The organism is Niallia yueguangensis (assembly GCF_052663115.1).
This window is the reverse complement of sequence record NZ_JBQTCX010000030.1, coordinates 1-47,863: the sequence shown is the minus strand read 5'-3', so window position 1 is coordinate 47,863 and position 47,863 is coordinate 1. Positions and strand designations below refer to the sequence as shown.

Here is a 47,863-nt window from a genome sequence, read left to right as displayed (position 1 = left end):
GCATACGCTCCTGTGGGGTCTCGTCTTTCTCGCATTCCCACAGGAGTCTACGTGTATTCAGTCTGCTGATACTTCTTCTCTATGTGAAAACAACAAACTTTGAGAAAACAGCCTTACTGAAAGCATATTGTAAAAGGAAAGTTAAATTTAACTACCTGTAAGTTCCAAAAATCCACTATAATGGAAGAGAAATACGAAAGGAGTATGTGTATGAACTTATCTGTTAGTAAAGAGCAGCGCATTAAGTCTATTGATGTGCTGCGCGGCTTTGCTATTTTAGGAATCTTCCTTGTTAATATTCCCACTATGCTCGGAATGGAATTATTTTTAGAGGAACGAAGCTACAACGGTTTCGATGCTTATCTGCGGCTATTTTACGATTTATTTGTGCAAACGAAGTTTTATGTTATTTTTTCCTTTTTATTTGGATTAGGATTTTGGATTTTTATGAGTCGTGCTGAACAAAGAGGAGCAAAAATGTATCGATTATTCTCACAGCGGTTAGTCATTTTACTCTTATTTGCTTTGATTCATATCAGCTTTTTTTGGAATGGAGATATTTTGAATACATATGCCTTCACAGGATTTTGGCTGCTGCTTTTTTATAAACGAAATCCAAAAACGATTTTAATCTGGTCGATTGTCCTGTTGGTGCTATCTGAGCTAATTACTATATTAGGTTCACTCGTAGAGACAACCGAATCTGTCGACTCGATCGTTCCAGCCTTTAATCAATTTGATGGCTGGTTAGAACAAGCGTATGCTAGAATTCAATTTTTTTTAATATACGGTATCCCTGCTAACATTGTTTATTTTCCAGAGATTTTAGGTTTATTTTTATTAGGCTTGTTTGTAGGAAAAATTGAGCTTTTTCAGCGGATAAATGAGTTAAGAAAAAACATCCGCACGATTCAGATCATCGCGTTCCTTTTAACCATCCCAAGCTGGATTATGCTTTTTGTCCAATTTACTCCAACAAGCTACAATCCGTCGGAAAACTATGTTTATGTGGTAACAAGCGGGAAAACGTTGTCGATCTTTTATGTCACTTCTTTATTACTATTACTTGAAAAAGAAAGATGGCAGACGTTCTTGGCTCCTGTTGGATACGTAGGTCGAATGGCTTTAACTAATTATTTAGGCCAAACCGTTGTGACTACAACATTATTCGCTCTATTATTTGATAATACGGCTGAAATTACGCTATGGCAATCCGCTATTTATTGTCTTGCTTTTTATGCGTTGCAAATGTTTTTAAGTAAGTGGTGGCTATCGCAATTCCAATTTGGCCCACTTGAATGGCTATGGAGAATGGGGACATATAGAAGAGTTCAGCCTTTATAAACGAAGGATCTGGAAAAAGTCGTTAATTAACAATATTTCTTTTATGAATCGCTCTTTCAAAGGCATCCGCATCTACCTTCAAAATAGGCTGTGTTATTATTGCAAATCTTATTATTAAAAATTAGATTTTTGAGGTGTAAAGTGTGTTTTTAAATAAAAAAATAGAGCAAAGACTATTGTTCTTTGCTTTTCTTGTTATTGTTTTATGTGTATCGCCCCTTTTTATCCTAGGAGAAAATGCTCATATTCGCGTACACGATAACTTAGACTCAAACTTAGCGTGGTATAAGGTATTAGCTGAAAGCGGAAAAATCATTAGTCCGGTTGATGCAACCATTCCTCAAATCATAAATGGATTACCCCGAAATGCTTTTGGAACGGAATTTAGCTTAATTGTATGGCTATATGCCTTATTTCCAACCATGACTGCTTATGCACTTAGTCAATTTATTACACGTATTGTCGCGTTTATTGGCATGTATCTTCTATTAAAAAAGCATTTTTTGCCTAAAAGCGAATGGGGATTCATTCGAATTGGGGCTGCTCTATCATTGGCGCTTACTCCTTTTTGGCCATCCGGCATGCTCAGTACACTCGGAATGCCATTAGCATTATGGGCATTTCTCAATATTCGCAAAGGGGAAAAATCTTGGGTAAATTATTTAACCTTAACTCTTTTGCCCTTCTATTCGAGTATTGTTCTAGGCTTTTTCTTTTTCTTAAGCGGAATGGGAATATTTTGGATTGTGGATGTAATGAGAGGAAAAGGATGGAATCTTCGCTTCTTCCTATCCATTGTTTATATGTCATTGATTTATTTACTGGTAGAGTATCGGCTTGTTTCTTCGTTTCTTTTTGATGATGAGCCTAATAGCAGAGATGAATACTTTCATGCAAGATTATCTTTTTTTCACTGCCTCCGACTCACATTGAAAAACTTTGCTTTAGGACATAACCATGTTATGACGATTCACACACTATTCATTTTACCTGCTTTATTAATCGCTTTATACTTAGTTTTTTATAAAAAACTGTGGAAGCAGGAAAAAGTGTTTGTATGGTTGTTTTGGCTAAACCTTGCTTTATCAGCATGGTATGCTTTTTGGTTCTACAAAGGCTGGCTTCCGCTGACAGAACGCTTTCATTTTTTGGATACGTTTAATTTTGCCAGATATCATTTTTTAAAACCTTTGATTATTTATGTTATGTTTGCTCTTTCTTTAAAAATCATTTGGTTTCATGGATGGAGAAAACTTACCTTTTATTTAGTTGCTGCTCAAATTGCATTGGGTTTACTTTTTAATGAAGAAATCATTTTTCATAAAGAACCTACTGTCAAACAATTTTTTGCAGAAGAACAATTCCAAGAGATGAAAGAGTACATAGGGATGCCGCAGGAAAGCTATCGTGTAGCAAGTATTGGAATCCATCCAGCGATTGCTCAATATAACGGCTTTTACACGCTTGATAGCTACAATAATTTTTACCCTTTAAGCTATAAACATGAGTTTAGAAAAATAATAGAAAAAGAACTTGATAAAAATAAAACGATTCGTACCTACTTTGATGAATGGGGTGGGCGCTGCTATATTTTTACGGATGAGCTTGGGAAACATTATATGTTTAAGAAAAGCTCTAAAAAAAGGCTGGAGAATCTTGAACTTAATATCGAGCCTTTTAAAAGAATGGGAGGCAAATATATTTTTTCTGCTGTTCCAATAGACAACGCCAACGAAAACAATCTAACACTAAAAAAAGTGTTTGAATCAAAATCTTCTGCATGGAAAATTTATTTGTATGAGGCTTTATAATTGGCTCTGTTAAATTCCATTGTTGATTTTCAAAGGCTGTTTTCGTATAGATTGTTGCTTTTAAACTCGCAGACTGAATACACTTCGCTTTCCGTGGGCGAGCGTCGAGCCTCCTCGTCGCATACGCTCCTGTGGGGTCTCGTCTTTCTCGCATTCCCACAGGAGTCTACGTGTATTCAGTCTGCTGAGCACTTCTTCTCCCATTTTTTATGTGAAAAACAACAAACTCTGAGAAAACAGCCTTTTCAAAAGGTCAGGGTATCCACTCCCTTTCCACGGACGAACTGACAAGCCTCCTCGCTCGTTCCTCACTGCGGGGTCTTGCCAGCCCGTTTTTTCCGCAAGAGGCTCGCAGATTCCCTTCCTATAAACAACATTATCATTTAACAGTTCCTTATAGTACCTGACTCCAGTGCATAATAGCATTACCGCACTAGGGTTAAGACACTCGTATGCTTAAATTCTAAATTTGGAAATAGCCTCTTGAAGCTCTAATGCCATAGACGACAATTCTTGACTCGCCGAGCTAATTTCCTCAAAGGAAGCTGTCTGCTCTTCAGCTGCAGCTGCTGCATTTTCAAAGTCTCCCTGAGCAGAGTGGGCAATCTCATCTACCTCTTTTATTGCTTCAACGATGTGATTTGTACTCGATGATATCTGCTTGATCGATGAAGAAATATCTTTCATCTGCTGAGAGACCTGTGAAACGATGGAGGTTATATCTTTAAATGTCACACCAGCTGTTTGGACAACATTCGAACCTTTTTCCACCTCTTGTGTACCACTATTAATAGAATTCACTGCAAGGTCTGTATCCGTCCGGATTTCTTTAATCAAGTCCCCAATCTGACCTGCTGCCTGTTTCGATTGTTCGGCAAGCTTCTTCACTTCATTGACCACAACGGTAAAGCCCTTTCCATGCTCACCTGCACGCGATGCCTCAATCGAAGCATTTAAAGCTAACAAGTTTGTCTGATTGGAAATATCAGAAATTGTATTAACAATCTGATCAATTTCATTGGACCGTTCTCCTAGCTTTGCGATAATATTTGCCGCTGCATTTACAGTTTGTTTGATTGTTTCCATCTGAGTCATAGCTGAAACTACAGCTTCTTCCCCAATCTTTGCTTTTTGAACAGCTTCTTCAGAACTTCTAGCAACCATATCTGAATCAGCGGAGACAATCTGAAACGTCTCAGACATTGTTACCACTGTTTCAGCAGCTTCACTCGTACTGTTGATTTGTTTTAAAGTTCCTTCTGTTACCGAATCAATTGTACCTGCTACTACTTGAGCTGCCTGAGCAGTCTGATCAGCGCTCGCATTTAGCTGTTCAGAGGAAGCAGCCACTTGTGCTGCATTGTCCTGTACTGTGTGAATGAGTCCGTTCAAATTATTCAACATACCATTCAAATCATTCGATACTTGACCTAATTCATCTTTAGAATGAATATCAAGGCGGTGCGTCAAATCTCCTGCCGTAATCTTTTTGATTATTTCAGACATATTAGAAAGATTTTTCAACGTATACTTTAATAGAAAATAAGTAATTGCTACGAGAATAACCACTATAATAATGAAATAGATTAAGAGATTTTTCGTCATACTCTTTAAAGGTGCAAATACTTCATCCTGCGTTACTGTAGTTGCAACAGACCAACCAGCGGACTCAACTGGTTCATATCCTATGTAATACTGTTCGTTGCCAAGCTTGGCCTCTTCTAATCCATTTTTTCCCTCTATCATTTTTTTCGCAATCGCTCCGATATCACCGTTTTGGCTTGTAAGAGGCTTATTCATAATGAAGTCTTTATCTGGGTGGTAAATTACGTTGCCGTCAGGTGCTAGCAATATACTGTAGCCTGTTTCTCCAATTTTAAATGGCTCCATTATGGAAGGAATGGAGTCTAAGAATAGATCAATGGCTACGATACCTACCTTCTCATTATTGACCTCTACTTCCTTCATTACGCTCATAATTACTTTACCGAAGACTTGATCCATATATGGTTCCGTGTAATATACGCCTTCAGCATCCTTTACTGGCTTATACCAAGGACGTTCAGAAAGGTCAAAGTCCGGACTTGACAGAACCTTTCCTGTCCCCGTTAAAAAGTTCCCTTTCTCACTCGCTACCCAGACCATTGCCACATCCGGGTCCATGCCTTTAATCGCTTCTAGTGACTGATTCATATCCTTATAATATGAGTTCGTTAACGCTTCATCCCGTGTTTTTGCTGTCTTGAGGTAATGAAGTACTGTTTGATTACTCGTAATTTGATCCACTAGCTGCCCTTTTTCCTCGAAAAAATTATTGATCTGATCAGCAATCCATTTACTCTCAACGGATACTTCCTTCTCAATATTTTGAGTCAAAATATTCTTGGTGTACATGTTTACAATTACAGCAGCAACAGAGAGAACTATTGCAATTGCTACAAATAAAACAAGGGATACTTTTGTTGAAATACTTTGTCGGTTCATTTATGGCCCCTCCTAAAATGATGATTAATTTCCTATAAATTTGGATGTATTAATGCTCCTATATTTTGAGTGATTATCCCAACTATATGTACTTCTTATTTATCGGTAATTTCACCTAATATGTTTATATAAAAACAAAGAAAGACATATTAATAATAAGATATTATGATTTATTAAGAAGGGGCGAAATGGATGGAATTTTTATCACGAGAACAAATTATTAATGAATTACAACAGTCATTTGAAATTTATATTAATAAATTCGGTATAGAAAATATCGGTATTTTTGAAGAAGAGGGACAAGCTGATCAATACTATATTGGTTATACAGTTAAAAAAGACGGCAAAACCTATCATATCCATATTCCATATATAAAAAACAATACTGGAGGGTTAAGCCCTATTAAGAAAGAGTGGACGGTAGAAACAGATGATCCAAAAGAGGAAGATGTTAGGGGATACAATGATTTAGAAAGTGTTTTTCGCGAAATTTAAAAGCCTCTACCTTTTTCGTTATAATATAAAGTAAGGGAAGAATAAAAAAACGACCTCTTCCCTTTACCTGTTTAAAATCCTTTGCAAAATTTTAATATTAATTTAGCAGGAGGTATTTTTTCGTTACATTTTTAAAGCGAGTTGTGCAACACATTCCACGTGCATCGTCTGCGGAAACATATCCACAGGCTGCACTTCAAGCGTTGTGTAGCCTCCGTCTTCTAAAATACGCAAGTCTCTTGCTAATGTCGCGGGGTTGCAGGATACGTAGACTACTTTTTTTGGCTTCATGTTAATAATTGTTTGCAGCAGTGCTTCGTCACAGCCTTTTCGAGGCGGGTCGACTACTAGCACATCTGCTTCATTTCCTTCTTTATACCAATTGGGGATAACTACTTCTGCTTCGCCAACGGAAAAATCCACATTGTGGATATCATTTATTTCTGCATTTCTTTTGGCATCATCTATTGCTTGTGGAACGATTTCGACACCGAATACTTTTTTTGCTTTTTGGGCAAGGAAAAGCGAGATTGTTCCGATGCCGCAATAAGCATCAATAACGCTTTCTTCTCCTTGTAAGCCTGCATATTCGAGCGCTTTATCATAAAGAACCTTTGTTTGCTCTGGGTTTACTTGATAGAAGGAACGGGCAGATATCGCAAATTTAATTTCTCCGATATAATCCGTAATCGTTTCTTCGCCCCAAAGCACTTTTGTTGTTTCTCCCATAATCACATTCGTTTTTTTGTTATTCACATTGTGGATAATGGATTTTAATCCAGGGATGCTTTTTACGATTTCATCCACAATTTTAATTTTATTCACCATTTCATTTGTGCGGGTAATTAGTACAACCATAATTTCTCCCGTCACTAATCCACGTCTTGCCATAATATGACGCAAATCGCCTTTATGGCGGCTTTCATCATATGCACGTATGCCATATTTATTGCAGATTGCTTTTACTTTTTTGATGACAACATCATTTTCTTCTTGTTGAATAAGACATTCTTCCATGTTGATAATTTGATGGGAACGCTGTTGATAAAAACCGCCAATCAGTCCGCCTTCTTGCTCACCAATAGGAACTTGTACTTTATTTCGGTAGCGCCAAGGTTCATTCATGCCAAGGGTTGGGTGAACAATTGTATTAATTTTTCCGATTCTCGTTAAAACATCTTGGACTTGTTTATGCTTTATTTGCAGCTGTCCTTCATAGCTTAAATGCTGAAGCTGGCAGCCTCCACATTCTTTATAAATAGAACATGGAGCTTCTACTCTATATGGGCTTTTTTCCTTCAGTTCTAAGAGACGGCCAAATCCGTAATTTTTATTTGTTTTAACCACCTTAACGGTAGCTTTTTCACCAGGCAACCCATTGGGGATAAATAAAGGGTATCCATCTACCTTTGCCACTCCGGAGCCATCATGTGTTAAATCTTCAAATACTATATCTATTATATCGTTCTTTTGAACAGGCAATGTTCGACTCATATGCTTCTTCCTTTACATATTGTTTTCCTAAGGCTGTTTTCTCAAAGTTTGTTGTTTATTACATAAAAACATGGGAGAAGAGTACTTAGCAGCCTGCATACACGTAGACTCCTGTGGGAATGCGGGAAAGACGAGACCCCGCAGGAGCGAATGCGACGAGGAGGCTTGTCGCTCGCCCACGGAAAGCGAAGGGTATGCAGGCTGCGCGTTTAAAAGCAACAATCTATACGAAAACAGCCTTTCCTAAATTAAGAGACAATAAAAAAATTATAACAATCGTTTACAAAAGTAAATCATACCATAAAAAAGCTAATTGATTACAGGAAGTTTTTTGGGAAGGACTTTGTTGAAGAAACAGTGGGATCTTTTTTACATAGAGAATGAGCTATTTTGGAGAATAGCCCATTCTTGTCCATTTATTATTGCTCAATCATTCTAGTTTTTTCAGGGTTGTCTTCATCGCGAATTTCGTTAATCGGAACAAACACCTCAAAGTGTCGGTATAAATTAACAAATTCTGCAGGAAGCATTCCGCCTAATTCACCATCAAGATTTAATTGCACCGTTTCATTGGACGTAATTTTTATATGATTGGCATTTGCATAAATAACGTTCGGATCATTTACATGCTCTCCGCGAAGAGCAAGGGTAGCAATGCGAATAAAATCTGCTAGATTTGCTTTTTTCAAGATAAGCAAAGAAAACAATCCGTCATTGATAGACGCACCGGGTGCTAATTTCTCAAACCCGCCGACAGAGTTCGTTAAACCAACTAAAAAGAGCATAACTTCCCCTTCAAATAGTTTTCCATCGTATTCAATCTTAACCGTTGTTGCCTTTAAAAATGGCAGCATTTCAATTCCTTTTAAATAATAAGCAAGCTGCCCAAGCATTGTTTTTAATTTGCTCGGCACTTCATATGTCAGCTCTGTTAAATGACCGCCGCCTGCGATATTAATAAAGTATTTATCATTTATTCGACCAATATCCATTGGAATCGTATCACCTTTTGCAATGATATCTGCAGCCGCTTCTATATCTCTTGGAATATGTAAAGCTCTTGCAAAATCATTTGTAGTGCCGACAGGAATAATTCCTAGTTTTGGACGGTATTCTTGTTCAGCTAACCCGTTCACCACCTCATTAATGGTGCCATCTCCGCCAGCTGCAACTACAAGATCATAACGCCTCTCTACTGCAATCTTTGCTGCTTTTGTAGCATCTTCAGGTCCTACTGTTGCGTGGCAGGAGGTTTCATATCCTGCATTCTCCAATTTTTTTAGCACTTCTGATAAATGCTTTTTAAACGCTTCACGACCTGAAGTAGGATTATATATAATTCTTGCACGTTTCATAACCATCATCCTATTTTTTCAAGATTTCGATCCATACTATACCATCTAACATCATAAACGATAACTACATCTTTAGGCAATATTTAGTAGCTTTTCAACAATGATTCTTCCCCATTATGCCCCTCTACTTCTTTTCTCAACCTATTATTTTTGGACAAAACTTAGTGCTTTTTGCTTTATTTTGTCCTTCATAAACTCTCTCAAAGACAAAACTTAGTGCTTTTTGCTTTATTTTGTCCTTCATAAACTCTCTCAAAGACAAAACTTGGTGCTTTTTCTTTATTTTGTTCTTCATAAGCTCTCTCAAGGACAAAACTTGGTGCTTTTTCTTTATTTTGTCCTTCATAAACCCTCTCAAAGACAAAACTTGTGCTTTTTTCTTTATTTTGTCCTTCATAAGCTCTCTCAAGGACAAAACCTGGTGTTTTTACTTTATTTTGTCCTTTATAAGCCCTTTCTCCAAGCGTTTAGCAACGCCGGTAGTTGATCACCCTGTACGCCTACGCTGAAGTTTCTAAGTTAAAAGAACTTTTCTTTTCTTATTAAAAACAATTAATCAAACGTTTGATTTAAACAAACGTTTGATTAATCTCTTTGAATGACTAAAATTGCACTGCTCATGCTATTAGTACAAAGAAAAAATCTGCATAAAAACAGATTTTTTACTATTTTTTATTCAGTTGTTACCTCTAAACTACCGCTGTTTACAATGTTAATTGTGGCATTTTTTTTGCCTTTTACATAGCTTGCTTCTGCTAGTATATTCGGTTCGTTTTCGTCTGCTTCATCTTTATTTTCACTTTTCCATTTTTCGCTTTCACTATCTAAAATCTCAGTATCTTTCACCTTTACTTGCACATTTTCTGTATCAGCCAGATTCAGATTAAGTGATGATGCATTGGAAATACTCCAATCTGTTCGAAGATTGCGTGGATTAACCGTTAATTCATCATTTTCTCCCACAATTTCAACTTTTATATTATTTGGAATAAGAATGGTTGACTGAATCGTAGAATAAGAAGAAGAAAAGCCCCTTGATTGGATCGGTAAATCTTTTAGATTTACATAAACGGTATCTCCTTTTTCATTTACTAATACATAATCTTGTGCTTTTTTAATCATTACTTTTTTATCCGCATTAACTGACCGGTATGTACCAAATAAGGAAACGGTATTATCATCTGTTCCTTCTATTGATAAGGGGCTGCTTTGCCCTTCTGTATCAATGACCACTCTTTTAATATTGTTCTTTATTTTATAATCATATGATGGTAAATCCATCGTTACTTCTTCTCTGTTAAATTCTTCTTGCATAGCAGTTATCAACCCAGTTGACTGTAAAAATACAATCGCTATACCAGCCGTTCCTATTATGCCAACAATAATAATGCTGAATAGATCAAAATTTAAATATGGTTTTTCCTGTTTAGAAGTGAATAGATAAAGCAGTATTTCTACGCCAAGCACCACTAAAATAACCGGCCACCAAACCTTCAGCACCGTTGTTATATCCCACTGTAAAAATTGCGATAATAACAGAAAAATTCCGAGAAATAGCAGTGATAACCCCATCGAAAATGTACCAACACGCCAAGTTCTCATTTATTTGCCCCCCTTGTTTCATTTAGGCTCTTTTCGTATAGATTGTTGTTATTTACCCCGCAGCCTCAATACACTTCGCTTTCCGCGGACGAGTGCCGAGCCTCCTCGTCGCTTTGCTGAGGACACTAGAAAAGTGGATGCTATGAAATATAGATAGTGAAAATCAAGCATTTAGAGGTTTGCGTTCGGTTTTCCGAGGCTTACCGCACGCTTTCCGCGGGGCGAGTGCCGAGCCTCCTCGTCGCTTTGCTCCTGTGGGGTCTCGTCTTTCTCGCTAATCCCGCAGGAGTCGTGCGGACGCCTCTCCTAACCAACATGATGGTCGTTTTCAAACTCCCTATACCATTTTTATCCTACTAAAATATAAGTGTTTTACCTATAATTTATATAATAAAACACTTCAGTGGCCTCGCTATGCTCCTGTGGGGTCTTGTCTTTCTCGCTTTTCCCGCAGGAGTCTACGTATATTCAGGCTGCTCAGTGTTTCAAAAACAACAAACTTTTAGAAAACAGCCTTCTTAAACCTTTATCTATTTTACCTGCTTCACTTTTTTCTTGCCCATTAATAAACGGCCGCCGCCTAATATTAGAACGAGACAAACAATTCCTGTCTGGAAGTAATGGTAAAATAAAAACTGCAGATCAATGCCATATAAGACGTGTATTTTTGGTGCTAATCCAGGCAAAATTATATTCACAAATAAATAATATACACCTAATAAAACAAGCCCTATACCAATCCATTTCTGGTGATTAATTAAATAGGAGATGACTGGTGTATCTTGCAACGGCTCATCTTCTCCTGCTTTTGACGCTTTTTGCAGTCCATCAAAAAAGCTATAAAACCAAATCAATGGAACCAAAAATAAAAAGATTCCTAATCGCAATTCATTTAAAATAAAGATCGAGAATAAAAATGCTGCCATTAATTGAATTCCACGCTGCTGCAATCCTAAATATAAATGTCCTGCACCAGGGAAAATTGATAAAAAAGTAGCAATGGCTTTGCTTTTTTTGCCTTCTTCTCTATTTTTTTCTAAGTCTTGAAAAATGGTTTGATCGACTAATTCTTCTCCATTTTGCTTCTTTGTAAATTGCTGCATCGCATCGAAAAATCCATATACCCATATAATAGGAAGAATAGCGATAAATATTAAAAACTCGCTTCTACCCGTTAATAAGGTAACAAAAAACACCATCATTCCCAGTCCTAAGAAAGAGCTCAACAACGTGATCCCACGATACATCAACCCTAATTGAAAATGACCAAGACCTGGTACAAAGGATAAAACAATCGTATAAAAACGATCTGACTCTGTTGTATTTACGAGAATCGTTTCTCCATTTTCATTTTGTTGTTCAACAGGCAATCTTCTTTTTAAATACCTGCTTGTTGTGATGCAAGTATCGATGATGCTGATGCAATAAATAACAAAACCAAAAAATACGATAAAAATGACAACTTCCTCATCCATAGAAGATGCTGCTAGCATAATAGAAAACAATGCCAATCCAAAAACAGCAGAACCATACAAAAATCCTCTCAGCTTCTGCCCGATATAAAACAACCCACCTCCCGGAAAAAACGCTAATATAAATGCGACGATCGGGTTCTTCATTACTTCTTTTCCTCCTTTATGTTGCCTTCTAGTTCATCCATCCAAGAAAAAGTTTTATCCACAAATCCAACGGTTACAGCCTCTTTTTTGGTTGGTATTTCTGCTTTTTGAATATTTTCTGTATGTTGAATAATCGATTGAAAAACCCCTGTAGACATCAGAATTAATGTTACCGCAGCTGCTAGTGTATATTGAAAAATAGTGGAGTGATAAAACCTCCGTCTCTTTTTTGTCTTTACCTCTAGCTTTGTTTCTGCCTCTTCATTGGAAATTCGCATCATAATTTGGTCGGTAAAAGCAGTTTCATCCGAAATGGTAGGAAGCACCGTTTCTTGTTCAGCTACAGCAGTTACATATATATCGAGACATTGATCACATGTATAAAGATGATCTTCTAAAAGAATTCGTTCATGCTCTTCTAACTCATTCTTTACATATTTCAGCCATTGTTCAAAAGAATAATGTGTTGTCATAAAAAGTCTTCCTCCTTCCAATGCTTTTTCATCCATATTCTAGCCCGATAAAGCTTTGTTTCAATCGTTTTCACTTGTACATTTTGTTCTCGTGCCATTTGTTGATAGCTTTTTTCGGCAATATAATAACCATAAATAACATCCCGATAATTGTCCGGCAGTTCTTCTAATCTTTGTCGAACTAATAACCGTCGCTGTCGATTGACAACTACTGTTTCTACCTCTTCTTTATTTGTATAGTGTAAATCCAGTTCGACAACTTCTGAAATATCTTCTCTTCTTCTTTGCTGCTTTCGTTTGACATCAATGGCATGATTAACAGCTATTCTTGTTATCCATGTTTTGAAGCCCTGGTTCTCGTATTTGGGGAGAGAGGTATAAATTTTGAGAAACACTTCTTGTGCAGCATCTTCTGCTTCCTTCTGGTCTTTCAAAACACTATATATAGTCCGAAACAAATCATGTCGATATTTTTCCACTAATAATCGAAACGCATGATCATTTCCGGCAATAATTTCTTCAATAAGATCTTGATCACTAATTCTTCTCTCCCCCTCTCCAAACCAGCTTACACACTAATAGACGATATACATAACAAAACCCCTACAGTAAAATAAAATTTTTTTGTAAGGAGAGAAAGTTTTTATTATTTAAATGATGACTGTTTTCGTATAGAATGTTACTTTTAAACTCGCAGCCTGAATACACTTCGCTTTCCGTGGGCGAGCGTCGAGCCTCCTCGTCGCATACGCTCCTGTGGGGTCTCGTCTTTCTCGCATTCCCACAGGAGTCTACGTGTATTCAGTCTGCTGAGTATTTCTTCTCTCATTAAAAAAACAACCAACTTTGAGTAAACAGCCTAAAATATAAGAACAATTCAACATGAAATAGTTTATAAAATACTATAATATCTTATCATGTATTAAAAAGAAGACAACTTCCTATTTTAATATGTTCATCATTTTTCAAACGGAACTATTTCCAGTAAAATACGTATAACAAAGAAAAAGTCTCTGGAAATGCGTGTTCAAAAGGTAACAAATTAGAAGCAAGAAGGTCGAGGCGGCGTAGCTTTGAGCAACGGAACGTATGCAATTAGATACGTGAGTAGCGGAAAAGCAAGCCAACGAAGAGATTCGCCGCTTATCATTTGGTACCTTTTTGAACATCCTCTGGAAAGGAGAAAAACATGATTTATTTATTTGCTGTGTTAGCTTTAACGTTAAATCCATTTGTATGGAAAACATATTATCAGAAAAAAGGGTTTCTTTCTTCCCAAATTTTCCGTGTCGTTGTTGGAGTAGTCTTTATTTTTCTATTAGATTATTTCCGCTTAATTGATTATTCTGTGCAAGCATTCATAAAATTCGGTTTACTTTATTTAGCTTTTTTCTTTTTTTGCGATTTATTTTATCCACGAGTGAAAGGATATGCTGTCACCTTTTTACTTAGCATTGTACTGCTCTTGATTTGGGCATATTTACAGTTTTTCTATCCATTGACAATTGCAAAAGATAAATATGCATTTGTAGCAAGTAAAACTACTGTTGCCAGTCGCGAAGAGGAATCAATGGATGAACAGCATATTGCCGTTGTCCCAGAAAGTTATGCAAGATATCGAAGTGAAAAGAAATTGGGAGAGCTTGCTCACTCCTCTTATTATGACCTTGGCGATTCTACTTTACAGAAGATTGATAACCACTTATATTGGGTAACTCCTATTGAATATACCGGCTTTTTTAAATGGACCAAAGGAAAAAACGTCCCAGGATATATTAAAATGAGTGCAGAAGATGAAAATGAAGATGCTATTTTAGTAGAAGCTTCCATGAAATATGTACCTTCTGCTTATTTTCAAGAAGATATAAAAAGGCTCGTCCGCAGCAAGTATAAAGATACGATTTTGCTAGAAGCAAGCTTTGAACCAGACGATGAGGATAAACCATATTATGTAATTCCTTACGGGTACTATCATAAATTCCGTCAAATGGTGGATATAAAGGGAATCTACATCGTTGATCCAAAAACAGGTGATATAAAAGACTATTCCATAGAAAATATTCCTGATTTTATTGATCATGTCATTCCTACAAGTGTCGCCGAAGATTGGAATGAATGGTACGGCAAATATGTTCACGGGTTTTGGAATACAATTTTTTCAAAAGAAGATATGATTATGCCGACACAATGGGAAGATAATGATGAAGTAAACGGCGTTTTCAATCAAGCACTACAATTAAACTGGTTTACAGATTTTACTCGAGCTAAATCAGACAGCGGCTCGATGGTCGGCTATTCACTGTTAAATGCACGAACTGGAAAAATAACGTTTTATACAGAAGCAAATGGTTCGTTAAATGGAAAATCGGCTATTAATGTAGCGGAAAAAACTTTCCGAGCAGAAAAATATGAAGCTGGAACTCCTTTGCTTTATACAATTTACGGACAGTTCACATGGGTTGTTCCCCTTATGGACAGCAACAATGTACTGCGCGAAATGATGCTGGTTCATGCAAAGGATGAGAAGATCTACAGCTACAGCAACTCAAAAATAAAGCTATTTAATGATTATAAATATGCACTTGCCACACAGCTTAAAAATGATAAAACGGTACCTACAGATATTGCAAATAATAAAAAAGCAACTGGAACTGTCCGTTATGTTTATAAAGCTGAAGGGCAAAGCAGTACCGTGGTTAAGTTTATGCTAGATGGACAGGATACGATATTCCAAGTTTCCTCTACTGATTTTCCTTACAGCGTTTTTATTGAAAAAGGAATGAAGCTGTCTCTCGATTATATCGATACAGACGAAGCCATCGTATCTGTTGAACATTTAACAATAGAAGGGCTGCATTAAACTATTTTTTTGTTAAGATAGAAGAAGGTTAAAAACTTTCTTCTATCTGCAAATAAAAGAAACAAACATTATTCTTCAGCAGCATATAATGAAGACAACAGAACAACTATTATAAGAAAAGCGCAAGCGCCCTTGCTCATCGACGGAAAAAGCTGGACTGAATCGAGTGAGATAAAGGAAACACGAAGAGCGTAGCGATTCGATGTTGACTTATCGTAGACGAGGTGAGGGAAGCGTTGATGTCGATAGGGCGCTGGAGCTAGACACCCATCAGACTTCAGAAAACTTATATTTTCTTATCTTTTGAAAAAGGAGAATGCGATTGTTTATACTTTTGTTTGCTTCCTATCTTATCGGATCTATCCCTACTGCCTTAATAATAGGTAAAGTGTTTTATGGAATTGATATTCGCAAACATGGCAGCTTTAATCCTGGTGCAACGAATTCTATTAGAGTACTAGGAAAAAAAGCAGGATTAATTGTTCTTTTCATTGATATTGGCAAAGGTGCACTTGCTGCGTCCCTCCCATTGCTTTTCCAAGTAAATGTAGATCCTTTGTACACAGGTCTGCTTGCCGTTTTAGGTCATTGCTTTCCGATTTTTGCAAACTTTCGTGGAGGAAAGGCAATTGCTACTACTGCCGGGTCATTACTTATCGCTAATCCTTGGATGCTGCTCATTGCTTATGTTACCTTTATTCTTGTAATTGCTATTACAAAATACGTCTTTATTGGCAGTTTATCCGTTGGCGCAGCATTATTGTTATACGCCATCATCGAGCCTGGATTAAAAAATGAACTCATCTTTGTCATCTATTTGCTTTTATTAATCTACTTGCATCGCTCGAATATTATTAACTTCATTCAAAAAAAAGAACCTAAAATCAATGATAAAAATATCAAAAAAGATCGAATTGACCCGAAGAAAATTAGCTAGTACTCTATATTCAGACAAGTATTGCAACAATTTTTATGAAACAAAAAGGAATCTGTAGATTAGTAACTTTTCCTGGGAAATGAATGGAGAAATTGTCGAAATAAATGGGGAATAAAAAAGCGGAAGCGCCTTGATCAGCCCCGAAGAACAATGTTCTCTTGTCTCCAAAAGTGCATTTTACTTTTGGCTGTTTTCTCAAAGTTTGTTGTTTTTTACGTAAAAAAATGGGAGAAGAAGTACTCAGCAGACTGAATACACGTAGACTCCTGTGGGAATGCGAGAAAGACGAGACCCCACAGGAGCGTATGCGACGAGGAGGCTCGACGCTCGCCCACGGAAAGCGAAGTGTATTCAGGCTGCGGGTTTAAATGCAACAATCTATACGAAAACAGCCTTACTTTAGAAAATTTCTTATCTTAAAAAAAAGCGAAGGGAAACGATTTTGTATCGTTTCCCTTCGCTTTTTATTATCTTTTTGTTATTTCTTGCACCAATAACTTATTAACCAACTGAGGATTTGCTTGTCCTTTTGTTGCTTTCATAATTTGTCCAACAAGGAATCCAATCGCTTTTTGTTTTCCGTTTTTAAAGTCATCAATCGACTGTGGATTATTATCCAATGCTTCGCCAATAATTTTGAGCAATGCACCTTCGTCGGAAATTTGCACTAATCCTTTTTCTTTTACAATACTTTCCGCATTTCCGCCTTTTTCAATCAACTCTTTGAAAACTTGTTTCGCAATCTTGCTGGAAATCGTTCCATTTTCAATTAATTTGATCATGCCTGCTAAGTTTTCTGGCGTAAGCCCTACATCTGAAAGCTCTTTTTGTTCTGCATTAATATAAGCGGAAACATCGCCCATTAACCAGTTGGAAGCAAGCTTTGCATCTGCTCCTTGTGCGACTGTTTCTTCAAAGAAATCTGCCATTTCCTTTGTTACTGTTAAAACATTCGCATCATATGCTGGTAATCCAAGCTTTTCTACATATCTTTTTTTGCGAGCATCTGGAAGCTCTGGAATTTCTGCACGGATGCGCGCTTTCCAATCCTCATCAATATACAGATCCAATAAATCTGGCTCTGGGAAATAACGGTAATCGTCAGATCCTTCTTTTACACGCATTAATAATGTTTTATTTGTCGCTTCGTCATAACGGCGCGTCTCTTGGTCAATAACGCCGCCAGCACTTACTACTTCTCTCTGGCGTATTTCTTCATATTCCAGCCCTTTGCGAACAAAGTTAAAAGAGTTTAAGTTCTTTAATTCTGTTTTTGTACCAAATTCCTCTTGTCCAACTGGACGGATAGAAATATTCGCATCACAGCGAAGAGATCCTTCTTCCATCTTACAATCAGATACACCAGTATACTGAACAATCGATTTTAATTTTTCCAAATAAGCATATGCTTCATTTGGTGTACGAATATCAGGCTCTGATACAATTTCAATAAGCGGCGTTCCTTGACGGTTAAAGTCAACTAAAGAAAAGCCGTCTCCATGATTCAGCTTCCCTGCATCCTCTTCTAAATGAACGCGTGTGATGCCGATCTTTTTCTTATACCCATCAACTTCAATCTCAATCCATCCATGCTCACCGATCGGTTTATCAAATTGAGAGATTTGGTATGCTTTTGGATTATCCGGATAAAAATAGTTTTTGCGGTCAAACTTTGTATCTGTTGCGATTTCACAGTTAAGCGCCATCGAAGCTTTCATGCCATATTCAACCGCTTTTTTATTTAGTACAGGCAAAACACCTGGATACCCTAAGTCAACAACGGTTGTATTTGTGTTAGGCGCAGCTCCAAAATGGTTCGGACTGCTTGAGAAAATTTTCGATTCTGTTTTTAATTCTACGTGAACCTCTAATCCTATGACTGTTTCAAATTCCATTTCTATCACCCCTTACAGCGTTGGTTTTTGTTTATGATAATCTGTTGCTTGTTCAAATGCATACGCCACTTTATAAATGCTTGCTTCATCAAAGTGTTTTCCGATAATTTGCAAACCTAATGGCAATCCGTTTGAGAATCCACATGGTACCGAAATTCCTGGTACACCTGCTAAGTTAACAGGAATCGTTAAAATATCATTTGCATACATCGTTAATGGATCATCGACATTTTCACCAATTTTAAATGCTGGTGTTGGTGTTGTTGGTCCAATAATTACATCATAGTTTTGGAAAACATCTTCAAAATCTTTTTTGATTAATGTACGTACTTTTTGTGCTTTTTTGTAATAAGCATCATAATAGCCAGAGCTTAAAGCAAACGTACCTAGCATGATTCTGCGTTTTACTTCGTCTCCAAAGCCTTCTGCACGAGTTCTTTTATATAAATCAATTAAGCTCTCTGCATCTTCCGCACGGTATCCATATCGAATGCCGTCAAAGCGTGAAAGGTTGGCAGAAGCTTCTGAAGAAGATAATAAGTAGTATGTAGCTAACGCATACTTACTGTGCGGCAAGGATACTTCTTCCCATGTTGCACCTAAACCTTCCAGCACCTTTAAGGCATCTAGGACCGATTGTCGAACTTCTTCTTGTACCCCTTCTCCTAAGTACTCTTTAGGTACAGCAATTTTCAACCCTTTTACATCGCCAGTTAATCCTTTTGTAAAATCAGGAACTTCTACATTAGCTGATGTAGAATCCATTGGATCTAGACCGGAAATAGATTGAAGAAGAAAAGCATTATCTTCAACTGTTCTCGTAATTGGTCCAATTTGATCTAATGAAGAAGCAAATGCTACAAGACCAAATCGAGAAATTCTTCCATATGTAGGTTTTAAACCAACTACGCCACAAAAAGCTGCCGGTTGACGGATAGATCCGCCTGTATCTGAACCAAGTGAAAAAAGAACCTCGCCGGCTGCTACAGATGCAGCAGAACCACCTGAAGATCCGCCAGGAACCGTATTTAAATTCCAAGGGTTTTTTGTTTTTTGGTAATAAGAGTTTTCTGTAGAAGAACCCATCGCGAATTCATCCATATTTAATTTACCGATTGTAATCGCTTCTGCCTGCTGTAATTTTTCGATTACAGTAGCATTATAAATTGGCTGGAAGTTTTCTAAAATTTTACTGGAACAAGTAGTTCTTAAATCTTTTGTTACAATATTATCTTTAATTCCAATTGGCATTCCAAATAATGCTCCCGTTTTTTCCCCGGAAACTAATTTTGCATCTAATTTTTTCGCTTTACGAAAAGCATTTTCTTCATCTAATGTGATAAATGCTTGTACTTTGTCATCTACTTCTTTAATGCGATTATACGCTTCTGTAACTAAATCAGAAACAGACACTTCTTTTTTATGTAATAATTCATGCAAGTCTGCAATCTTTTGGTCAAACAAACTCATTTTTTTCCCTCCTTATTCGATAATGGATGGCACTTTAATTTGTCCCTCTTGATGTTCAGGGGCATTGCGAAGAACCTCTTCTACTGGAAGACCTTTTGTAGCTTTATCTTCACGTAAAACATTTTTCATATCTAAAACATGTGATGTTGGTTCAATTCCTTCTGTATCGATTTCATTTAATTCTTCTGCAAATGAAATAATCGCATCCAGTTGTTTCTGAAATTTCGCTGCTTCTTCTTCTGTAATGGCTAGTCTTGCTAAGTTTGCCACGTGCTTAACTTCCTCAATTGTAATTCTTGACATCTTTGTCACCTCCATAATAATACGCACAACACAATAATCTGATAATATCAAACAAATCTCTATGAAAGCAACAAGAACGATAAAACTAACATAGAATATTCTTAAGAAAAACGCAGGCGTCCGAGCTAGACACTCGTCTAAGTTGAAAAATTTTATTTTTCTTATCTTTTTAGCTCTGTTAAACGATAATGTTGATTAAAGGAAGGGAATCTGGAATTCAGCAGAGCAATCTTTTTAAAAGGCTGTTTTCTCACAGTTTGTTGTTTTTTACGAAAAAAAATAGAATAAGAAGTACTCAGCAGACTGAATACACGTAGACTCCTGTGGGAATGCGAGAAAGACGAGACCCCACAGGAGCGTAGCGACGAGGAGGCTCGACGCTCGCCCACGGAAAGCGAAGTGTATTCAGGCTGCGGGTTTAAAAGCAACAATCTATACGAAAGCGGCCTGTTTTAATAGGTCAAAAAAATAAACGAAAGGCATTCCTTTGCCTCATCGTTTATTTTCTAAGCTTTTATAATCGTTAACTGGGCTATTTTTTAAAAAAGCTTCCTAACGAGGAGAAAAAACCTTTTTTTTCTTCCTTGGCCGCGTCATTTTCTTGTGTCATATTAGAGATATAAATTTCTTCTTTATCAATCGCATGATCATATGCCACGAGCAAGCCAATTTCACTAACATAGTTCTTATTTGTTACAATCGTATACTCCATTTTATTACCGTCTGCTATTTTAATATACTTTGACAAATAAGCATAGTCGAGATGACCATTTAAAAATAATTTGGCGCCAGCATTATTTTTTATTACTTCCTTCACTTCGTTATAAACACCATCTTCCCTAACTTGTGATTGCTTTAATGCAACAACCACCCTTTCCCGCAGTGTTCCGAGAAACTGTCGGCGTTCTTCAGGTTTCGTTTCCTTTGAACCGTACATGCCTTGTTGTAAATAATCATCTAGATTTGGATTTGACATAACATCTCTCCTTCCCTTCGATCACTCTTTACTACTATACTCTAATCTTTCAGGAAAAAACCTTTATTTACAAACTTTTGGAAGTCGATAAAAGAATCATGCTTAATTCTGATTATTTTTATTCATAAATATGCACAAAAGGCTTGTCTGCATCGGCGTCTCTAACAATGAGTGATTCGGCTCCGTTTACGGACGTAATACTAACTTGAACAGAAATATCGGATGAAAAATGGTCCATCACTTGTCCGGCAACAAATTGTGTGAATCCAATTACTTCTGCTTTCCCATACAATTGGATTGGTATTTCGATATTTAAGTTTTGCAATTTATTGTTTACATAAAAGGCTCTGCCAATTACTCCATTAAAATTCGGGAAGTATTCTTCAATATCTTGTTTAAAATAGGAAAATGGATCTTCATCAGATTTATACTTACTATCACCATTTGGGAATAGCACATATTGTTCATTAATTTTTTCCCAATCTCCCAAACTGCTGCTTCCTTTTGCTGCTGATGCATAAGCAATAAAATTGCCGGGAACAACAGAGGACGTTTCTTTTTGTTCAAACAAGGCTATCGTTATTGGAACAGTCCCTAATCCTTGCATTTTTCTAAGCCTTTTTATAACTTCTGAGGCAATTTTTTTTCCTTCACTTTCTAACTTTGCTTGACTGATATCGGATTTAAATACAGCACCACCTTTTTCTTTCTGGTAATAATAAACCGAATTTAAAGCCAATCCAATTGTTACGCCACCTAGTGTGACCGTTTTTGATTTTTTGTTCTTAATTAAATAATCATGTTCTAAAACATGAGCTAAATAAATCGGCTCCATTTGTCCGCTTTGTGCCATAGACAGCCCTTCATCCGATGGATTTAACCCAATATTATTACTTGCAGATACATCCTTTTCCCCTAGTTGTTGTTTTGTAAATTTCCTATTCAACCAACTTGAAACAACTTCCTTCGTTAAATATTGTCCTTCTTGAAAGTAATATTCATTTGGATCAAATGTATTCTGTGCTACACGCATTAATCCGGTTTCAAATTCGCTTATATCATATCGGGTATTTAAGTTATTTACGACTAGGCCTCTTGCCGCTGACGATTTAAAAGGCAATTTCATACTATAATAATCATCTGATATTTTATATTTTGGCAAAATAGCCGTCTCTGTTGTACTATCATTTGTTTTTGTTTTCACTTCTTCTTCCTTTTGAAAGCTCGGTGCACAAGCTGATAAAAAAAGAACAAGACATATGATCAACATGAATCGCTTTTTCATTCTTACAACACACCTTTAACCTTTAATTCTTCGACAAGCTTTTCCTCATCCCAAATCTCAATTTCTAATTGCTCTGCCTTCGTAAGTTTGCTTCCTGCATCTTCACCAGCTATTACTATATCTGTTTTTTTGCTGACGCTTCCCGTAATTTTACCGCCTAATCGTTCTATTTTTTCTTTCGCTTCATTACGTGAAAGCTGCTCTAGTTTACCTGTTAAAACAATCGTTTTTCCAGCAAATATACTATCTGTATTTTCAGCTTGTACTGGTTTCGGTCCAGTATACGTCATATTAACCCCAGCAGTCTGAAGTTCATCTATAAGGGCTTTTACTTCCTCTTGTTCAAAAAAAGTTACGATAGAATCTGCCATTTTTTCGCCGATTTCATTGATTGCCGTTAATTCTTCCTTTGTTGCTTTTGACAGCATCTCTATGCTATTAAATTCCATTGCTATCGTTTTTGCTGCTTTTGCCCCTACATGGCGAATGCCTAGGCCGAATAATAGCCTTTCAAGAGAATTTTCTTTAGACGCTTTAATCGCATTTAATAAGTTGGTAACAGATTTATCGCCCATTCTTTCTAATTGAATCAGCTGTTCATATGTCAAGGCATACAAATCTGCAACATCTTCAATTAACTTTTCTGTGAACAGCTGGCTAATCACACGTTCCCCTAATCCATCTATATTCATCGCATTTCGAGAAACAAAATGGATCAGCCCTTCTCTTATTTGGGCAGGGCATTTAGGATTGATGCATCGTAATGCTACTTCGCCTTCAATTCGGACGAGATCACTTTCACATTCCGGGCAATGTGTTGGCATAAGAAAATCTTCCTCATCCCCTGTTCTTCTTTCTACAAGAACATTCACTACTTCTGGGATAATATCGCCAGCTTTTTTTACTACTACACTATCCCCGATTTTAATGTCTTTTTCTCTAATAAGGTCTTCATTATGAAGGGATGCCCTTCTTACCGTTGTTCCCGCTACCTTTACTGGTTCTAACAATGCAGTTGGTGTAATAACCCCAGTTCTGCCGACAGTAAGCTCAATGTCCAACAGTTTAGTTACGACTTCTTCTGCCGGAAATTTGTACGCTATTGCCCATCTTGGACTTTTTGCCGTTGTACCTAAGCTGTTTTGATGCTCTAAACGATCTACTTTAATTACTATTCCATCAATTTCATAAGCCAAATGAGGACGCTTTTCCTGCCAGCCATCCACAAAGGCTAAAACTTCTTCGATTGTAGGGCATTTTTTTCTTTCTTTATTTGTCTTAAACCCTACTTCATCTAATAAATCTAATCCTTCACTATGTGATTGAATTCCTGTTTCGCCTACATCACCAATACCATATACGAAAATATCTAAATTACGAGATGCCGCAATTTTAGGATCTAATTGCCTTAAGGATCCAGCAGCAGCATTCCGTGGGTTCGCAAAAGGCTCTTCTTCCTTTTCTTCTCTTGCTTTATTTAAGGCGATAAAGGATTTTTTCGGCATAAATGCTTCCCCGCGAACTTCGATGCTAACAGGCTGCTTCAGTCTTAACGGAATAGAACGAATCGTTTTAAGATTGGCGGTAATATCTTCACCTGTGGTTCCATCTCCTCTTGTTGCTCCTTGCTCAAACAAACCATCTTCATAACGCAAAGAAACAGCCAGCCCATCTATCTTCAATTCACATACATATGTGAAGTCATCGCCAATTGCTTGACGTATTTTTCTGTCAAAATCACGTAAATCGGCTTCATTAAATGCATTGCCTAAACTTAGCATTGGCTTTTGGTGCTGTACCTTAGAAAACATGTCTAAAATTTCTCCACCTACGCGCTGCGATGGGGAGTCCATCGTTTTTAGCGCCGGAAATTCCTGTTCTAAGTGAACTAGCTCTTTTAATAAAGCATCATACTCTGCATCAGGAACAGAAGGATTATCGAGAACGTGGTATTCATAATTATATTGGTTTAATAAATTATGCAGTTCTTTTACTCTTTTTTCTGCTGTTTTTGCATCCATTATTCTATTCCTTTCTTTTCATATATAAGTGAGTGTTCAAAAAGGCGGACAATAAGAAAAGCGCAGGCGCCTTGCTCAGCCCCGAAGAAAAATGTTCTCTTGACTCAAAAAGTGTTTTTTACTTTTAGAGGCAAGAGGTTATCTTTCACAGGGGCTAGGCGCCGGAGCCAGACACTAAACTAGGTTTAAAATTTTCTTTCTTATTCTTTTAAGAAAAAGAGGCTCTCCGAACTTTTTGAACACTCCCTGTTATGCTTTCTGAATCGGCGCAAACTTAGCCAACAATCTTTTAATTCCTACAGGACTAGGGAAGGCAATATCCAGTTCTTTTGAATCTCCTTCTCCTTTGACACTAACAACTGTTCCAACACCCCATTTTCCGTGAGCTGCTTTGTCGCCAACACTCCAATTGATGCCTTCTCCACCAGTGGTTGTTGCTGCAGGACGAATAACCGCTTTCCGCACCCCTTGTTGGGCTGGACGTGAGAACAGATTGCTTGTTGATTGCGCACTGTTTCTTCTTTGCGGCATTAGACCATCAAGCAATTCCTCTGGTATCTCCTTTATAAATCTAGAAGGAGGATTCATATTTGTTCTGCCAAAAAGGGTTCTCATTTGCGCATTTGTTAAGTATAAATGCTTTTCTGCTCTTGTGATCCCCACATACGCAAGCCGCCTTTCTTCTTCCATTTCTACTTCCTCAACAAGAGAGCGAGAATGTGGAAATACGCCTTCTTCCATTCCAATTAAAAAAACAACTGGGAACTCTAATCCTTTTGCTGAATGAAGTGTCATCAACACAACAGAATCTGCTTGATTTCCATCTTCATCTAATTTATCAATATCAGCAACAAGTGCTAAATCGGTTAAAAATGCGATTAACGATTTATCGTCATTAGAATCTTCAAAGTTTTTGGTTACCGACATAAATTCTTCGATATTTTCTAAGCGGCTTTGTGCTTCAATTGATTTTTCCGCTTTTAACATCTCGATATAGCCTGACTTCTCTATTACTTCTTCCACTAGTTCCGTTACTGATAAATATTCCTGCATGTCACTGTAATTGCGGATTAAATTGCGAAATTCTGTTGCAGCTTTTGTGATTTTAGGACTTAGACCAATCAGTTCCACTGCATCTAACGCTTGATACATGGACATATCATGCATCGCTGCAAAGTTGGCAATTTTATCAATCGAAGTCGAACCAATTCCTCTTTTCGGAACATTAATAACCCGCTGCAGGCTGATGTCATCATCCGGATTCGCAATTAATCGCAAGTAAGCTAATGTATCTTTAATTTCTTTTCTATCGTAGAACTTTATTCCTCCAACAATTGAATACTCAATATTGGATTTCAAAAGCATTTCCTCCATCACACGGGATTGTGCATTTGTTCGATAAAGGATGGCGATATCAGACAGGTTTAACGATGTTTCTCTTCTTACTTCTTGTATTTTCCCAATCACAAATTGTGCTTCACCTTGTTCACTGTCTGCACGGTAATAATAAATTTTATTTCCTTGTTCATTTTCCGTCCAAAGATTTTTTTCCTTGCGTCCAGCATTATTTTCAATTACCTTATTTGCTGCTTGCAGAATTGTTTTAGTGGAGCGGTAATTTTGTTCTAACATAACGACCTTTGCATTAGGATAGTCTTTCTCAAATGAAAGGATATTGGTAATATCAGCTCCACGCCAACGGTAGATGGATTGATCAGAGTCACCAACTACACAAAGATTACGAAACCTGCTTGCTAATTGTTTTACTAAAAAATACTGGGATTTATTGGTATCCTGATACTCATCCACGTGAATGTATTGAAACTTGCGTTGATAATATTCTAAAACTTCAGGTACTCTTTGAAATAGATGAATCGTTTGCATAATAAGATCATCAAAGTCTAGTGCCTGATTTTTGCGCAGACGTTTTTGATATTCTGTATACACATCACTTACTATTTGAGAAAAATAATCCCCTGCCGTCTTCGCAAATTCTTCTGGCGTCACCAGTTCATTTTTCGCAGAACTGATGCTTGCCAAAATTGCTCGTGGATCATTTTTCTTCGGGTCAATATTTCGATCTTTTAAAATACCTTTTACAACGGATTGCTGATCGGTTGTATCTAAAATAGTAAAATTGCGATTATAGCCGATCCGATCAATATCTTTTCTTAAAATTCTTACACACATCGAGTGAAAAGTGGATATCCAAATGTCCTCACTTGCTCCCCCTAATACTGTCGCAATCCTTTGTCTCATTTCTTTTGCGGCTTTGTTTGTAAAAGTAATCGCTAAAATATTATAAGGATTTATTCCTTTTTCCACCATCAAATAAGCAATCCTCTGTGTTAATACTCTCGTTTTTCCACTTCCCGCACCTGCCATAATCAACAATGGTCCGTCTGTTGATTTTACAGCAGCTTCTTGTTCGGGATTTAAACCATTTAATATTTTATCTGTTAAAAATTTCATTCCTTCACCACCATAAGAACATATATTCTATTTTAATCTTTTCTTCCCCTTCATTCAACGCTTTCCATTTTAATTTGAACCGTTTGCAGAGCAGCCTTTATATCTTCATAAATAATATTGCCAACTACCACGACATCCGCATGTTCTGCCATTTTTTTTGCATCTTCCAAGCTTTGAATGCCTCCTCCATAAAAGAGGGTAGTATTCTTTAAACTTTTTTTCGCAGCCTTCACTATATTAGGATCACCCTGTGTTCCGCTATATTCTAAATAAAAAATAGGCAAATGGAACATCTTTTCTGCCATCATGGCGAATGCTGCAACATCTTCTTCTGATAAATCAGCATTTGCATTGGTTAATGCTGCTGCTTTGCAGTCTTTATTTAAAATACAATAGCCTTGTACTAATATTTCATCCCAGTTCATTATTTCTCCATATTCTTTTACTGCTTCGTGATGCAACCCTGTCACCCATCTTGTATCAGGGCTATTCAAAACAGTTGGAATAAAGTACAGATCAAATCCTGGTGTAACAGATTCTATTGTAGAAACCTCCAGCACACAAGGCACCGTATATCGACGGATGCGCGACATAAGACTCAACACATTTTCTAAAGTAATTCCGTCCGTCCCTCCAACGATGATTGCATCTGTACCGGATTCACAAATTTCCTCTAAATTTTCCTCTGATATTTCTTTATTAGGATCTAACTTAAAAACGTGACGCCACTCACGAACATTATACATGCATACTTCCTCCATTCTAACAGTCCATTCCATCATTATAGCATTTGTAATAACTTCTAAAAAGAAATCATAAAGGTTATTTGGATGTAAATATTTGCTGGAAATAAGAAGGCGAAAAGCTAGTAATTCTACAAAAATAATCGTCAAGCTTTCACTTAATTAGGACGTTTTATTCAAACAAAGGTTTCATTTTATAAGGCTGTTTTCGTAAAGAATGTTGCTTTTAATCCCGCAGCCTGAATACACTTCGCTTTCCGTGGGCGAGCGTCGAGCCTCCTCGTCGCATACGCTCTGCTTAAGTCTCGTCTTTCTCGCATTCCCACAGGAGTCTACGTGTATTCAGTCTGCTGAGTACTTCTTCTCCCATTTTTTTGCGTAAAAAACAACAAACTTTGAGAAAACAGCCTTTTATAATTATCTAATATAGTCACTTCCTTTTCCTAACCAACAAAAAAAGCAGGCTGCATTTTGCCTACTTTTCTTCCATTTTATTCTGTTGGATTTTCTTCTTTTTTAATTCTTTCTAAAGCCATTTCGTATGCGTCATTGCCATAATTTAAACATCTTTTCACACGTGAAATAGTTGCTGTGCTGGCACCTGTTTCTTTTTCAATCGTATGATATGTATTGCCTTCTCTTAACATTCTTGCCACTTCCAGTCGTTGTGACAATGACTGAATTTCATTTATTGTACATAAGTCATCAAAAAATTGATAACATTCTTCTAAATTTTCCAAAGAAAGAATGGAATGAAATAATTGATCCAATTCTTTCCCCCTTAATTTATCAATTTGCATGTTTTCATACCTCCATAAAAATTCACTTAAGTTTTATCATTTCAAAGAAACGGCTGCATTTATTCCAGGATTAGAAGGTATAATGTCTATCCATGTCTTCCCAGGTACAAGGCCTGACTGCTTATCATGTTCAACCGGAAGTATTCGACCATTTATATTCTTCCATTCAACTTCCCGCCACTTGCCTTTTTGCAATAAATAGCCTTTCCCACCTGATTTAAGATCAATTTCTCTTCTTCCTTTACTGTCAACAATAGAATGTTTAGCCTCTACAATAAAAACATTATCTACTGCGACAGGCTCATTTGTATTATAATCAACTGTTTGTTGACCGTTTGAAAAACGCAAGTATTTTTGTAAGCTGCTGTCATATTTAAATTCGGAATTAAATTGAACATTAGAGCCAAATTTAACATCGACTGTATTGTTTGTTTCTCCAGCTATTTTTTCTATATCCGAATCTTTTAAAAAAGCGAGAGATCTTGGCGGTTCGTCCATTTTATACTTTTTCATCGCCGCACCCTTTAATATATTGCTATAGCTAATATAAGAATTATGGGGAGCCACTCTGTTTGAAGCTCTTTTAAAAAGAGTGCCATCATATTGCATACCATTTAAATTATCAATATATTCTTTCGTTAAAAGCTTTTTTGCTTCCGGACTGTACCCATGAGCAATGTATAAAGTATTATATGCCTTTGCAAGGTGTATATAATACTCCCTCGAACTTCGAATTGGTCCGATTGTTTCTGGTATTTCACTTTGAAATATCGCAAGAAATCTTGTAATATCTCCTTCTGCTAGTACTTCATACACAACATCTGCTTTTGATAAACCTGATTGTGGTCTCCCAGCAGGATGATTATTAATCATTACTCCTATTGCTCTATCCGTACTTTTTTCCTTACTAACCAAACCTGTCAGCGGATATGTATATGCCAGCTCCTTAACCTCTTTGTCATCCTTTGCGGCAATACCGGTTTGATTATTTTCATTATGTTTGTTAACCTCTTCCGCCTCTTTACTGCATGCAGTTAGCAATATTATAAGCAAAAGAAAAATACAGATCTTTTTCATAGAACCTCCTAATAAGAAAAGCGCAAGCGCCTTGCTCAGCGCTGGAGCTAGACACTCATCTAAAGTTCAAAAATTTTTACTTTCTTACCTATTGAAATCCTTGTTTTTTGTAGAAGCGAAGCATTTTTATTATCTATTCACTTTGATATAAAATGATATCATTTTACTTTTTGTCATAATTTCCTATAACTATCGGAATATCCATCATATAGAAGTAGACTCTTTTATATTTTAACGCATTATCGCTGGAAAGAGTACATTTTTATTCATCACATCAAATAATCCTTTTTGCGTTATTCTTATATATGGCAAATGAGTAGAAGAAAAGAAAACTAATGTGTACATAGGATCCTCAAATGGAAAACCATTTTCCTTTATTATTTGTATCAATTCCTTTTCTTTTTTGATTAAGTCCTGAATGGGCATATCTGCCATCATCCCCTTCAAGGGAAGAGAAATTTCTAGAATGAGTTTGCCATCCTTAAATAACACGATTCCGCCGCCTAATTCTTTTAACCTATTAAAGGCTTTTATCATATCATCCTGCTTTTTTCCTAATAATATAATATCCCCATCTCCGGTATAAGAGCTGGCAAGGCCGTCTATCTCTTTTGTAAACCCTTTTAAAAACGTATTAATTCTCCACTTTCCTCTCCTGTCTAACAGCATAAAAAAACATTCATCATGGTCTTTAGATAATGTATCTCCTACAACATTTAAAGAAATAGAATACGGCTTTGTGATGACAGAATTTTCTAATTTAATTCCAAATGCCATAAAAAACTCCATATCATGCGGGCTCAAATTCCAATCTAAATCTAATGGACATAAATTATATTCATGCCAATTGATAGATGGAAAAGCATTTTTGATTTCTTTACCCTCTTTTTTGACCCATACACCTTTTGCCATTACTGACACTGGAGTTGGGTTATTTTTAGATGATAAAAAATTAATATTGGCTACTCTCCCTGTTGCTATGTTTCCATGCAAATGCTCTATATGATAGTATTTGGCGATATTGATCGTAGCCATATTATAAGCATCTATTAATGGCACCCCTTGATTAATAGCTATGTGTATTAAGTGATCAATATGTCCTTGTTCATAAAAATAAGAAGGCGATCCATCTGTCGTTAACATAAATTTATCATACTGATTAATTCCTAATGCTTGAATTTCTTGTAAAAGTTTAGGCAAATCCGGGCGAATTGATGAATATCGTAATGTCACCATATACCCTTGAAGCAGGCGGTCTAAAACTTCTGTTCCTGTCATTGCTTCATGGTCCGCATCCACTCCAAGCAGCATTAATTTTGCCAGTGTTTTTTCCGAAGCTCCTGGAAAATGTCCTTCTATTTGTTTGCGCATTCTTTTTGTTTCTTGCATCCAATGCAGAATCATATCATCACCGTCTAACAGCTTCGGCCACGCAGTCAATTCTCCACCTTGAAGAACGTTATCATGATTTAACCAGCTTTTTATATCACTATGAGAAAAAACCGTATCTTCGTCCTTTAATTCCGTTTGTGCATCATATCTGCACCACCAATAGATGGAGGAAGGAATATCTCTCATAAACCGCAAAAAGGAAAACGCTTTCTTTTTGTTTATCTGCATAGCTAAAACTAAATTATCATTAATAAGTGTTGTTGTTCCATATTGTGATGTATATTGTGCAAGCGTTAGGGGATTATAAATTTGAAAAGGATGTGCATGTGGTTCTATATATCCTGGTACAAGCAGTTCTGATGTGCAATCAATTATTTCACAATCATGAATATAATTTGGCATTTCTTTTCCAACATAAACAATGCGGTCTTGATAAATCCAAATATTAGCTTGCATCCATTTCCGTAATATTTGATTTAAATAGGTTGCATTTTGAAGGACCATTGTTGGAGATATTTCACCATTTAAAACATCAACATGATCACGCAGCTCTTTGTTTTTCCAACGGTATCGTTGATTGAACATTTTGTTTCGCCTCCCTTTTTCCATTCGCCCTATTATTCACGGAAATATTTTCATATATTAACTTTATATAGGTATCATCAATGAAAATGTTTACAATATTATTATTTTATCATATCGCTTTTTCATAACTATTACCACTTTGTTAATTTTATGTATACAGGAGGAAACATTTTATGAACCCAAAACAGAATATTAGCTTAATTAATGCACTGATTCGCATCACTTTCGGATTTACTTTTTTAGCATGGAGCACTGCCAAACTAGCAAGACGTGAATACAAACAATCTTATCTTTTAATCATGCTGCTTGCTGCCATGAAAATAGCAGAAGGAATTGTTCGCTTCTGTCCTGTTACTGCCTTATATAATAATAAAAACGATGTTTTTCCTATAAAACAAAGCAATCAACAAAAACAAGCAAACAAAAAAGATCATGTAAATACTTCTTCAAAAGAAGTAGCTGAAATAATGGAAGAATTTAATCCATCGACTGTTTTTTCTCCGGATGACATGAAATAAGAAAAGCGGAAGCGCCTTGTTCAGCCCCGAAGAAAAATGTTCTCTTGGCTCAAAAAGTGTTTTTTACTTTTAGAGACAAGAGGTTATCTTTCACAGGGGCTAGGGGCTAGGCGCTAAAGCTAGACACCCGTCAAACTCCAGAATGCTTTCTTACCTAATAAAATAAGGGACAGATTTCTACAGTAATTTGTAAAAATCTGTCCCTTTTGGTTTTATTCTTTAATAGCCTTAAACCCGATGTCATGACGATAAAATACGCCATCACTCTCTAATTTATTATCTAATTCTTTATACACTTTTGTTTGTGCCTCTTTTAATGTAGTGCTTTTGGCTGCAACAAGCAATACTCGGCCACCATCTGTAACAAAATCTCCCTGATCATTTGTACTCGTTCCAGCATGAAAAATAGACACATCTTCCATTTTGTCGAGTCCTTTTATGACCGCACCTTTTTCATAGTCGCCAGGGTATCCTTTTGATGCAATGACAACCCCTAACATATCTTCGTCGTACCACTCAATTGTTGGCACTTCTCCTGCTAAAACGGCCAATAGCACTTCTACCAAGTCAGATTTCATTCTCGGTAATACAACTTGTGTTTCAGGATCTCCAAGTCGTGCATTAAATTCAATTACTTTTGGCCCTTGAGCCGTTGCGATTAAACCTGCATATAATATACCGGTAAAATTTCTTCCTTCTTGTGCAAGTGCTTTTGCAGTCGGTTTAACAATCGTTTCTAATGCTGTTTGTACAACACTTTCCGGAATGTGTGGAACAGGTGAATAAGCTCCCATCCCCCCTGTATTTGGGCCTTTGTCTCCATCATAAGCACGTTTATGATCTTGAGCAATTTCAAGTGGAATAACCGTTTCGCCGTTCACAAAGGACATTAAGGAGAATTCCTCACCAGCTAGAAATTCTTCGATAACAACCGTTGCAGATGCACTACCAAATTTTTCGTCCAGCAGCATTTCTTCAATACTAGCTAAAGCTTCTTCCATTGTCATTGCAACTGTTACACCTTTTCCAGCAGCTAAACCGTCTGCTTTAATAACAATAGGTGCACCTTTTTCTTCAATATAAGCTTTTGCTTCTTCATAGTTTGAAAAAGTAGCATATTCACCAGTAGGAATTTCATACTTCTTCATAATATCTTTCGCAAAAGACTTGCTTCCTTCGATTTCAGCTGCTTTCTGCTTTGGACCAAACACTTTTAAACCAGCTTCTTCAAACTTATCTACTACACCAGCAAGCAAAGGAACTTCCGGACCAACAATAGTTAAATCAATTTTGTTTGTTAATGCAAAATCGACTAGTTTTTCTACATCTGTTTCTTTGATTTGAATACGCTCTGCTACATCCGTCATCCCAACATTTCCAGGTGCAACAAAAACAGTGTCTACTTTATCGCTTTCCTTCACCTTTGTACAAATGGTATGCTCTCTTCCGCCGCGCCCAATTACGAGTATCTTCATTTTTGTCTCCATCCTCCAGCTAAAGGTTTAATGTTTGAAATGTCTTACTCCAGTTAAGACCATCGCAATTCCATATTCATTCGCTTTTTTAATGGAATCTTCATCTCTTATACTTCCACCTGTTTGAATAATTGCCGTAATTCCTGCTTTAGCAGCTGCTTCTACCGTATCATCCATTGGGAAAAATGCATCAGATGCTAATACTGCGCCAACACTTTTTTCACCAGCTTGCTCTAGTGCAATTTTTGCAGCTCCTACACGATTCATTTGACCAGCACCAATACCAAGCGTCATTTCTTTATCATTTACCACTATTGCATTGGATTTTACATGCTTAACGACTTTCCATCCGAATTTTAATGCTTCCCACTCTTCTTCAGTCGGCTGCTTTTCCGTAGGAATCGAAATAGTCGCATCATCCAACGTATAACGATCGAAGTCCTGTGTTAATAATCCGCCTTCAATTGAAGTAAACTTCATCTCTTTTTTATTTTCACCAGCAAATGGAATTGTTAATAAACGTAAATTCTTTTTCCCTTGTAAAATCGTCAATGCTTCTTCTGAATAAGATGGAGCGATGATAATCTCTAAGAAAATTTCACGAAGTTTTTCAGCTGTTTGTGCATCCACTTCTCTATTAAGGGCAATGATACCGCCAAAAATAGATACTGGATCTGCTTCAAACGCTTTTGAGAAAGCAGTAAAGATATCCTCTCCTGTTCCTACACCACACGGATTGCTGTGTTTAACAGCAACTGCTGCAGGCTCACTAAATTCTTTTACAATTTGAATTGCTGCATCTGCATCATTAATATTGTTATAAGATAGCTCTTTTCCGTGCAATTGTGTTGCATTGGCAATTGAGAAGTCAGATCCTAATGGTCTTCTGTAAAATGCCGCACTTTGATGTGGATTTTCGCCATAGCGTAAAGATTGCTTTAATTCATAAGTAACGGTTAATTTTTCAGGCGTTTCTTCTTCTGTAAGTTCCGTCATATATTGAGCGATCATTGCATCATAAGAAGCAGTATGACGGAATACTTTTGCAGCAAGTCTGCGTCTTGTTTCAAAGTTTACGTCACCTGTTTGCTTTAACTCATCTATAACGGTTGCATAATCAACCGGATCTACTACAACTGTTACATACTGATGGTTTTTAGCAGATGCACGCAGCATTGTTGGTCCACCAATATCAATATTTTCAATAGCATCTTCTACTGTTACATCTTGTTTTGCAATCGTTTGTTGGAATGGATAAAGGTTCACACAAACAATTTGAATAGGATCAATCTTATGCTCTTTTAACTGCTCCTGATGACCAGGTTCGTCAAATTTCGCAAGCAAGCCTCCATGAATATATGGATTAAGTGTTTTTACTCTTCCTTCTAAAATCTCTGGAAACCCTGTTACATCACTAACACTTAATACAGGAATACCGCTGTCTTGTATAGCCTTTTTAGTTCCACCTGTTGAAATTAATTCATATCCTAGATCATGCAGTTCTTTTGCAAAATCCGTAATTCCAGTTTTATCTGATACACTAATTAACGCCCTTTTTTTCATGTGCTTTTACCCTCCAATTAATATGTAGACAACCTGCTGCATTTTTTATTATTTTGTTTCAAGCAATGTTTTAATAACTTGTGGATAAAGTTTATGCTCTAATGCATGAATCTTTGTTTGCAAGCTTTCATTTGTTTCATTTTCTTCAACCATTACTTCCTGCTGAGCAATAGCTGGCCCCGTATCCATTCCTTCATCCACATAATGAACGGTTATTCCCGTTTTTTCTACTCCTGCTTCTAATGCTTGTCCGATAGCATCTTTACCAGGGAATAGCGGCAGTAAAGAAGGATGAATATTAATAATCTTCTGTGGATATGCCTGTAAAAGCGTATCACCGATTAATCGCATATAACCTGCAAGAATAATAAGTTCTACCTTCTTTGCTTTTAATTCTTTTAAGATTTCTTGTTCATATTCCGCTTTACTTTGAAATTCTTTTGCAGAGAAAACATAGGAAGGAATTTGATGTTTTTCTGCACGCTCCAACACGTAAGCCCCTGGTTTATCACATACTAATAAGCTTATATTAGCTTGGATTTCCTTGCTTTCAACGGCATCAACTATTGCCTGAAAATTCGATCCGCTGCCTGATGCAAAAATAGCAATATTTTTCATTTCTATTCCTCCACTATTTCAAGACGATGTTTATTTCACCATCTGCCGTTACCTTTCCAAGTGTATAAGCTTTTTCACCAATACTTGCAAAATGGCTAAGCACTTCTTCTGCAATATTAGAATCCACAGCCAAAACCATGCCTGTTCCCATATTAAATATATTGTACATTTCTTTGCGATTCAGCTTTCCGATAGACTCCATCAATTGAAATACTGCCGGCACTTCCCAATTGCTCTCATGAAGTTCCATTCCTAATCCCTCTGGAAGCATACGTGGAATATTTTCAATAAAACCGCCTCCTGTAATATGTGCAAGACCTTTTATTTCGAATTGTTTTAGTACAGACAACACTGACTTCACATATATTTTAGTTGGCTTAATCAACTCTTCTCCAAGCGTGCAGCCTAACTCCTCAACATAGTCCGTTAATGACATTTTTGCTTCTTCCAAAAACAGTTTTCTTACTAGTGAATAACCGTTGCTGTGAATACCGCTTGAAGCAAGACCAATTAACACATCTCCTGCTTTAATCTTTTCCCCTGTAATAAGGTTTTCCTTTTCACAAGCACCAACTGCAAATCCTGCTAAATCATACTCTTCTTCACTATACATTCCTGGCATTTCTGCAGTTTCTCCGCCTACTAATGCACAGCCTGCCTGCTCACAGCCATCTGCTATTCCTTTTACAATTGCTTCAATCTTTGCCGGCTCTGCTTTTCCACAAGCGATATAATCAAGGAAATAGATTGGTTCTGCTCCTTGCACGACAATATCATTAACACACATTGCTACAGCATCAATGCCTATCGTATCATGTTGATCTAACATAAAAGCAAGCATAAGCTTCGTTCCAACACCATCTGTTCCTGAAACTAATACAGGATTTTTTAAATTTAATACAGATAAATCAAACATTCCTCCGAATCCACCAAGTCCGCCTAATACACCTGGTCTCATCGTTTTCTTTACATGTTTTTTCATTCTTGTAACAGCTTCATATCCTGCTTCAATATTTACTCCTGCTTGTTTATAAGCTTCAGCCATTGTTTTTCCTCCTATAGTATATCTTCGCATTTCACTCTCACTTAATTAGAAATATAAGTTAAAATTTAATGATATACTTTACTCTTAATAATAGTTCTATACGATAAGGTCTTTTTCAAAAGAAAAGCGACATACTAACATGCCGCTTTTTCTTTTTTATAAAATGGTTCGTGTATTCTGCACTGTCAATTAACAGAGAGAATCTGCTCATCTGGATTACACTTTTTCCGTTGGATGTACAGTTGATGGATATATTTCCGTTGGGTACTTACCTGTAAAACAAGCTAAACAATGCCCTTTCGTCTCTCCATCATCTGTTCCGCCGATTGCATCAATCATTCCTTCTGTACTTAAGAAGGTTAAAGAATCTGCTCCAATTAATTCACGAAGTTCTTCTACAGCATATTTGGAAGCAATTAATTCTTCTTTTGTTGATGTATCAATTCCATAGAAACAAGGGTTTTTAATAGGAGGAGAACTGATTAAAACATGTACTTCCGTTGCTCCTGCTTCCCTTAGCATCGTGACAATACGTTTACTTGTAGTCCCACGAACAATCGAATCATCCACCATAATCACTCGTTTTCCCTCGACAACGCCACGAACAGGAGAAAGCTTCATCTTTACCCCTTGCTCCCTTAATGATTGGGATGGTTGAATGAATGTACGGCCAACATAACGATTTTTAATTAACCCTAATTCATAAGGAATGCCAGTTGCTTCCGCATACCCAATTGCTGCAGAAATACTCGAGTCAGGTACCCCTGTTACCACATCTGCTTCAATCGGTGCTTCAACAGCTAATCTTTTTCCAAGATTTTTACGGGCTGTATGAACATTTATGCCATTAATATTGCTGTCCGGTCTTGAAAAATAAACGTATTCCATTGCACACATCGCAGGATTAGATGCAACAGAAAACATTTCAGAGCGGAAGCCATTATCATCAATAATTAATAACTCGCCTGGTAAAACGTCGCGAATAAATTCAGCACCGACTACGTCAAATGCACATGTTTCCGATGCTACCACATAAGCATCCCCTAATTTTCCTAAAGAAAGTGGTCTCATGCCGTTTGGATCTAATGCAACCATTAATTCCGTTTCTGTCATGATTAAAAATGCATAGGCTCCTTTAATCATCGATAAGGCATTTTTTACACGTTCATTAAAATCAGAGAAACCGCCTCTTCTTATTAAATGTGCAACAACCTCTGTATCAGAACTTGTTTGAAAAATACTTCCTTGTGCTTCTAGCTGACTTTTTAATGCAGTAGCATTTACTAAGTTTCCATTGTGCGCAAGCGCCATGCTACCGCTTTGAAAGTGGAAAAGAAGCGGCTGGACATTTTCATATCCTCCACCGCCGGCAGTTGCATAACGAACATGACCGATAGCTGCTTTACCAGTCAATTCTTTCATTACATCCGGTGTAAAAATTTCAGCAACAAGGCCTTCGCCTTTCATTCCTTTTAATTTTTCTCCGTCTGTTGCAACGATGCCTGTACCTTCTTGGCCACGATGTTGTAAGCTGTGAAGTCCATAATAGGTAACTTGTGCAGCATCTCCATGCCCCCATACACCAAAAATTCCACATTCTTCATTTAAGCCTCTTATTTCAGCAAGCATGGAATTGCTCCTCTCCAGGCATTCTCTAATGATTCTACCTGTTCATTTATCAGAATATTTTCCCCCTGGCTAATGTTAAGAACGGCTGTGTCTGTTACTTCTCCAATCAATGCTGCTGGAACTAACTTTTCAAATGCTGCTTTGTTTTCTGGTTTAACGGTAATTAGGAAACGAGATTGAGACTCACTAAATAATGCAGAAACAGGGTTTCCAGTTGTGTCAATTTTAGCCCCTAATCCTTTAGACCCGATTAAACTTTCCGCTGCAGCAACAGCTAATCCACCTTCTGCTAAGTCATGAGCAGATGCTACAAGACCTGAACGGATTGCTTCTAACACAACAGCTTGATACGCTTTTTCTTTTTCTAAATCTAATTCTGGTGATTTACCTGTAATAGCACCATTTATTAATTTTTGAAGCTCACTTCCACCAAATTCATCTTTAGTTTCACCTAATAGATAAATCAAGTCACCAGCTTCTTTAAATTGTTGCGTAGTAATATGTTTAGTATCTTTTATTAAACCAACCATGCCAATTACTGGAGTTGGGTAAATAGCCGTTCCATTTGTTTCGTTGTATAAAGATACGTTTCCGCCGATTACTGGGGCATTTAGTGTTAAACAAGCTTCACTAATCCCTTCAGCTGCTTTTTCAATCTGCCAGAAAATCTCTGGTTTTTCTGGATTTCCAAAGTTTAAGTTATCTGTAATCGCTAATGGTTCTGCACCTGAACATACGATATTTCGAGCCGCCTCAGCAACTGCAATTTTCCCGCCAGTTTGCGGATCAAGATACAAATATCGAGCATTACAGTCAGTTGTCATAGCTAAAGCTTTTTGTGTACCGCGAATGCGGACAACTGCAGCATCTGAACCTGGTGATACAACTGTATTAGTACGTACCATATAGTCATATTGATCATAAACCCATTCTTTACTTGCAATTGTAGGTTGTTTTAATAGATTAATAAGTGTTTCGCTATAGTTTTCCACTGCAGGCACTGTATTTTCCATTGCTTGAAACTCACGGAAATACTGTGGCTCACTGGATGGCTTGTGATAAACTGGAGCATCTTCTGCCAGTGCATCTGCCGGTACGTTTGCAACGATATCTCCTTTATGCAGCAAACGAAGCATCTTATCATCTGTTACTTTTCCAATCGCAACTGCTTCTAGATCGTATTTATGGAAAAGATCTTTGATTTCTTGCTCTCTTCCTTTTTTCACAACGATCAACATGCGTTCTTGTGACTCTGATAACATCATTTCATATGCAGTCATCCCTGTTTCACGTTGCGGAACTAAGTCTAAGTTCATTTCAATTCCAGATCCAGCTTTACTAGCCATTTCTGCGCTAGAGCTTGCAAGACCTGCTGCTCCCATATCTTGTATTCCTACAAGTGCATCCGATTGAATTAATTCTAAACATGCTTCAAGCAATAGCTTTTCCATGAATGGATCGCCAACTTGAACTGCCGGGCGCTTTTCATCCGAGTTTTCAGTCAGCTCTTCTGAAGCGAATGTAGCACCATGAATTCCGTCACGGCCAGTTTTTGCTCCAACATACATAACCGTATTGCCAACACCATGTGCCTGCCCTTTTTTAATATCTTCATGATTAATTAAACCTACACACATCGCATTTACTAGTGGATTTCCAGCATAGGAGTTATCAAAAGCGATTTCGCCGCCAACCGTTGGAATACCGATACAGTTTCCATAGCCAGCAATCCCTGCTACTACCTCTTTAAAAAGATATTTCGTACGTGCATTATCTAATTCACCGAAACGTAAAGAGTTTAAAATCGCAATCGGTCTTGCACCCATGGAAAATACATCACGAATGATTCCGCCTACCCCTGTTGCAGCACCTTGATATGGCTCAATTGCAGATGGATGATTATGACTTTCAATTTTGAAAGCAACCGCTTGTCCATCGCCAATATCAACAATTCCTGCTCCTTCTCCAGGTCCTTGCAATACTTGAGGACCAGTTGTTGGAAACTTCTTTAATACCGGTTTTGAATTTTTATAGCTGCAGTGCTCAGACCACATAACGGAAAATAAACCCGTTTCTGTGTAATTAGGAAGACGTCCTAGAATTTTCTCCACCATCGCAAATTCTTCGTCCGTTACACCCATTTGTTTGTAAATTTGTTCTGTTTTAATTTGTTCTGGACTTGGCTCAAGCATTAATGACATTTGCTTCCCTCCACTGTTTTACGATTGATTGGAAAATCTTTAGACCATCTGCTCCGCCTAGAAGCTCATCTACAGCTCTTTCTGGGTGAGGCATCATGCCTAATACATTTCCTTTTTCATTTATAATACCGGCAATATCTTCTAAGCTGCCGTTTGGATTTTTCCCACTATATGTGAATACAATTTGATTATTTTTCTTTAAAGATGCTAATGTTTCTTCATCACAATAGTAATTTCCTTCTCCATGAGCAATCGGAATAGAAATAACTTCTTTTTCTTCATAGCTGGAAGAGAAGATCGTTTGGTTATTTACTACTTGTAATTCAACAGGTCGGCATATAAATTTCAAACTTTCATTTCTTCTCATTGCCCCTGGAAGCAAGCCTGCCTCTAACAAGATTTGAAAACCGTTGCATACTCCTAAAACTGGTTTACCTGCTTCAGCAGCTTTTACAACCTCTTTCATGACGTTGCTGAATCGAGCAATTGCACCAGAACGCAAGTAGTCTCCATAAGAGAAACCGCCTGGCAGTAAAATTCCGTCATACTCATCCAAGCTTTCTGCGTCATGCCAAACGTATTCTACTTCTTCCCCTAATTCATCCTTAATTGCGTGGAACATGTCGACATCACAATTGGACCCTGGAAATACGACAACTGCGAATTTCACTGTGCAACAACCTCCTCAACCTCGTAGCTATAATCTTCAATTACTGTATTTGCTAATAAACGCTCGCACATTTCTTTTACTTGCTTATCAAGATCTTGATCTGATTTCTCAATCGTAAGCTCTAAATATTTACCGATGCGAACATCACTTACGTCATTATAGTTTAATGAATGCAATGAGCTTTTTACTGCGTTCCCTTGTGGATCTAATACACTTTCTCTTAATGTGATATATACTTTAACTTTATACATGCTGTTGTCCCCCTAATCTTGCTAAAATATTTTGATAAGCTTCTGTTAAATTTCCTAAATCGCGGCGAAAAACATCCTTGTCCAGTTTTTCATTTGTTTCTTTATCCCATAAACGGCATGTGTCAGGTGATATTTCATCTGCAAGCAAGATATCCCCGTTATTATTTTTCCCAAATTCTAATTTAAAATCAATTAGTTGAATGCCTAATTCAGAAAAGAATTCACTTAATACTGTATTAACTTCTAGTGCTTTCTTTTTCAATGTTTTTACTTCATCCACTGTGGCAAGCTTTAATTCTTCGATATGATCTTCCGTTATCAAAGGATCGCCAAGCTCATCGTCTTTGTAATAAAATTCTACCATTGGTTTTGATAATGGAAGACCTTCTTTTATTCCTAATCTTTTTGAAATACTGCCAGCTGCAACGTTACGTACAACTACCTCTAATGGAATAATCGTTACTTTTTCCACTAACTGCTCTGTTTCAGAAATTTTTTTAATAAAATGCGAATTTACTCCAAGTTCTTTTAACTTTAAGAACAATAAGCTGGTAATTTCATTGTTTAATCTGCCTTTACCAGTGATGCTTGCTTTTTTTTCGCCATTAAACGCAGTTGCAGCGTCTTTATATTCTAACCACACTACATTTTCATCATTTGTTTCATATACTCTTTTAGCTTTTCCTTCATACAATAAAGCTCTCTTTTCCATGTTAAGAGTCTCCTTATCAAAAAAATTAGGGATAAAACGAAAATCTATTAAACTTGCTTTTTAGAAGGGATCAGACCCCTGTTGAAGAGGGGCCTAACCATTCACTTCTTCTTAAAGACCAAGTCTTGTAAAAATCGTATCTACATGTTTAATGTGGAAATTGTAATCAAAACAATCATCGAGTTCTTCTTTTGTTAATTTAGATGAAATAACTTCATCGTTTTCAACAAGCTGACGGAAAGGAACTTGTTTCTCCCATGATTCCATTGTTCTTGGCTGAACCGTATCGTATGCTTCTTCTCTTGTTAAACCTTTATCAATTAATGTTAATAAAACACGTTGAGAATAGATTAGGCCTAATGTACGATCCATATTGCGCTTCATATTTTCTGGATATACCGTTAAATTCTTCACGATATTGCTGAAGCGGTTTAACATATAATTTAACGCGATTGTAGCGTCTGGAATAATAATACGTTCTGCTGATGAATGAGAAATATCTCTTTCATGCCATAACGGTACATTTTCATATGCAGTTAACATATAACCACGAATGACTCTAGCAAGACCAGTCATATTTTCAGAACCGATTGGGTTGCGTTTATGTGGCATAGCGGAAGATCCTTTTTGCCCTTTTGCAAAAAATTCTTCTACTTCGCGTGTTTCACTTTTTTGCAGTCCGCGGATTTCGACAGCAAATTTTTCAATTGATGTTCCAATTAACGCAAGTGTAGACATATAGTCTGCATGTCTGTCCCGTTGTAATGTTTGAGTAGAAATAGGAGCAGGCTTTAAGCCTAATTGCTCACATACATATTTTTCAACAAAAGGATCGATGTTTGCATACGTTCCAACAGCACCAGAAATTTTACCATATTCAATACCAGCAGCAGCTGCTTTAAATCTTTCTAAGTTGCGCTTCATTTCTTCATGCCATAATGCCAGCTTTAGACCAAATGTCGTCGGTTCTGCATGAACTCCATGAGTACGCCCCATCATTACGGTATATTTATGCTCTTGGGCTTTATTTTTTAATACTTCGATAAAGTTTTCAATATCTTTTAACAGTATTTCATTTGCCTGTCTAATTAAGTAGGACGTTGCTGTATCTACAACATCAGTAGAAGTTAGACCATAATGAACCCATTTTCTTTCTTCTCCAAGCGTTTCTGAAACCGCTCTTGTAAATGCAACCACATCATGTCTTGTGTCCAACTCAATTTCTTGAATGCGTTTAATATCAAAAGAAGCATTTTCGCGAATTTTTTTTACATCTTCTTCTGGAATTTCTCCAAGCTTTACCCATGCTTCACATGCAAGAATTTCTACTTCTAACCATGCTTGAAAGCGATTTTGTTCTGTCCAAATATTTCCCATTTCTGGTCTTGTGTAACGTTCAATCATCTTTTATCCTCCGATTTTTTCTGTCTGTACATTCCAAATGTTAGTATTCTCAATTTCATCTAAAGCAATCTCAACAGATGAACGAAGCAATGTAGCATGACCCATCTTTCTTTTTTCTTTCGGTTCTTCTTTCCCATATAAATGGATTTTCCAATCTTGAAGATCTGAAATTTTGTTGATAATTTGCTCTTGATGCTCACCTAGAATATTAACCATTACAGCAGGTCTTAATAATCTTGTACTAGCTAGCGGCCAATTACAGACTGCACGTATATGCTGTTCAAACTGAGAAGTTTCACAAGCCTCAATTGTATAATGTCCTGAATTATGTGGTCTTGGAGCTAATTCATTAATATAAATATCATCATTCGCTGCAAGAAACATTTCTACAGCCAATGTACCAACTAAATTCAAATGTTCAGCCAGCATAGTGGCTTTTTCAATTGCCTGTTCTTTTGCATAATCGCTAATTCTTGCTGGAACAATTGATTCATGTAAAATATTATTAATATGAATATTTTCACTTACTGGAAAAACAGTGCTTTCTCCTTTTCCACTTCTTGTTACAATAACAGAAATTTCTTTTTCAAAAGGAATCCATTTTTCTAATACACAAGGTCCATTATTTAAAAGGACTTCTGCTTCTGCTATTTGACTGCTGTCTGTTATGACAAATTGACCTTTTCCATCATAACCTCCACGAGCCGTTTTTAAAACAGCTGGATATCCTAATTCCTCTAAACCGGTTTTAATATCTGTGCTTTTTTCTATTATTTTAAACGGTGCAACCTTTACACCAGCTTGTTCTATTGCCTGCTTTTCTTTAATTCTATCTTGGGTTATTTCCAATAGTGTGGACCCTTGTGGCACATTTGCATTATTTTTAAGCCATTCTAATGCTTCCGCATCGATATTTTCGAATTCGTACGTGATGACGTCACTGATATTTGCCAGTTTCTGAATTCCAGAAATGCTGTTATATGCATCAACTATTTTAATATCTGCCACTTGACCACAAGGTGAGTCTTCCACTGGATCTAATACAGCAATGCGAAAGCCTTGCACTTTAGCTGCAAGTGCCATCATTCTTCCTAATTGTCCCCCGCCAATAATCCCGATCGTTTGACCTGGCAGAATCATTGTATTAGACAAGTTCATCACTACTTTCCATAACCTCTTTTTTTGTTTTTTCTCTCATAAGCGCAATTCTATCTGCTAATTCAGAATCTGTAGCACCAAGAATTTGAGCTGCAAGAATACCTGCATTTGTTGAACCAGCTTTGCCGATTGCTACCGTTGCAACTGGTACTCCTCCTGGCATTTGTACAATCGATAATAATGAATCCATGCCATTTAGAGCCTTTGACTGCACTGGTACACCGATAACTGGTAAGGTCGTTTTAGCAGCAACCATACCTGGCAAGTGAGCTGCTCCACCTGCTCCAGCAATAATAACTTTAATTCCTCTGCTTCTTGCTTCTTCTGCATATTCAAACATTAAATCAGGAGTGCGGTGTGCTGAAACTACTTTTTTTTCATAGCTTACTTCAAGCTGATCTAGTATGTCACACGCATGTTTCATTGTTTCCCAATCTGATTTACTGCCCATGATAACGCCAATTTGAGCGGTCATGTTTCCCCTCCTGATTCTTAATCGTTATTTCCATATAAAAAGCCCTATTCGGATTCTTCTACTATTTAGAGAGAAAGTATCCGTCCAGGGCTCATTCGATAGAAGAAATAGACAAACTACTCTTCTACTGGCATCATAAACTTTCCCTCATAGTCCAGCGATTTACGGTTGCCGGGTAGAAACTTATGGGCCATATTCCCATTATTATATGAGGGCTATTAAATTTGATTTTTTATTTTCTTTGCCTTAACACTATATCATATTAACAAGCATTTTTATACATTGTCAACTAGAAAAAATCGAACAATTATACATTATCAACTACTAATGTTCGGGATTTACCTCTAGTTTTTAATTGCTTCAAAAATGATTTTCCTTGATATAGGTTCATACGATGTTTGTCCATTTGTGATTTGCTCTTTAAAAATAGGTTTTTCAATTCTTTTAACCGGAGTATAGCCTTCTTTTTTCATCCGATCTATGCATTCCACAATTGTTTCATTTTCCTGCACTTCGAATTTCATTTTTTGCCCCATGAAATAATTTTCCTTTCCTTACACTCTTTACCCAAAACCCACCATGTATTGTTTTTGGTTCATAAACAATAATAAATGCTTTCGGATCAATTTCTTTAATTGTTTGATATAAGCGAAGCTCATATTTTCTTGGTGTTAAAATTTGCAAAGCCATTCTGTCACCTTCTAAGCCGTTTGCCTGCCAATTAGTAACACCATATCCTTGCTCCCTTAAAATTTTTGGTAAATTCTTGTCATATTCTTTTGTTATGACATTAGCTGTTATATATCCTAACGCGAGTTTTTCTTCTATCTTCATACCGACAATTACACCAATAGCATAACCAACTGCATATGCTATCAGGTTTTGTATTTCATCTAAGTTATCCAATACTAAACCTAATCCTATTACATAAATAACTACTTCTATCGCACTTAAAGCAGCTGCGAAATACCTTTGTCCTTTTAATGTTAATATCATTCTAATGGTAAAAAAAGAAACATATACAATATTAATAAGCAAAATTATTAGTACCATTGTTATACTGTTCGCTAACATAAAGTTCACTTCCTAAATAAATGTTTAATTCACATAACAGGCAGTAAGATCCGAAAACTCCCGATAAAAAGCTAACTACATACTTGATAACTTAATCTCCAACGAAACCACAAAATATGACCTTTTAAACATAATTCGAGGAACAAAAAACTACAATCACCACACGTTCAATAGATCTCAGGCAACCTTCTGCAATTGATAAAAAAAGCCTAACAGAAAGTACTTTTTCTACTGTTTACTTCTCCATCACCCAAACTTTTTTAGATCTTATTTAGATAGAAATAATTTCAAAACTACTTAATTTAAACTCATTTTATATCACATTGTTTATAATAGCTACCTTACTTTTATATTTACCTGTTTTATCAGAACTAAACAAAGAAAAATAATGTTTTAGGTTTATTTTTTCATTCTTTTTCACAAAATAATCGCTTTTTTTCTTCTGAAACTATCCTTGCTCAACTCTTGTTCTATATTCCTTTGGCAGGAAATATTTTCATTCCACAAAAAAGGTTATATATTAAGCTTTATATTATGTAAGATTTCTTAACATTTTTTTGTTATTTTGCAAAATACCCATTACGAAGTATGGAATGAAACGCTTAGTATGAAATAAGGTCAACTAATGATTAGGTGATGCACTTTCCATCTGATGGTTAGTTGAGTTTTACTGAAAATAGATTATATAGACGTTGAATAGTTGTTTCTTCTGGGGCGTTTACTGATAGTCTGCTCCTCTTATTTTTTTTCGCTTCTCTGTTTAGCCAATTAAATAGAGATAAAGAAAAATGTAGGCACGGCGATTCGATGTTAACTTATCATAAAGGTACTTGAGCTAGACACTCGCCTACTTTCAAAAATTTATAGTTTTTTATCTTTGAACAAGGCTGTTTACGTATAGATTGTTGCTTTAAGCACGCAGTCTGCATACACTTCGCTTTCCGTGGGCGAGCGTCGAGCCTCCTCGTCGCATACGCTCCTGTGGGGTCTCGTCTTTCTCGCATTCCCACAGGAGTCTACGTGTATGCAGACTGCTAAGAAACACTTTTCTAAATGTTTTTTTATGTAAAAAACAACAAACTTTGAGAAAACAGCGTTGAACAAAACATAAGCACCTTGTTCGGCCTTGAAGAAAAATATTCAATTGACTCAAGAAAGTGCGATTAATTTTAGAGGCAAAGGGTTATTTTACACAAGAGCTAGGGTATGGGCGATTAGGACGCCATGTCTTTATATCGACAATTGTACCTCTCTGAACATTGATCCATAGAATTTAAAGTTTTCCAGAGCTACCTATATTATTACTATATAATGAAGATACTCGTTTAAATCACTTTATATAGGCGACCTTCTAATGTCAGAAGAAATAAATCCAACCATGTTTCGTTATACTGATGTTATAAGGTTTAGATGTTTTCAAAAATTTAGGGGGAATATCTTTCCACATATATGTAAATAGAATGAAGATATGGATAGAAGTATTTATCTGCCTAATTTGAAGAATAAGCATGCAGGAAGGCTACGGAGAAATTTTTAGACACAAAAAAAGTTTAAAGTATCATCACTTTAAACTTTTC

At 36.7% G+C, this 47,863-nt stretch carries 39 protein-coding genes and 1 riboswitch; of the genes, 6 read left to right on the top strand and 33 right to left on the bottom strand.

Features of this window, described 5'->3' with window-relative positions:
* Positions 1–210: 210 nt before the first annotated feature.
* Both ACTYA4_RS20190 and ACTYA4_RS20185 read left to right on the top strand, forming a co-directional pair.
* Entirely contained in the window at positions 211–1,344 is a 1,134-nt protein-coding gene (locus ACTYA4_RS20190; RefSeq protein WP_443483333.1) for a DUF418 domain-containing protein, read from the top strand.
* Positions 1,345–1,487: 143 nt separating this feature from the next.
* Positions 1,488–3,155: a DUF6044 family protein gene (locus ACTYA4_RS20185; protein WP_443483332.1), complete on the top strand. Its 1,668-nt coding sequence runs from the start codon at positions 1,488–1,490 to the stop codon at positions 3,153–3,155.
* A 456-nt stretch (positions 3,156–3,611) separates the two neighbouring features.
* Here the strand turns inward: ACTYA4_RS20185 and ACTYA4_RS20180 are convergent, their stop codons facing one another.
* A complete protein-coding gene (locus ACTYA4_RS20180; RefSeq protein ID WP_443483331.1) occupies positions 3,612–5,639 on the bottom strand; it encodes a methyl-accepting chemotaxis protein in 2,028 nt (675 codons plus the stop codon).
* Between the two features lie 192 nt (positions 5,640–5,831).
* Here ACTYA4_RS20180 and ACTYA4_RS20175 point away from each other — a divergent pair, with 192 nt between their 5' ends.
* On the top strand, positions 5,832–6,134 hold the full coding sequence (locus tag ACTYA4_RS20175) for a DUF5634 family protein (RefSeq protein WP_443483330.1): 303 nt from the start codon (positions 5,832–5,834) through the stop codon (positions 6,132–6,134).
* Positions 6,135–6,257: 123 nt separating this feature from the next.
* Here the strand turns inward: ACTYA4_RS20175 and rlmD are convergent, their stop codons facing one another.
* From rlmD to ACTYA4_RS20140, 7 genes are all read right to left on the bottom strand, one after another.
* Positions 6,258–7,628 carry a 23S rRNA (uracil(1939)-C(5))-methyltransferase RlmD gene (gene rlmD, locus ACTYA4_RS20170; protein ID WP_443483329.1) on the bottom strand — a complete coding sequence of 457 codons (1,371 nt, stop codon included), beginning with the start codon at positions 7,626–7,628 and terminating at the stop codon, positions 6,258–6,260.
* Positions 7,629–8,047: 419 nt separating this feature from the next.
* Positions 8,048–8,983 (bottom strand): diacylglycerol kinase, encoded by a 936-nt coding sequence (locus tag ACTYA4_RS20165; protein WP_443483328.1) that lies wholly within the window; start codon positions 8,981–8,983, stop codon positions 8,048–8,050.
* 136 nt (positions 8,984–9,119) lie between these two features.
* Positions 9,120–9,380 (bottom strand): hypothetical protein, encoded by a 261-nt coding sequence (locus tag ACTYA4_RS20160; protein WP_443483327.1) that lies wholly within the window; start codon positions 9,378–9,380, stop codon positions 9,120–9,122.
* Between the two features lie 275 nt (positions 9,381–9,655).
* Positions 9,656–10,585, bottom strand: a complete 930-nt coding sequence (locus ACTYA4_RS20155) for a LiaI-LiaF-like domain-containing protein (RefSeq protein ID WP_443483326.1) — start codon at positions 10,583–10,585, stop codon at positions 9,656–9,658.
* A 530-nt stretch (positions 10,586–11,115) separates the two neighbouring features.
* Positions 11,116–12,204, bottom strand: a complete 1,089-nt coding sequence (locus ACTYA4_RS20150; protein ID WP_443483325.1) for a ubiquitin family protein — start codon at positions 12,202–12,204, stop codon at positions 11,116–11,118.
* The gene (locus tag ACTYA4_RS20145) at positions 12,204–12,677 is read right to left on the bottom strand and encodes an anti-sigma factor (protein ID WP_443483324.1); all 474 of its coding nucleotides are present in this window, start codon (positions 12,675–12,677) and stop codon (positions 12,204–12,206) included. Before ACTYA4_RS20145 ends, ACTYA4_RS20150 begins: the two co-directional genes overlap by 1 nt.
* On the bottom strand, positions 12,674–13,219 hold the full coding sequence (locus tag ACTYA4_RS20140; protein WP_443483336.1) for an RNA polymerase sigma factor: 546 nt from the start codon (positions 13,217–13,219) through the stop codon (positions 12,674–12,676). Before ACTYA4_RS20140 ends, ACTYA4_RS20145 begins: the two co-directional genes overlap by 4 nt.
* A 647-nt stretch (positions 13,220–13,866) precedes the next feature.
* On the opposite strand from ACTYA4_RS20140, the gene ACTYA4_RS20135 reads away from it, so the two are divergent.
* Both ACTYA4_RS20135 and plsY read left to right on the top strand, forming a co-directional pair.
* Positions 13,867–15,537, top strand: coding sequence for a hypothetical protein (locus ACTYA4_RS20135; RefSeq protein WP_445505852.1), 1,671 nt, complete (start codon positions 13,867–13,869; stop codon positions 15,535–15,537).
* A gap of 316 nt (positions 15,538–15,853) precedes the next feature.
* Positions 15,854–16,474: a glycerol-3-phosphate 1-O-acyltransferase PlsY gene (plsY, locus tag ACTYA4_RS20130; RefSeq protein WP_443483322.1), complete on the top strand. Its 621-nt coding sequence runs from the start codon at positions 15,854–15,856 to the stop codon at positions 16,472–16,474.
* Positions 16,475–16,941: 467 nt separating this feature from the next.
* Here plsY and gatB read toward each other — a convergent pair whose 3' ends face one another.
* From gatB to ACTYA4_RS20075, 11 genes are all read right to left on the bottom strand, one after another.
* Positions 16,942–18,369, bottom strand: a complete 1,428-nt coding sequence (gene gatB, locus ACTYA4_RS20125; protein ID WP_443483321.1) for an Asp-tRNA(Asn)/Glu-tRNA(Gln) amidotransferase subunit GatB — start codon at positions 18,367–18,369, stop codon at positions 16,942–16,944.
* 12 nt (positions 18,370–18,381) lie between these two features.
* Entirely contained in the window at positions 18,382–19,839 is a 1,458-nt protein-coding gene (gene gatA, locus ACTYA4_RS20120) for an Asp-tRNA(Asn)/Glu-tRNA(Gln) amidotransferase subunit GatA (protein WP_445505851.1), read from the bottom strand.
* Positions 19,840–19,851: 12 nt separating this feature from the next.
* Positions 19,852–20,142 carry an Asp-tRNA(Asn)/Glu-tRNA(Gln) amidotransferase subunit GatC gene (gene gatC, locus ACTYA4_RS20115; RefSeq protein ID WP_443483319.1) on the bottom strand — a complete coding sequence of 97 codons (291 nt, stop codon included), beginning with the start codon at positions 20,140–20,142 and terminating at the stop codon, positions 19,852–19,854.
* Between the two features lie 532 nt (positions 20,143–20,674).
* Positions 20,675–21,118 carry a YueI family protein gene (locus ACTYA4_RS20110; RefSeq protein ID WP_443483318.1) on the bottom strand — a complete coding sequence of 148 codons (444 nt, stop codon included), beginning with the start codon at positions 21,116–21,118 and terminating at the stop codon, positions 20,675–20,677.
* Between the two features lie 118 nt (positions 21,119–21,236).
* Positions 21,237–22,403, bottom strand: a complete 1,167-nt coding sequence (locus ACTYA4_RS20105) for a CamS family sex pheromone protein (protein WP_443483317.1) — start codon at positions 22,401–22,403, stop codon at positions 21,237–21,239.
* A 2-nt stretch (positions 22,404–22,405) separates the two neighbouring features.
* A complete protein-coding gene (ligA, locus tag ACTYA4_RS20100; RefSeq protein WP_443483316.1) occupies positions 22,406–24,424 on the bottom strand; it encodes an NAD-dependent DNA ligase LigA in 2,019 nt (672 codons plus the stop codon).
* A gap of 249 nt (positions 24,425–24,673) precedes the next feature.
* Positions 24,674–26,896, bottom strand: coding sequence for a DNA helicase PcrA (gene pcrA, locus ACTYA4_RS20095; protein WP_443483315.1), 2,223 nt, complete (start codon positions 26,894–26,896; stop codon positions 24,674–24,676).
* A 50-nt stretch (positions 26,897–26,946) separates the two neighbouring features.
* A complete protein-coding gene (pcrB, locus tag ACTYA4_RS20090) occupies positions 26,947–27,642 on the bottom strand; it encodes a heptaprenylglyceryl phosphate synthase (RefSeq protein ID WP_443483335.1) in 696 nt (231 codons plus the stop codon).
* Between the two features lie 488 nt (positions 27,643–28,130).
* On the bottom strand, positions 28,131–28,439 hold the full coding sequence (locus tag ACTYA4_RS20085; RefSeq protein ID WP_443483314.1) for a YerC/YecD family TrpR-related protein: 309 nt from the start codon (positions 28,437–28,439) through the stop codon (positions 28,131–28,133).
* Positions 28,440–28,475: 36 nt separating this feature from the next.
* Positions 28,476–29,516 (bottom strand): DUF3048 domain-containing protein, encoded by a 1,041-nt coding sequence (locus ACTYA4_RS20080; protein WP_443483313.1) that lies wholly within the window; start codon positions 29,514–29,516, stop codon positions 28,476–28,478.
* Positions 29,517–29,747: 231 nt separating this feature from the next.
* Entirely contained in the window at positions 29,748–31,493 is a 1,746-nt protein-coding gene (locus tag ACTYA4_RS20075; RefSeq protein ID WP_443483312.1) for an adenine deaminase C-terminal domain-containing protein, read from the bottom strand.
* Between the two features lie 173 nt (positions 31,494–31,666).
* On the opposite strand from ACTYA4_RS20075, the gene ACTYA4_RS20070 reads away from it, so the two are divergent.
* Positions 31,667–32,011 (top strand): YgaP family membrane protein, encoded by a 345-nt coding sequence (locus ACTYA4_RS20070; RefSeq protein WP_445505850.1) that lies wholly within the window; start codon positions 31,667–31,669, stop codon positions 32,009–32,011.
* A 212-nt stretch (positions 32,012–32,223) separates the two neighbouring features.
* Here the strand turns inward: ACTYA4_RS20070 and purD are convergent, their stop codons facing one another.
* The 14 genes from purD to ACTYA4_RS20000 all read right to left on the bottom strand — a co-directional run bounded on the left by purD (position 32,224) and on the right by ACTYA4_RS20000 (position 46,286).
* A complete protein-coding gene (gene purD, locus ACTYA4_RS20065; protein ID WP_443483310.1) occupies positions 32,224–33,486 on the bottom strand; it encodes a phosphoribosylamine--glycine ligase in 1,263 nt (420 codons plus the stop codon).
* Positions 33,487–33,513: 27 nt separating this feature from the next.
* Positions 33,514–35,049 (bottom strand): bifunctional phosphoribosylaminoimidazolecarboxamide formyltransferase/IMP cyclohydrolase, encoded by a 1,536-nt coding sequence (purH, locus tag ACTYA4_RS20060; RefSeq protein ID WP_443483309.1) that lies wholly within the window; start codon positions 35,047–35,049, stop codon positions 33,514–33,516.
* A 48-nt stretch (positions 35,050–35,097) separates the two neighbouring features.
* The gene (gene purN / locus ACTYA4_RS20055) at positions 35,098–35,667 is read right to left on the bottom strand and encodes a phosphoribosylglycinamide formyltransferase (protein ID WP_443483308.1); all 570 of its coding nucleotides are present in this window, start codon (positions 35,665–35,667) and stop codon (positions 35,098–35,100) included.
* A 13-nt stretch (positions 35,668–35,680) separates the two neighbouring features.
* Positions 35,681–36,712, bottom strand: coding sequence for a phosphoribosylformylglycinamidine cyclo-ligase (purM, locus tag ACTYA4_RS20050; protein WP_443483307.1), 1,032 nt, complete (start codon positions 36,710–36,712; stop codon positions 35,681–35,683).
* A gap of 216 nt (positions 36,713–36,928) precedes the next feature.
* Entirely contained in the window at positions 36,929–38,341 is a 1,413-nt protein-coding gene (gene purF / locus ACTYA4_RS20045; protein ID WP_443483306.1) for an amidophosphoribosyltransferase, read from the bottom strand.
* Complete coding sequence (gene purL, locus ACTYA4_RS20040) at positions 38,326–40,542, bottom strand: phosphoribosylformylglycinamidine synthase subunit PurL (protein ID WP_443483305.1); 2,217 nt, start codon at positions 40,540–40,542, stop codon at positions 38,326–38,328. Before purL ends, purF begins: the two co-directional genes overlap by 16 nt.
* Positions 40,526–41,212: a phosphoribosylformylglycinamidine synthase subunit PurQ gene (gene purQ, locus ACTYA4_RS20035; RefSeq protein ID WP_443483304.1), complete on the bottom strand. Its 687-nt coding sequence runs from the start codon at positions 41,210–41,212 to the stop codon at positions 40,526–40,528. The genes purL and purQ overlap by 17 nt, the downstream gene beginning before the upstream one ends.
* Positions 41,209–41,463 (bottom strand): phosphoribosylformylglycinamidine synthase subunit PurS, encoded by a 255-nt coding sequence (gene purS / locus ACTYA4_RS20030; RefSeq protein WP_443483303.1) that lies wholly within the window; start codon positions 41,461–41,463, stop codon positions 41,209–41,211. The genes purQ and purS overlap by 4 nt, the downstream gene beginning before the upstream one ends.
* Positions 41,456–42,175, bottom strand: coding sequence for a phosphoribosylaminoimidazolesuccinocarboxamide synthase (gene purC, locus ACTYA4_RS20025; RefSeq protein WP_443483302.1), 720 nt, complete (start codon positions 42,173–42,175; stop codon positions 41,456–41,458). Before purC ends, purS begins: the two co-directional genes overlap by 8 nt.
* A gap of 111 nt (positions 42,176–42,286) precedes the next feature.
* Positions 42,287–43,579, bottom strand: coding sequence for an adenylosuccinate lyase (gene purB, locus ACTYA4_RS20020; protein ID WP_443483301.1), 1,293 nt, complete (start codon positions 43,577–43,579; stop codon positions 42,287–42,289).
* Between the two features lie 3 nt (positions 43,580–43,582).
* Positions 43,583–44,737 carry a 5-(carboxyamino)imidazole ribonucleotide synthase gene (purK, locus tag ACTYA4_RS20015; protein ID WP_443483334.1) on the bottom strand — a complete coding sequence of 385 codons (1,155 nt, stop codon included), beginning with the start codon at positions 44,735–44,737 and terminating at the stop codon, positions 43,583–43,585.
* Entirely contained in the window at positions 44,724–45,212 is a 489-nt protein-coding gene (purE, locus tag ACTYA4_RS20010) for a 5-(carboxyamino)imidazole ribonucleotide mutase (RefSeq protein ID WP_443483300.1), read from the bottom strand. The genes purK and purE overlap by 14 nt, the downstream gene beginning before the upstream one ends.
* Positions 45,213–45,342: 130 nt before the next feature.
* Positions 45,343–45,444: riboswitch (purine riboswitch) on the bottom strand.
* Between the two features lie 112 nt (positions 45,445–45,556).
* The gene (locus ACTYA4_RS20005) at positions 45,557–45,736 is read right to left on the bottom strand and encodes an NETI motif-containing protein (RefSeq protein ID WP_443483299.1); all 180 of its coding nucleotides are present in this window, start codon (positions 45,734–45,736) and stop codon (positions 45,557–45,559) included.
* A complete protein-coding gene (locus ACTYA4_RS20000) occupies positions 45,711–46,286 on the bottom strand; it encodes a DUF2179 domain-containing protein (protein WP_443483298.1) in 576 nt (191 codons plus the stop codon). Before ACTYA4_RS20000 ends, ACTYA4_RS20005 begins: the two co-directional genes overlap by 26 nt.
* Positions 46,287–47,863 lie beyond the last annotated feature (1,577 nt).

Bases quoted from the DNA above. Each gene is read 5' to 3' on its own strand.
- ACTYA4_RS20190 (WP_443483333.1), top strand. From the start codon at position 211: ATGAACTTATCTGTTAGTAAAGAGCAGCGCATTAAGTCTATTGATGTG.
- ACTYA4_RS20180 (WP_443483331.1), bottom strand. From the start codon at position 5,639: ATGAACCGACAAAGTATTTCAACAAAAGTATCCCTTGTTTTATTTGTA.
- ACTYA4_RS20175 (WP_443483330.1), top strand. From the start codon at position 5,832: ATGGAATTTTTATCACGAGAACAAATTATTAATGAATTACAACAGTCA.
- rlmD (WP_443483329.1), bottom strand. From the start codon at position 7,628: ATGAGTCGAACATTGCCTGTTCAAAAGAACGATATAATAGATATAGTA.
- ACTYA4_RS20165 (WP_443483328.1), bottom strand. From the start codon at position 8,983: ATGAAACGTGCAAGAATTATATATAATCCTACTTCAGGTCGTGAAGCG.
- ACTYA4_RS20160 (WP_443483327.1), bottom strand. From the start codon at position 9,380: ATGAAGGACAAAATAAAGAAAAAAGCACAAGTTTTGTCTTTGAGAGGG.
- ACTYA4_RS20155 (WP_443483326.1), bottom strand. From the start codon at position 10,585: ATGAGAACTTGGCGTGTTGGTACATTTTCGATGGGGTTATCACTGCTA.
- ACTYA4_RS20150 (WP_443483325.1), bottom strand. From the start codon at position 12,204: ATGAAGAACCCGATCGTCGCATTTATATTAGCGTTTTTTCCGGGAGGT.
- ACTYA4_RS20145 (WP_443483324.1), bottom strand. From the start codon at position 12,677: ATGACAACACATTATTCTTTTGAACAATGGCTGAAATATGTAAAGAAT.
- ACTYA4_RS20135 (WP_445505852.1), top strand. From the start codon at position 13,867: ATGATTTATTTATTTGCTGTGTTAGCTTTAACGTTAAATCCATTTGTA.
- plsY (WP_443483322.1), top strand. From the start codon at position 15,854: ATGCGATTGTTTATACTTTTGTTTGCTTCCTATCTTATCGGATCTATC.
- gatB (WP_443483321.1), bottom strand. From the start codon at position 18,369: ATGGAATTTGAAACAGTCATAGGATTAGAGGTTCACGTAGAATTAAAA.
- gatA (WP_445505851.1), bottom strand. From the start codon at position 19,839: ATGAGTTTGTTTGACCAAAAGATTGCAGACTTGCATGAATTATTACAT.
- gatC (WP_443483319.1), bottom strand. From the start codon at position 20,142: ATGTCAAGAATTACAATTGAGGAAGTTAAGCACGTGGCAAACTTAGCA.
- ACTYA4_RS20110 (WP_443483318.1), bottom strand. From the start codon at position 21,118: ATGTCAAATCCAAATCTAGATGATTATTTACAACAAGGCATGTACGGT.
- ACTYA4_RS20105 (WP_443483317.1), bottom strand. From the start codon at position 22,403: ATGAAAAAGCGATTCATGTTGATCATATGTCTTGTTCTTTTTTTATCA.
- ligA (WP_443483316.1), bottom strand. From the start codon at position 24,424: ATGGATGCAAAAACAGCAGAAAAAAGAGTAAAAGAACTGCATAATTTA.
- pcrA (WP_443483315.1), bottom strand. From the start codon at position 26,896: ATGAAATTTTTAACAGATAAAATATTAAATGGTTTAAATCCCGAACAA.
- pcrB (WP_443483335.1), bottom strand. From the start codon at position 27,642: ATGTATAATGTTCGTGAGTGGCGTCACGTTTTTAAGTTAGATCCTAAT.
- ACTYA4_RS20085 (WP_443483314.1), bottom strand. From the start codon at position 28,439: ATGCAAATTGATAAATTAAGGGGGAAAGAATTGGATCAATTATTTCAT.
- ACTYA4_RS20080 (WP_443483313.1), bottom strand. From the start codon at position 29,516: ATGAAAAAGATCTGTATTTTTCTTTTGCTTATAATATTGCTAACTGCA.
- ACTYA4_RS20075 (WP_443483312.1), bottom strand. From the start codon at position 31,493: ATGTTCAATCAACGATACCGTTGGAAAAACAAAGAGCTGCGTGATCAT.
- ACTYA4_RS20070 (WP_445505850.1), top strand. From the start codon at position 31,667: ATGAACCCAAAACAGAATATTAGCTTAATTAATGCACTGATTCGCATC.
- purD (WP_443483310.1), bottom strand. From the start codon at position 33,486: ATGAAGATACTCGTAATTGGGCGCGGCGGAAGAGAGCATACCATTTGT.
- purH (WP_443483309.1), bottom strand. From the start codon at position 35,049: ATGAAAAAAAGGGCGTTAATTAGTGTATCAGATAAAACTGGAATTACG.
- purN (WP_443483308.1), bottom strand. From the start codon at position 35,667: ATGAAAAATATTGCTATTTTTGCATCAGGCAGCGGATCGAATTTTCAG.
- purM (WP_443483307.1), bottom strand. From the start codon at position 36,712: ATGGCTGAAGCTTATAAACAAGCAGGAGTAAATATTGAAGCAGGATAT.
- purF (WP_443483306.1), bottom strand. From the start codon at position 38,341: ATGCTTGCTGAAATAAGAGGCTTAAATGAAGAATGTGGAATTTTTGGT.
- purL (WP_443483305.1), bottom strand. From the start codon at position 40,542: ATGTCATTAATGCTTGAGCCAAGTCCAGAACAAATTAAAACAGAACAA.
- purS (WP_443483303.1), bottom strand. From the start codon at position 41,463: ATGTATAAAGTTAAAGTATATATCACATTAAGAGAAAGTGTATTAGAT.
- purC (WP_443483302.1), bottom strand. From the start codon at position 42,175: ATGGAAAAGAGAGCTTTATTGTATGAAGGAAAAGCTAAAAGAGTATAT.
- purB (WP_443483301.1), bottom strand. From the start codon at position 43,579: ATGATTGAACGTTACACAAGACCAGAAATGGGAAATATTTGGACAGAA.
- purK (WP_443483334.1), bottom strand. From the start codon at position 44,737: ATGAACTTGTCTAATACAATGATTCTGCCAGGTCAAACGATCGGGATT.
- purE (WP_443483300.1), bottom strand. From the start codon at position 45,212: ATGACCGCTCAAATTGGCGTTATCATGGGCAGTAAATCAGATTGGGAA.
- ACTYA4_RS20005 (WP_443483299.1), bottom strand. From the start codon at position 45,736: ATGAAATTCGAAGTGCAGGAAAATGAAACAATTGTGGAATGCATAGAT.
- ACTYA4_RS20000 (WP_443483298.1), bottom strand. From the start codon at position 46,286: ATGTTAGCGAACAGTATAACAATGGTACTAATAATTTTGCTTATTAAT.